The organism is Pedobacter suwonensis (genome assembly GCF_900111825.1).
GTDB classification, from domain to species: domain Bacteria; phylum Bacteroidota; class Bacteroidia; order Sphingobacteriales; family Sphingobacteriaceae; genus Pedobacter; species Pedobacter suwonensis.
The window spans coordinates 403,699-458,141 of the sequence record NZ_FOJM01000002.1; the positions used below are offsets into that span (position 1 = coordinate 403,699).

42 protein-coding genes, 1 tRNA gene and 2 pseudogenes are annotated in these 54,443 nt (G+C 41.8%); 25 read left to right on the top strand and 20 right to left on the bottom strand.

What is annotated here, in order from left to right; genetic code table 11:
• Nucleotides 1-191 precede the first annotated feature (191 nt).
• The 4 genes from BM107_RS04200 (at nucleotide 192) to BM107_RS04215 (ending at nucleotide 6,010) form a co-directional block, all read left to right on the top strand.
• A complete protein-coding gene (locus BM107_RS04200) occupies nucleotides 192-596 on the top strand; it encodes a hypothetical protein (RefSeq protein WP_090980597.1) in 405 nt (134 codons plus the stop codon).
• 543 nt (nucleotides 597-1,139) lie between these two features.
• Complete coding sequence (locus BM107_RS04205; protein ID WP_090980599.1) at nucleotides 1,140-2,192, top strand: IS110 family transposase; 1,053 nt, start codon at nucleotides 1,140-1,142, stop codon at nucleotides 2,190-2,192.
• 384 nt (nucleotides 2,193-2,576) lie between these two features.
• On the top strand, nucleotides 2,577-4,580 hold the full coding sequence (locus BM107_RS04210; protein ID WP_090980602.1) for a PAS domain-containing sensor histidine kinase: 2,004 nt from the start codon (nucleotides 2,577-2,579) through the stop codon (nucleotides 4,578-4,580).
• Nucleotides 4,581-4,933: 353 nt separating this feature from the next.
• Complete coding sequence (locus BM107_RS04215) at nucleotides 4,934-6,010, top strand: TlpA disulfide reductase family protein (RefSeq protein ID WP_159435192.1); 1,077 nt, start codon at nucleotides 4,934-4,936, stop codon at nucleotides 6,008-6,010.
• A gap of 90 nt (nucleotides 6,011-6,100) precedes the next feature.
• Here BM107_RS04215 and BM107_RS04220 read toward each other — a convergent pair whose 3' ends face one another.
• Nucleotides 6,101-7,099 (bottom strand): NADP-dependent oxidoreductase, encoded by a 999-nt coding sequence (locus tag BM107_RS04220; RefSeq protein WP_090980723.1) that lies wholly within the window; start codon nucleotides 7,097-7,099, stop codon nucleotides 6,101-6,103.
• Nucleotides 7,100-7,275: 176 nt separating this feature from the next.
• Between BM107_RS04220 and BM107_RS04225 the strand changes: the two genes are divergently transcribed.
• Both BM107_RS04225 and BM107_RS04230 read left to right on the top strand, forming a co-directional pair.
• Nucleotides 7,276-7,632 (top strand): winged helix-turn-helix transcriptional regulator, encoded by a 357-nt coding sequence (locus BM107_RS04225; RefSeq protein ID WP_208864329.1) that lies wholly within the window; start codon nucleotides 7,276-7,278, stop codon nucleotides 7,630-7,632.
• Nucleotides 7,633-7,874: 242 nt separating this feature from the next.
• Nucleotides 7,875-8,429: a hypothetical protein gene (locus BM107_RS04230; protein WP_139222272.1), complete on the top strand. Its 555-nt coding sequence runs from the start codon at nucleotides 7,875-7,877 to the stop codon at nucleotides 8,427-8,429.
• 739 nt (nucleotides 8,430-9,168) lie between these two features.
• Here BM107_RS04230 and BM107_RS04240 read toward each other — a convergent pair.
• Nucleotides 9,169-10,326: a hypothetical protein gene (locus BM107_RS04240; protein WP_090980612.1), complete on the bottom strand. Its 1,158-nt coding sequence runs from the start codon at nucleotides 10,324-10,326 to the stop codon at nucleotides 9,169-9,171.
• Between the two features lie 596 nt (nucleotides 10,327-10,922).
• Nucleotides 10,923-12,782: a hypothetical protein gene (locus BM107_RS04245; protein ID WP_090980615.1), complete on the bottom strand. Its 1,860-nt coding sequence runs from the start codon at nucleotides 12,780-12,782 to the stop codon at nucleotides 10,923-10,925.
• 503 nt (nucleotides 12,783-13,285) lie between these two features.
• Here BM107_RS04245 and BM107_RS04255 point away from each other — a divergent pair.
• Together BM107_RS04255 and BM107_RS04260 are read left to right on the top strand one after the other, a co-directional pair.
• On the top strand, nucleotides 13,286-13,531 hold the full coding sequence (locus tag BM107_RS04255; RefSeq protein ID WP_090980618.1) for a hypothetical protein: 246 nt from the start codon (nucleotides 13,286-13,288) through the stop codon (nucleotides 13,529-13,531).
• 7 nt (nucleotides 13,532-13,538) lie between these two features.
• Complete coding sequence (locus BM107_RS04260) at nucleotides 13,539-14,357, top strand: SOS response-associated peptidase (RefSeq protein ID WP_090980620.1); 819 nt, start codon at nucleotides 13,539-13,541, stop codon at nucleotides 14,355-14,357.
• A 338-nt stretch (nucleotides 14,358-14,695) separates the two neighbouring features.
• Here the strand turns inward: BM107_RS04260 and BM107_RS04265 are convergent, their stop codons facing one another.
• The 5 genes and pseudogenes from BM107_RS04265 to BM107_RS04285 all read right to left on the bottom strand — a co-directional run.
• Nucleotides 14,696-15,430 carry a hypothetical protein gene (locus BM107_RS04265; protein ID WP_159435193.1) on the bottom strand — a complete coding sequence of 245 codons (735 nt, stop codon included), beginning with the start codon at nucleotides 15,428-15,430 and terminating at the stop codon, nucleotides 14,696-14,698.
• Between the two features lie 35 nt (nucleotides 15,431-15,465).
• Complete coding sequence (locus BM107_RS04270; RefSeq protein WP_090980624.1) at nucleotides 15,466-16,152, bottom strand: 4Fe-4S dicluster domain-containing protein; 687 nt, start codon at nucleotides 16,150-16,152, stop codon at nucleotides 15,466-15,468.
• Between the two features lie 3 nt (nucleotides 16,153-16,155).
• Entirely contained in the window at nucleotides 16,156-16,683 is a 528-nt protein-coding gene (locus tag BM107_RS04275; protein ID WP_090980626.1) for a hypothetical protein, read from the bottom strand.
• A gap of 100 nt (nucleotides 16,684-16,783) precedes the next feature.
• Nucleotides 16,784-17,062, bottom strand: coding sequence for a JAB domain-containing protein (locus BM107_RS25310; RefSeq protein ID WP_090980628.1), 279 nt, complete (start codon nucleotides 17,060-17,062; stop codon nucleotides 16,784-16,786).
• 26 nt (nucleotides 17,063-17,088) lie between these two features.
• A pseudogene (locus tag BM107_RS04285) lies at nucleotides 17,089-17,226 on the bottom strand (JAB domain-containing protein); the annotation flags it as partial.
• A 491-nt stretch (nucleotides 17,227-17,717) separates the two neighbouring features.
• Between BM107_RS04285 and BM107_RS04295 the strand changes: the two are divergent.
• The 3 genes from BM107_RS04295 to BM107_RS04305 are packed head-to-tail and all read left to right on the top strand — an operon-like array spanning nucleotide 17,718 to nucleotide 23,220.
• A complete protein-coding gene (locus BM107_RS04295; protein ID WP_090980633.1) occupies nucleotides 17,718-18,455 on the top strand; it encodes an ImuA family protein in 738 nt (245 codons plus the stop codon).
• A gap of 5 nt (nucleotides 18,456-18,460) precedes the next feature.
• Nucleotides 18,461-19,969 carry a Y-family DNA polymerase gene (locus tag BM107_RS04300; protein ID WP_090980635.1) on the top strand — a complete coding sequence of 503 codons (1,509 nt, stop codon included), beginning with the start codon at nucleotides 18,461-18,463 and terminating at the stop codon, nucleotides 19,967-19,969.
• A gap of 11 nt (nucleotides 19,970-19,980) precedes the next feature.
• Nucleotides 19,981-23,220: an error-prone DNA polymerase gene (locus BM107_RS04305; protein WP_090980727.1), complete on the top strand. Its 3,240-nt coding sequence runs from the start codon at nucleotides 19,981-19,983 to the stop codon at nucleotides 23,218-23,220.
• Between the two features lies 1 nt (nucleotide 23,221).
• On the opposite strand, the gene BM107_RS04310 is transcribed toward BM107_RS04305, so the two are convergent.
• The 3 genes from BM107_RS04310 to BM107_RS04320 are packed head-to-tail and all read right to left on the bottom strand — an operon-like array spanning nucleotide 23,222 to nucleotide 26,970.
• On the bottom strand, nucleotides 23,222-23,839 hold the full coding sequence (locus tag BM107_RS04310) for a hypothetical protein (RefSeq protein WP_090980637.1): 618 nt from the start codon (nucleotides 23,837-23,839) through the stop codon (nucleotides 23,222-23,224).
• A gap of 52 nt (nucleotides 23,840-23,891) precedes the next feature.
• Nucleotides 23,892-26,774 (bottom strand): DNA ligase D, encoded by a 2,883-nt coding sequence (ligD, locus tag BM107_RS04315; protein WP_090980639.1) that lies wholly within the window; start codon nucleotides 26,772-26,774, stop codon nucleotides 23,892-23,894.
• 37 nt (nucleotides 26,775-26,811) lie between these two features.
• Complete coding sequence (locus BM107_RS04320) at nucleotides 26,812-26,970, bottom strand: DUF3606 domain-containing protein (protein WP_159435194.1); 159 nt, start codon at nucleotides 26,968-26,970, stop codon at nucleotides 26,812-26,814.
• A 391-nt stretch (nucleotides 26,971-27,361) separates the two neighbouring features.
• On the opposite strand from BM107_RS04320, the gene BM107_RS04325 reads away from it, so the two are divergent.
• Together BM107_RS04325 and BM107_RS04330 are read left to right on the top strand one after the other, a co-directional pair.
• The gene (locus BM107_RS04325; protein ID WP_090980643.1) at nucleotides 27,362-27,901 is read left to right on the top strand and encodes a GNAT family N-acetyltransferase; all 540 of its coding nucleotides are present in this window, start codon (nucleotides 27,362-27,364) and stop codon (nucleotides 27,899-27,901) included.
• 275 nt (nucleotides 27,902-28,176) lie between these two features.
• The gene (locus tag BM107_RS04330; RefSeq protein WP_090980645.1) at nucleotides 28,177-29,211 is read left to right on the top strand and encodes a PDDEXK nuclease domain-containing protein; all 1,035 of its coding nucleotides are present in this window, start codon (nucleotides 28,177-28,179) and stop codon (nucleotides 29,209-29,211) included.
• 141 nt (nucleotides 29,212-29,352) lie between these two features.
• Here the strand turns inward: BM107_RS04330 and BM107_RS04335 are convergent, their stop codons facing one another.
• A complete protein-coding gene (locus tag BM107_RS04335) occupies nucleotides 29,353-30,315 on the bottom strand; it encodes a helix-turn-helix transcriptional regulator (RefSeq protein ID WP_090980647.1) in 963 nt (320 codons plus the stop codon).
• A gap of 78 nt (nucleotides 30,316-30,393) precedes the next feature.
• Here BM107_RS04335 and BM107_RS04340 point away from each other — a divergent pair, with 78 nt between their 5' ends.
• Both BM107_RS04340 and BM107_RS04345 read left to right on the top strand, forming a co-directional pair.
• Nucleotides 30,394-31,569, top strand: coding sequence for an FAD-dependent monooxygenase (locus BM107_RS04340; RefSeq protein ID WP_090980650.1), 1,176 nt, complete (start codon nucleotides 30,394-30,396; stop codon nucleotides 31,567-31,569).
• On the top strand, nucleotides 31,569-31,979 hold the full coding sequence (locus tag BM107_RS04345; protein ID WP_090980652.1) for a hypothetical protein: 411 nt from the start codon (nucleotides 31,569-31,571) through the stop codon (nucleotides 31,977-31,979). Before BM107_RS04340 ends, BM107_RS04345 begins: the two co-directional genes overlap by 1 nt.
• A gap of 260 nt (nucleotides 31,980-32,239) precedes the next feature.
• Here the strand turns inward: BM107_RS04345 and BM107_RS04350 are convergent, their stop codons facing one another.
• The gene (locus BM107_RS04350) at nucleotides 32,240-32,509 is read right to left on the bottom strand and encodes a helix-turn-helix domain-containing protein (RefSeq protein WP_090980654.1); all 270 of its coding nucleotides are present in this window, start codon (nucleotides 32,507-32,509) and stop codon (nucleotides 32,240-32,242) included.
• A gap of 876 nt (nucleotides 32,510-33,385) precedes the next feature.
• Here BM107_RS04350 and BM107_RS04355 point away from each other — a divergent pair.
• Nucleotides 33,386-35,374 carry a PAS domain-containing sensor histidine kinase gene (locus BM107_RS04355; protein ID WP_159435195.1) on the top strand — a complete coding sequence of 663 codons (1,989 nt, stop codon included), beginning with the start codon at nucleotides 33,386-33,388 and terminating at the stop codon, nucleotides 35,372-35,374.
• A 25-nt stretch (nucleotides 35,375-35,399) separates the two neighbouring features.
• Here BM107_RS04355 and BM107_RS04360 read toward each other — a convergent pair whose 3' ends face one another.
• Nucleotides 35,400-35,669, bottom strand: coding sequence for a hypothetical protein (locus tag BM107_RS04360; protein ID WP_090980729.1), 270 nt, complete (start codon nucleotides 35,667-35,669; stop codon nucleotides 35,400-35,402).
• Nucleotides 35,670-35,817: 148 nt separating this feature from the next.
• On the opposite strand from BM107_RS04360, the gene BM107_RS04365 reads away from it, so the two are divergent.
• Nucleotides 35,818-36,273 (top strand): DUF1810 domain-containing protein, encoded by a 456-nt coding sequence (locus tag BM107_RS04365; RefSeq protein WP_090980658.1) that lies wholly within the window; start codon nucleotides 35,818-35,820, stop codon nucleotides 36,271-36,273.
• A gap of 760 nt (nucleotides 36,274-37,033) precedes the next feature.
• On the opposite strand, the gene BM107_RS04370 is transcribed toward BM107_RS04365, so the two are convergent.
• A complete protein-coding gene (locus tag BM107_RS04370; RefSeq protein WP_090980660.1) occupies nucleotides 37,034-38,335 on the bottom strand; it encodes an amidohydrolase family protein in 1,302 nt (433 codons plus the stop codon).
• A 513-nt stretch (nucleotides 38,336-38,848) separates the two neighbouring features.
• Between BM107_RS04370 and BM107_RS04375 the strand changes: the two genes are divergently transcribed.
• From BM107_RS04375 to BM107_RS04385, 3 genes are all read left to right on the top strand, one after another.
• Nucleotides 38,849-39,574 carry a LytR/AlgR family response regulator transcription factor gene (locus BM107_RS04375; protein WP_159435196.1) on the top strand — a complete coding sequence of 242 codons (726 nt, stop codon included), beginning with the start codon at nucleotides 38,849-38,851 and terminating at the stop codon, nucleotides 39,572-39,574.
• A gap of 469 nt (nucleotides 39,575-40,043) precedes the next feature.
• Nucleotides 40,044-40,595, top strand: a complete 552-nt coding sequence (locus BM107_RS04380; RefSeq protein WP_090980664.1) for a hypothetical protein — start codon at nucleotides 40,044-40,046, stop codon at nucleotides 40,593-40,595.
• 44 nt (nucleotides 40,596-40,639) lie between these two features.
• Nucleotides 40,640-41,674: a leucine-rich repeat domain-containing protein gene (locus BM107_RS04385; RefSeq protein ID WP_090980666.1), complete on the top strand. Its 1,035-nt coding sequence runs from the start codon at nucleotides 40,640-40,642 to the stop codon at nucleotides 41,672-41,674.
• A gap of 344 nt (nucleotides 41,675-42,018) precedes the next feature.
• Here BM107_RS04385 and BM107_RS04390 read toward each other — a convergent pair whose 3' ends face one another.
• Nucleotides 42,019-43,284 (bottom strand): site-specific integrase, encoded by a 1,266-nt coding sequence (locus BM107_RS04390; RefSeq protein WP_090980668.1) that lies wholly within the window; start codon nucleotides 43,282-43,284, stop codon nucleotides 42,019-42,021.
• A gap of 235 nt (nucleotides 43,285-43,519) precedes the next feature.
• A tRNA-Ile gene (locus BM107_RS04395) sits at nucleotides 43,520-43,593 on the bottom strand.
• Nucleotides 43,594-43,819: 226 nt separating this feature from the next.
• On the opposite strand from BM107_RS04395, the gene BM107_RS04400 reads away from it, so the two are divergent.
• Nucleotides 43,820-45,913: an HRDC domain-containing protein gene (locus tag BM107_RS04400; protein ID WP_090980670.1), complete on the top strand. Its 2,094-nt coding sequence runs from the start codon at nucleotides 43,820-43,822 to the stop codon at nucleotides 45,911-45,913.
• Nucleotides 45,914-45,989: 76 nt separating this feature from the next.
• A complete protein-coding gene (locus BM107_RS04405; RefSeq protein ID WP_090980672.1) occupies nucleotides 45,990-47,258 on the top strand; it encodes an Hsp70 family protein in 1,269 nt (422 codons plus the stop codon).
• A gap of 496 nt (nucleotides 47,259-47,754) precedes the next feature.
• Here BM107_RS04405 and BM107_RS04410 read toward each other — a convergent pair whose 3' ends face one another.
• The 3 genes from BM107_RS04410 to BM107_RS04420 form a co-directional block, all read right to left on the bottom strand.
• Nucleotides 47,755-48,537 carry a helix-turn-helix domain-containing protein gene (locus BM107_RS04410; protein WP_090980674.1) on the bottom strand — a complete coding sequence of 261 codons (783 nt, stop codon included), beginning with the start codon at nucleotides 48,535-48,537 and terminating at the stop codon, nucleotides 47,755-47,757.
• Nucleotides 48,538-48,799: 262 nt separating this feature from the next.
• The gene (locus BM107_RS04415; protein WP_090980678.1) at nucleotides 48,800-49,021 is read right to left on the bottom strand and encodes a S1 domain-containing protein; all 222 of its coding nucleotides are present in this window, start codon (nucleotides 49,019-49,021) and stop codon (nucleotides 48,800-48,802) included.
• A complete protein-coding gene (locus BM107_RS04420; protein ID WP_090980680.1) occupies nucleotides 49,005-49,190 on the bottom strand; it encodes a cold-shock protein in 186 nt (61 codons plus the stop codon). Before BM107_RS04420 ends, BM107_RS04415 begins: the two co-directional genes overlap by 17 nt.
• Nucleotides 49,191-49,971: 781 nt before the next feature.
• Between BM107_RS04420 and BM107_RS04425 the strand changes: the two genes are divergently transcribed.
• The 3 genes and pseudogenes from BM107_RS04425 to BM107_RS04435 all read left to right on the top strand — a co-directional run bounded on the left by BM107_RS04425 (nucleotide 49,972) and on the right by BM107_RS04435 (nucleotide 53,894).
• On the top strand, nucleotides 49,972-52,680 hold the full coding sequence (locus tag BM107_RS04425; RefSeq protein WP_090980682.1) for a PQQ-dependent sugar dehydrogenase: 2,709 nt from the start codon (nucleotides 49,972-49,974) through the stop codon (nucleotides 52,678-52,680).
• A gap of 256 nt (nucleotides 52,681-52,936) precedes the next feature.
• Complete coding sequence (locus BM107_RS04430) at nucleotides 52,937-53,572, top strand: HAD family hydrolase (protein WP_090980684.1); 636 nt, start codon at nucleotides 52,937-52,939, stop codon at nucleotides 53,570-53,572.
• 6 nt (nucleotides 53,573-53,578) lie between these two features.
• Nucleotides 53,579-53,894, top strand: a pseudogene (locus BM107_RS04435) (Mpo1-like protein).
• The last annotated feature ends 549 nt before the right edge of the window (nucleotides 53,895-54,443 follow it).

Sequence of the window (54,443 nt, forward strand, 5' to 3'; positions counted from 1 at the left end):
CCGGCCCTTTAGGGGACAGCCAACAACTACCCACCCCTCTTCTTAACACCAACCAAATAACACCCAAATCTTACTGCCACAAACCAAGAATCGTCTAGCTAATTGCCAGGTCAGAATGTGCGATATCCTGCAAAAACAAAAACAGATTGTTTTTACCTCAGGGGTTTATTAAATTTAAAAAACAAACCTCCATGAACCAGGACCCAATCGTTTTATACATCGATGCCAACAACAATCACCGCTTTCTAAGCTACACACAAGATCCTGATAAGATTTGCAAAAACATCAAGCACTTTGGAGCAGAATATGTCCATGACATAGGAATACGAAAATCTATATACACCGATGATTTAGTAAGTATAAACATCGTTGGAAAATATATCTGCATTTTACATACGAATACAGCATTCCAAAGGATGCTGCTCTTTGATTCTATGGCTATTTCTGATGTGGATGTAGTGGAGAATTTTTTAACCAAACTATACAACAGCACCTTATCTGATGATTTCTTATCCAAACTTGAATATCTGAAGTCCCGTTGTTCCCGGTCTTTTTATCCCGTTTGGTTAAGCTGTGATATCCCTTCCCCTGAATAAAACTTCCTATCCATTTCGTATATCCCCCTTGACGCTTTTACCTGTGGACCTCCAAAAAACCCGGCCCTGGAAGAACTGCACAAACAAAAAATAAACACATACCCTGCTAAGCCACCACTCCAGCAAATCCCAGTCCACCACCTTATCCACCCAGAATCATCCTACAGCCCAGACCGCCCCCTATCAGCATACAATACCAGGCTCCCCGGTGCTCCATGGCCTGAACCGGTGATATTTAAAAAAACTAAATTGATTAAATCGTCTTGATGACTAAATTTGTTTAAAACCTACGGGAAAAATCCTATATGAATAAACCGGATTTGAGATAATGTCCCATCAAAATTTAATTGAATGATCATCATTATCGGGAGAAGACTTAAATGTTAACCAAGGAAAGACCAAAGCGTGAGCATAAGGCCCGGTAAGTTAATGCTCAGCACCAATTAAAAAAACGGTCAGGTGAGTCAGAGCTGTCGCCAAAGGTAAGACCTATTTTGTAGAAAAACGCCTGGCCGTACAGGATGGGAAATAAAACCCTCACCTATGGATGCATTAAATAAGACAAAAAGGTATGTCTATTTCATCGGGATCGACATATCAAAAGAAACCCTTGATATCGCCGTCATGGTTCAGGGATCTGTTTTGGTCCACAATAACATCCCCAATGAACCAAAAGCGATCAAAGAACATATGCTACACCTGAAAGCTTCATTGAAGTTTACCACCAGAAATACCGTTGTCGGAATGGAAAACACAGGAATTTATGGCAACCACGTGATCAACAAACTGAAGACACTTAAAATCGATACTGTCGTTGACCCGCCTCTTCGCATTAAAAATTCTTCGGGTTTAATCAGGGCCAAAACCGATAAAAAAGATGCTGAAAGAATCGCCCTCTACCTCTATAAATCGAGGGATATATTAAGATTAAGAATACCAAGGCGGCCAATCATCGAACAGCTGGCCGGTCTATCCGCTTTGAGAAAGCGGTTACAATCCCTTCATATCGCTATGCGGGTCCCCTTAAAAGAGCACACAGGCTTTGTAAAGAAAGGCCTGATTGAACAGAACAACAGACTTTGCTCCAGGAGTTTCGATGCGCTTAGACTGGATATAAAGGATGTTGAAGATTCAATCGAGGCAACATGGAAAGCGGATGAAGAAACAAACCGCCTGATGACCCTGATGCAGTCGGTGCCCTGTGTGGGGCCCGTTGTTGCATTGGAAATCCTCATCTGCACCAACGAATTCAAAAACATAAGAACCATCAGACAGTTCGCGTCCTACGCAGGAATAGCGCCCTTCCCTTATAAATCAGGAACCACCATCCGCAAGAAAACCCGGGTATCAAAGATTGCCAATAAAAAAATGAAAGCCCTGCTACATAATTCTGCCGTTCTGGCCAAAAAGTTTATCCCGGATATTAAAGCATACTATCACCGTAAAACGGATATAGAGGGAAAACATAAGATGTCAGTACTCAATGCAATCCGATTGAAAATTGCTGCAAGGGTATACTCCTGTATAAAAAACAACAGATTATACGAAAAAATACATGAATACAAACCTGCCAAGAATCTTGCCCCGCCAATTTAACCAGTCAAGATCAATCAAACCGGTTTGAGCATGATCCACGAACGGGCTGGATACCCGACTTCGTCCGTGGATAAAGCGACCCTATCTTACCGAACGCATGACAAGATAAAAACTCGTTCAAATTGACCTGGCCAAAGCCTCCATCCAAACGCGGTTTAGTTACAGAACAAAAGAACAAAGAGGGGGCGAAACTTTCCATACTTAACCGGACAAACCAAAGCTTGTGCCCATCTTTACAGTAAACAAATTTTGCCGGCCTCATTAAAAATGTGCAATTTAATCTGCCATTACGATCAAAGGAACACCGGTTTCGGCAACTGACTTTTAATTAGTTAAATAGCTAAACAAAATGCAAGCTGTCAATGTTAATCAACAAAGCCCAAAATGAACGACCAGAGACGTTATTCGACTAAAAAAAAACACCAGGCGCAGCTGCTGGAACAGCGCTTTCTGGCATTGGCGCTTGCAACATCCGATGTTGTTTATTCGCTAAGCCCGGACTGGGAAATTATGTATGAGCTGGATGGCCGGGGTTTTTTGAAAAATTCAGACAGGCCCATTACCGGATGGAAAGTGATTAATGTTTTTCCCGGGGACATGGAAATTGTGAATGATGCGATTGCCGCTTCCATCCGGGATAAAAAAACATTTGCGCTTGAGCACCGTGTGAACCGCGCAGACGGCACTACAGGCTGGACCTTTTCAAGAGCAATTCCGCTGATTGATGCCCATGGAGAAATTACCGAGTGGATAGGAACAGCGAGTGATATCACCTCAAGGAAAGAAGCGGAAATTGCACTTCAGGAGTCAGAAGCAAAAGCCCTTGAACAGAAACGGATTTACGAAACCATAACTTCGGGAACGCCGGATCTCATGTACGTGTTTGACCTGAACTATAACTTTATTTATGCGAATGAAGCGCTGCTGGAGATGTGGGGAAAAACTGCACAGGATGCAATCGGAAAGGGATTACTTGAAAACGGCTATGAACATTGGCATGCCGAGATGCACTGGCGGGAAATTGATACCGTGGTGGCTACCGGACAGCCCATTAGGGGCGAAGTTACCTTTCCGCACGCCACTCTGGGGAAAAGATATTATGATTACATTTTTACACCTGTATTTGGCCCGGATGGCCGGGTAGAAGCGGTTGCAGGCACCACCCGCGACGTAACTGAGATCAGGCAGACGGTTACCCTTTTGCAGGAAACCAGCGAAAAATTAAAAGCCACCAACGAAGCGCTTGCAGCAGCTAATGAAAGGCTGCTATTGGCAAATGAAAAGCTCTTAGCGGTAAATGAAGAGTTGTCGGCTGCCAAAAATCGTATAATAGATACCGAGAAAGCGATGCTGCAGGCGATAGATGCAGCCAATTTGGGTACATGGTCCGTAGAAGTCGGGACCACAGATATTATTGCCGATTCAAGGGCAAAAGCTTTGTTTGGTTTTCTGCCCGGAGAAGCGTCAACTTTGCCGCAGCTTTTAGCCTGCATTCCTGAAGACTACAGGCCTAATGTAAGTCAACAAATCAGGTTAGCGATACGTGATGGAAATACCCTTGACATAACCTATCCTGCAAGTGGCTTTCGTGATAAGACTTTGCGCTGGCTTAGGGCAATTGGCGATTTTGACCGCAAGAGGGCACCCGGAGCAAAGCAGTTCATGACCGGGATACTGATGGATGTAACGGAACAGAAAAATGATGAATTCCGTAAAAACGATTTCATCGCAATGGTGAGCCATGAACTTAAAACCCCGCTCACTTCCATGAAAGCATTCGTTCAGCTTGCACAGAGCAGGCTCACCGGCGGAAGGGATGTAACTGCGGCGCTTGCCATTGAGAAAGCAGTGCACCAAGTTGTCAAGATGTCAAACATGATCAACGGGTTCCTGAACCTGTCAAGACTTGAATCAGGTAAGATACAGCTCAATATCGAACCATTCAATCTTGCGAAACTGATTGAAAATGTCGAGAAAGACACCCGGGCGACTATTGTTAGCCATACACTGCTATTTGCCCCTGTGGAGCAAGCCGTTATCCATGCAGACGAAGACAAAATAAACCATGTTATCCATAACCTTATCAGCAATGCGGTTAAGTATTCCCCACAAGGCAGCTCAATTATGGTAGCCTGCAGCAAAGACGAAACGGAAGTGTGTATCAGCGTGAGCGATAGCGGCATTGGAATTGATCAGCATGAATTGCTAAAAGTTTTTGAGCGGTATTACCGGGTTGAAGGTAGTAAACTGGCAACCGTTTCGGGTTTTGGAATAGGTCTTTACATCTGCAAAGAAATCATCAGCCGCCATGGTGGCCGCATCTGGGCAGAAAGCGAACCCGGTAAAGGTTCGAAATTTAGCTTTGCCATACCTATGTCATCAACTTAACACATTTTGCAGCTTTGATTCATCGGAACCTGATAGCCAGACGGTATCGAAGTGACCATATTTTGATATGCTCCAGATCAATAGCTCCATAAAGTAGCATATACCCCGTAAGATTGATTGCCTATTCCATAAGGCGGACGCATAGTAAAGGTCTTATCGCCGTAGCAGTTTAAACCTATCCCTCCCCCCACCGTTCAGGTTTTAAGGATTTCCAGTCTAGAGCCCTTTAAAATAATTCTGCATCAGTTTCCGCAGCCAGCAGGTTGGGCCGTAGAAAATTGTTAGCTTTAAACAACCGGCATTGGCGCTGCACTTAAAAATATATGAGAATATCTTTTTTGATAACGTTTATCATGCTTATCGCTGAAATCAGCCATGCACAATATAGCTACACTCTTCATGTCAGAAGCCGGAAACTGGAGGGAAAAAAAATCAAATTGTACCTATTGGATAATAAAGCACAACAAGCATGGAAAATAGATTCCTCAACTATTGAAAACGGAATGGCCAGGTTTAAAGGAACCATGTCACAGCCCGTCCACTTCGCAGAGCTGGGCTTTAAGATCCAGGGAAAGTCCGCTTCAATTAAGTTTCCCCTGGATTCCGGAGAACATTACCTCCGCTTAGAGACCGGTACAGGCTTAAACGGGCAACCAGGCATTTCCGGACTGGAAACGAACAGTATGAGGATATGGAGACAAGCAGACCAGCTATGGCATTCTTTATACGATAAATATCCATTAACCTCCAATGGCAGGGCCATACCCAAAGCGATTTTCCTCGGGGACTTAAAAAATCAGCTCCAACTGGTGAGCAACCACCCAAAAGACTATTTCAGCGTACTGCATTTGTATCAGACCAGTGCGAGGGAAGTTTCACTACACCATGCCACTTCAGTACTGGAGGCCTGGGCAAAGCTTGACACCGGTCTTTCGGGATCGCCGCTGGGGCTTTCCGTCTATGAACGCCAAAAAAAATATATCAGGGGTTACCTCGACGCGCAGGTCGGCAAAAAGATCACTGACTTCACCGTCAGCGATATTGACGGCAATACATTTGACACCCGCTCCTTACGGGGGCAAAATTACCTGATCGTTTTGTCCGCAACCTGGTGCCTTCCGTGTCAAAAGCAGCTGCCCCGTTTAAAGGCTCTATACGATAAATATAAGACATCCGGATTAAAGGTAGTATACCTCAATAATGACGATAACATAGCGAACTGGAAAGCGCATGTCAATAAAAACGGACTGACCTGGATCAACGTATCAGAGCGGGTGAAATTCCAGGAAAGCAGGATTCCCAGGTCATTAGGTATTTATGCGGTACCCACCTGTATCTTAGTCAATGCGGAGGGTAAGATAACCTACAATTCAGACCAGGGGGACACGGGCTTAGATAAACTAGATGCGGCGATCAAGAAAACGATTTAAGCCCGGAATTACGTACCAGGTAATTACCGGGCCTCTTAAAAATAGGAAAGCCCTTAATTTTATACTCAGGTCAACGATGAAAATTGATTGTCAGCCGACAGTTAAAACAATTTTCCCCTGTATATGGCCTAAAGCTGCCCGTTCATGAGATTGACGGGCTTCGGAGAGCGGAAATATGCTGTCAATCACTACACGGATGACCCCCTGATCAAGTAAAGGTGCCAGTTCTGCAAGCTGTTTGCCATTCGAACGTACTTGAGTTGCAGAAACGTTGACGCCCAATTTTTCAGCTTCATCCTGACCGGAGAATCCCAAAGGGAAAATCGGAAACAATGCACCGCCGGGTTTCAGGGTTTTTAAAAATCGTCCTGTTTTGCTTCCGCCTACAGCGTCTATAACCAGATCAATATCTTTTACAGTCTCTTCAGCATTATTTTTAGTATAGTCAATAAATTCATCGGCACCTAGTTTTCTCAGCAAATCTTCCTGTCTACCGGACGCAACGGCAATTACTTTCGCCCCCTTCCATTTCGCAAGCTGTACAGCAAAATGACCGACTCCACCAGCTGCTCCGTTGATGAGTACCGTTTTGCCGGCAAGAGGGACTGGCATGTGCTGATTTGGTTGAAGGGGATTCTGCTCATCATGACCGACTTCGATCATAAACTGCCATGCGGTAAGAAGTGACATGGGGGCACCGGCTGCATGAATGTGATCAATTCCGGCCGGTTTCAACGCAAGATCCGAAACGGGAACATTTACATACTCTGCATAGGCCTGACTCGGCCCATAACTCGGAAACCGCACCATTGAATACACCTCATCACCAACCGAAAATTCATCCACATCATCGGCAACTGAAACAATAACACCGGAAATATCGGTACCCAAAATGATTGGAAAAGGCACCTTTGGCTGCCATTCGGGAGGTAACATTTTGTATCCGTCACGCAGATACCAGTCTGGTGGATTAAGACCTATTGCAGATACCTTTACCCTTACCTCTCCTTTGTTTAAAACAGGCACCGGAGCATCCTCATAGAGGAGGACTTCAGGACCTCCGAATTCATGTTGACGTACAGCTTTCATTATATGACTTTTATTAAAAGTATCCATGTTATGATCTATTTGTTTCATTCTTATTTCTTTATCTGTCGGTACAAAGTTAATTTAACGGTATCTTTGGAACAAGTATGTACTTTTTAGTATCCTATGAACTTAAAAGTATGTATTGCTGAAAATCAGATAATTAAATTTAGTAAAACATGAAAAGTAATTTAACTGATTCCGGGATGGTACAACAATGTGGCGTTGACTATGCATTCAAACGGATTGGAGGAAAATATAAAGGAAGGATATTATGGCACCTTTATTCAAAAAAAGTATTGCGCTATGGTGAGTTGAGGAGAATTTTGCCTGATATCACTACTAAAATGTTAACCCAGACGCTACGGGAGCTGGAGGATGATAAACTGGTTACCCGCAAAGTATATCATGAGGTCCCTCCAAAGGTGGAATATGCTGTAAGTGAAACCGGAATGGAGTTGATCCCCTTTATCAAGCATCTACACGTCTGGGGAAACAAACAGCTGGAAAAAGAGGGTTTTCCGTGCGAAAGCTGAATCGCCAAAACCATCATTTACACTGATGCCAGCGAGAAACTTTGTCTCCCAATTCCTATCAAGGTTAATGAGCCTGTGGAATTTACGCCATCATTTAGTAATGGCGTACATACAAAATTACAGGCCCAGTATACATTGAGATTGAGCCTAAGGCATGAATTGGAATAAAATTTGCCGGTTATGGGAAGCCGGCTTTAAAGTAGCCATGTTATAAAAATTACGGAATCCTGATAAACTCCAATATGATGTGGAAGACAAGTGTTTACGGTATCGTTTTAACTGTAGGAATTATTCTCATAAGCTGCAACCCGAGGAAAGATCCGGTCAATAAAAATAGTTTTGGGTCGCTAACGGCCGTGGATACAAAAACGCTGGTGAGCATGATTAGCAGATTGAACCAGGCATTGGCTGTAAAAGATTATTCAGCGGATAAAGGAATCGCCGTACTTAAGCCGTTGACCTCAACATATAAAGTCTGTATCCCCGGCTTCACAAAGATGGTTCCATACGATGAAAGTTACTTATATATCTATTGCATATATGATACAAAAGAAACACCTCCCCGTGTATTATCTTTTAGGTTCCAGCTTCCAAGGTCATTGGCGCAGAAGATCACCATGAGCGACATTAGGAAACCATTTCAAAAATGGGAAAAGGAAAACACATTTAAGAATCCAGATCATACGATAACAGATAACTACAAAATCAATGAGGGAAATACCACTATCGCGATATCCCAGCATGTGCTTCCTAATCAGACCGATGGTATGATCACCGAGGTGACATTGTACCGCTAATATAACAAGGGTCTGCAGCATCTTTATTGATAAACTGAAGTGTGAACTGTCTGATTTTTATTATTGCATTTATTATAGGAGCTGGGTACTATATCTGCCCGTTAGTACCATGAATGGCCGCTTATCGTGAATCTGATTAACACCACTTTGTCTTATTCAACCCAGTTTGAGAAATTAACCAGTCAATTAAATTCCATCATTAACATGTTTAAGCAATTATTGGCCGTAGTGAAACGAGAATTAAGCACCCAAAACAAATACAATAACCTAAAAGCTCCTTCTCACCTAGCTAATCAAAACGCGTTCAGGGTGCCGCTATTCCCAAATTTGTCCCTCGAAAAAGGCTATCCGCATAATAACAGCCAAAAGTTAATACTTGATGTTTGAGCAGAAAAATCACTCTAAGCAGTGGAATATTTTAGCAAAAATAAGATAACGTATGGTGTGACCATCAAGCCGATGATGCAATCAATAGACTTGCATCACCTTTCACCCCTTGAACGGATATTAAGTCTATGCCTATCGTGATTTGCTTTTTATCTGTTACTGCTTTTATTGTATTCATGCAACAAATTTTGCTGACGTTTAGTGTTCTAAAAATACATTTTTAACATCCAATTCTCAGACATGATAATTGACACCATGCGCGCCTACCTTAATGTCTCAAGGACGGCACATTAATAGATTAAAGTTAGCATCATAACAAATGCTTAAGATTTTTACCCATCGCTTGAATAAGCTATTGCTTTCTCATTTTAGAGGAATTTAGAAAACTTTCACCGAAGCTGTACTGGTGTATGACAAATGGTGAGTATGCCAGATGAATGTTTCCTAGGTTAATAGTTTTTACCCCCAAATGGATTTGCTTTTCGATCGTGTTCTTTTCCAGGTACTTTAATTTAATATACTGGTCCACAGTCAATGTGCCTTTAATCGCAACCTGAACCGGTACGTGAGGTAATATGGTAAGCGGTGAATTATCCTTATTCTTTAGAAAAACCGTATCACTAATGCTTGGATCAATGCTGTCATTTTCATCAACAATGTTCCAATAGAGGTAAAAATTACTAGAATCGCCGCTCAAAATGTAATTTTCATTATAGCCATTTTCTATGACCATTTTCGTCTCGATATTATAGCTGAACAGATCTTTTCGTTTCAGTTCTAAACGGAGAACCTTATTATCGCTGTTTAAGAAGTAAACTTTGTTTTCGATTTCGTTAGAACCTAGGACTCCTTTAAGAAGAAAAAAAATAACCAAAGGTATGGCGATATTTAAAAATGCCCCGAGTGTATGAACACTTCCGCTGATTAAGTTACGTTTGTGCGCAATAGACAGCGCGCCAAATGGAGAAATAAATAAACCAAAAATATACACAAAGCTTACCAGGATTAAAAGCCCTGCAATTACTTCCTGCACTTCCGGCCCAAGACCCAGTAGGTGCATAAAAGAAACCAATATCGAAGTTAAGATAATCAGGAAGCTGAGAAAGCAAAACGTCCAGGAAGCGAGCAAAAAATTATATCTCGAGACGATCACCCGGTTCTTTTTGGCGGCAAATATGAAGGCAGAAATTTCAAGCGTGAAGATAATAGCTAGCAATGTCCTGGAATTGTCCTTTATACTGTTATTTTCAAATAGATTATCAATGAACAGATTGTAAGAGTTTTTCAAAAAATCAGTGCTCAACATGAAGTCAGCTTTATTAACACTCACACCGACAACATAAAAAAATAAAAATGAAAAGACCAGTAGGGTATATTTTTTGATTTCCGTGAATCCATTGGTATCCCTGAAGAGTAAGAAATAAATTCCAACATCGCCTTTCCAAAACAAGCGAAAGGCTTTAAGTTGAAATTTTATGGAATCTAAAATTCCTGAGAAAAAACTGTCCATGGGAATTCGGCGTTTGAGCGTTACGTATGTTGATATTAGTACTAAAATAAGAAATATTTTATGTAATACACATCTGTCAATCTTGTCTACAAGTTACTTATTCCTGCTTTATCCTAAAGGTCCGCAGTCAATACGCCCAGCCCATTAACGCTCTCTACCGGTAACAATTTGATAATGTCCACTTACATACCTTTCATTTGTTTTCAAGCACCTGTTTCATCCACCACACTCTCATTGTTTTGCTAATATTTCTAATCAAGCGTAACAACGGTTGTTTTACGGCACCATCACTTTCACTAATATCATCAAATACTTTAGTTCCGTTCAGTCTTCAGTCTTTTGGTGGTACGATAAAAATCTAAGTAATGACCATCCCGAGCTGAGGTATGGTTTGTTTTCCTCATGCTCCATCCCACGAATGCTTAACAGGGTTTCCAGCATCGTTCTTATTTCATCATCCCTTTTTAAATCTGCTTCATTTTTTTCAAAAGTAAGAAGTATAGATCAATTCCACGGGACCTTATTCTAGCCATGACAGGCAGAAATTTAACGTGCTGAGATGCGCGTTCTTCAGTCAAAGAAAAAATAAATAAGTGCTATTCATTTTTTGTACGGTTGAACAAGGTGAAAAAAGGTATATCAACCAGGACAGACACATTAAACCGGCTTACACTTCGGTTTGTTTCTGTTATCGTTGCTGCACCCGTTTCATACTTTATCGTTCTTAAATTTGGTATATAGTTCCAGTGTATCCCCGCCGTTACAGGAATTTTTGGCACATTATAAAACAGCCCGACACCTGGTGTAAAAAAGTATTCGAGCTTAAAATCAGTGTATGAAGTTGTATCATTGTTGAGGCGCTGGTTAACGACCGATCCGAGATCAATGAGACTGACGAAAGCCGTTAACCTTCCCGACGCGAAAGTAGACGATATTCCTATTGGAGCTGTTAAGCCGATGTTTGCTTTTGATTGATTTACAAAAGAGCCATAGGCCTTCTCCGTACCTCCCGTAAGACCAACATAACCATTAACCGAAAGATTAAAAGTACTTTGCCGTTTAATTGACGAACTACCTATCGGAAGTGCATAGGCGTTCATTAAAGCCTCCATATCGGCAGCGCTTTTGACGTCGGCCAATTGGGCGATAAAAGTCAGATGTTTGTTATAGACTTCGTTAACTCGTGTGTACTTGCCAAATTCTATTAGCATGCTGGCAATGGCGCGCTGATAATCCCTTTGCATTACCGGCTCTGCCAGATCAATGTATCTCGAGAGTATGGTTATTGCTTCCTCCGGGATGACGATACCTAGTTCTTTAATTGAATTTATCTCACCATTGAACTCAATGATTACTTCCTCGATTACCTTCATATAACCAATTGCATCCTGCACTGATGCTATCTCCGCTTTCTTATTTTTAACGTAGTCTGCAGCCTGGTTTAGCTTATCTGAGACCACTATTAGTTTGTACATTTTTTCGGAAAGCACTTTTGTATCGTCGATGTAAACACCTCCTTCCATTAGGTAGGGGCGTATGAATGGAATCGTTTTCAACTGCTCAAACAATAATCCATAAAAAAATATGGATTGCGCAGATTTATTCCTTTCCTCCAGAACAGGTGGCAGCTCATCTGAACTGACCCAGATATTCGGGGAATTTTTTGTTGCAATAAGTGCCTGCGATACAAGATCCAGTAGCGAGAAGATATTCTTTACCTTTCCGCCATCGCGATATTTCACTGCCGCAAGGGCAGTTATGATCTTTTCGGTGTTGTTCCCTTTTTTGGTGTTTTTGTAAATACCGTGTGCTGCCAAGATCAGGTCTTTATAGTCCGGCTTGTCGGCCAGTTTAGGAAGAATTGCATCCAAGTTCAGAACCAGGTTATCTGGTAGTTGGTTCAGATCGTACTGGGCTACCTGTTTCAGGTAAACCAAATCAGCAGAATAATAACTGTGTTTCGTATATAGCTCCTCTATCAGTGCGTATGTTTTTGGAAAAACGCCTCTCGTAAGCTTTGTCTCCTCCGTATTTTTAACTATCGCCTTAAATATGTAATCAATTGACGCGGACAATACTTCCTCTTTGAACCTGCCAGCCATGAAGTTGGCCGTTCCGTTGATTAGGGCAGCCTGGAGACTAAGTGACCCTGCACTCGTTTTTTCAACCGGTGTGATCTTGAAATCATCTGTGAGGGATCCATTGTTTGCATGTCTAACACTAGGTACAAAGTCTTTTAGAAATGGATTGCTCACGATATTAGACCGGTTCAGTCCGTATTTTTTGACGACTTCGAAAAAATAGTCATTTTGAGGAGCGCCGGTGCCGGTATTAGAAAACGAGGCATCAAGAAGCTTTAAAGCATCAAGATAAACATTGGGATTTTTTGACTGCTGGGCAACGGCGCTACACCCAATAAATACCATAAAAACGAGAGAGACGGTAATTGTTTTCATGAGACTGGTTTATAGATAATTACCTCCACAAGATATATTCTTAATTGATATTTTACAAGAGCCAGATGAAATTTTTCTTCTCGATTTCTGTCACGATATAACGATCAGCTTTATCCTCATGAAGATCAGGCTCATTGGGCCATCGCCCGCAACGATCTGTTGTCCTACCATTTATTCAGATAGCTTGTTTACAGATCCCTTGAAGAATAGATAAAACACTTACAAACATCTGAAATAAAAAGGCCAATGATTTGTTTTGGCCTTTTTTTGCCAGCGCTTGAGCGAGGTACAGCAACATCATTTGTGGAACAAAAATACCGCGAAAGATGCGCCCCTTTAGCGTCACGGCAAATGCTCGCGGTATCATTTCGCCGGTTTAGTCGACTAATTTTTTAATGCTATCAATTTAAAATCTGAAGCAAGGGAATAGGATAAGGATAACCTTTGGAAAAAGCCTGATCCCGAGAGATAAAATTTCAGAATCAATTCATTAACTTTAGATAATGAGAGCTGTCGAAAAGCCTTTCAAGCTGGAAGTTGGCGGGAAAACATTGCGCATCGCTGAGTATGAACTGGAAGGGAAAAGGGTTTTCCATGTGAATTTCGGACCTGGAGGAAGCCCCTTGGTGATTGCCATTGCGATAGGGTCAAACAATAAAAGATTTTGGACATCTATTCCTGAGGGCAGACAGAAAGAGGCAACTGATATTGGAAGATTAATTGCGGAATACATCCGCGCTAAAAAATAGTAAGCTTATGTGTTATTACAACGGACAGAAAGTAACAAGGGCCGAGTTTATCCAGTTGAAACAGCTGGAAAAAGCGGTAAAGAACTATGATTTTTTGGATGTAGACGTACATAACGGGTTCAACTACCCTCCCTGCGCTATTGCCATAGCTACAGATGATAAGCGTGACTTTGAACTTGTACAGGCCCAGTGGGGCTATGTGCCCGGCAAAATGAGTACAGATGAAGCAATTGCTTTTCGAAGAAAGCTAACGACTTTGAATTTCAAGGCTGAGAATCTGTGGGTGAGCGAGAGCGGTAAGCGTTCCATGTGGAAGGATGCTGCCAGAACGCGCAGGTGCCTTGTTTTATCTACCGGTATTATCGAATCCAGGCATGTGCCTAAAATTGGCAAGAAGGGTCAGGAGTTAAAAGAAACCATCAAATACCCTTACCAGGTTACGCTAAAAGACCATGAGTATTTCTGGCTTCCGGGAATATATAGCGACTGGGTGAATACCGACACAGGTGAGGTTACCAAAACCTTTGCCATTGGCATTACGAAGGCAAACGAGCTGATGAAGCAGGTACATAATTCCAAACTGCGAATGCCATGCATACTGACCGACCAGCTCGCATGGGAGTGGCTAATGGGCGATCTCAGCGATGACCGGATTACCGAGATCGCGATGACTCAGATACCATCAGGTCTTCTGGAAAGGTGTACTATTGGGTCAGAGTACCGTCTGGAGGGGGTTATCAATAAAAAAGACTACCCTGAGCTGCCAGAAATCAAACAGGAATTTTTAGATCAGGAGGTGCTGGAGTTTGACCACTGGAGAAATTAGCGTTTCTTTTTTGACTTAGTTCAGTAGAAGACAACCAGACGTCAGTTTTAGCATAATATGCACAGGATATAGAAATACGAACATCTATATACACCGATGATGTAGTAAGTATAAACATCGTTGCGGAAGAAAAAAACGTGCATCCAAGAGTATTGCAAAAAATGTATCGGTATTCATCTATTTTAACAACGATGAATGACCAGAGTAATTTCTCCCATGAAAAAGCAGACGAGGCACTGGATGCGGTGCTTTGTTTCTAAAACAGATAGCCCCGCAATTAATCCGGGGCTATCTTCGGGGTTGCGGTTCCCTCTTAACATTTTTGTTAGCTGGTATTTCTAATGATTTTGTGATTTTACCTTCTCAACCATTTTTAGGACACTTTTTGGCAATTCTAAATGATGCACTGAAATTTCAATATAAATCTGTCTTCTAGGGGCTATAACTTGCCCAAGAGCATCTTTTTTATCATTGAACATCATTACGGCCTTTATAGCTGTTTTGCCGGTTACCTCTTCTAATTTAGGCGCTATGGAATAGATATTTTCGTTAGGGGTGTTTTTTAAATAGATATATGTTGAGTCACAATAGCTATCGTCGAGCTTTCGTTTTGGGACATACCGGATAATCTCAACATTGTCCGCCTCTACTTGTTCAATAGATATTTTAACGAAATTATTGCCATGGAACATTGCTTCACGGTTTCCAATATAATTACCTAACAGCTTTGAGTCTTGGTCTTTCTGCATTTGTTCGATATTACCCAATTGGAAATAATAGGCATTCTTATCGCCCATCTTTTGTATAAAGTATGAATAGTTAGTGACACTATCGGTTATTTCGACTTCGGTTACTGTTTCTTTTTCAGTGTTCTTTGTATTCGGTTTACCCATGTAGATGGGAACTTGATAAATCATAAAGTTCTTCACTTTAAAGATGTTCAACTGCGTATCATTCTTTGTAACCGTTCTGTCAGGCGATAACATTTCAATATGCGTCTTATATCTCACAGCGTTCACTATCTGGCTATCTACAGGCTTATCTAAAGTTACGGGCTTAATTATTGTTGTCATCAGAATTAGTAACAGTTTCATTAAATAGGTATATATTATTGTCCGATAAATGGCGCATCAACATGCCATACTTGCTTTGATTGAACACTGAATGATGATGGAAACGGAAAACCATTACATATCAGGTGAACGGTAAATGTCGTTTGAAGTGTTATGCCACTGTAATAAATGCCTAGGGTTGCAGGAGATGCATCAACAACACCTGTCATTTCGTACCCTGTATAATTTCCAGTCCACGTAATGTGATCATGCTTGATTTCTTCCCAATGCCATTCACGTTGTCCTGACGGCATTAAAACACGTTTTTGCGTGCCTATTTCGTATGAAGTCCAACGCCAGAGGCCATATATTTGTTTAAAGAAGATCCAACTATAGTTCCTAACCCTTTGATTTGCACTTCCTGATGATTCGCTGATACCGACTGTTGTCGCATCACTTGAAACATCAGCAAAAAAATCATTTAACGCATCTTCTTTGCATTGTTGATCGCCCTCACAAATTATTGCTTCAACCGGACATACTTCTGCACAACTTCCATCAAGCGTACACCTATTGGGATAAAACAGAAGTGTCTCATCATATAGCAGGGCATCATTAGGGCATTCTGGGACACACAACCCGCATTGAATGCAGGCATCCCCTTCAAATGTTATTTTTCCAGGATTCAACCCTGTACCTTCGAAAACTTTTGTACTGCCGCTATCAAATATTTTTGTAACCATTGTCTATGAGATCATTAATTTATTGAAATTTTTAATTGATTGTTTGGGAAATTTGGAAATCAGATCATCTTGGTGAAGAAGCTTCGATTTCAACGCAGGTGCAATCTGACCGTTAATCATTGGTAATTTAATGACGGCATCTTTACCAATATAGTCTTTAACTTCCAAACTTTCTTCAGCAAATGTAACAAGGCCTCTCATTGATGCTTTTCCCTTCCTATCCAAACGGGTATACACTGCATCAATGTTTTTTATTTTTTCAGCACGCCTGTTCTTCAATTTTACTGATTTTACTAGAGTGCATGAGATTACTGAATCACAGTTGAATTTCGCTTTTAGCTTATCATCAGATACGGAAATTATATCCCTCACTATTAAGTAATTAAATCCCTCTTGTAGTTTTTGACCTGTTTCTGGATTGGCAAATTCTTTTTCGTTTGTATCTTTCTTACATGCGTTGAGAACAGTGCCACCCAACATCAAACCAAGTGATGCCATGATGGATGTTCTGATAAATTCGTTTCTCTTCATAAATTCTTTTATAGTTTTTTGGCAAAATTAACAATTTAAAGAGATGTCTAATTTCAAATGCTAACCTGAAATCAGTCTCTTACATGAAAAGTCCTTCTGCTTATATATATCGGGCTGAATCCTCCATAGAAAGGTGTCTCTGACTACTTAAATAATATTTAAAACGGGTTTTGTAATTCAAACCCGTATGGTTCGGGCAATTGCGTTTGAGATAAACAAAATCGTCAGTAAATGAATAATACCCTTCATTGGCAACAATCAAATGATCAAACATAGAAATTTCCAGCATTTCGCAAGCATTGATCAGGCGGTCTGTCATTACCCTGTCGGTATTACTTGGCTGCAGGCTTCCCGATGGATGATTATGGGCTAAAACAATGGCCGAAGCATTTGGTTACCAAAATATCAGTTAAAAAATAAGGCCGTTGTCAAAAATGATAACGGCCTTATTTCTATAAACGGCATCACGCCATGTTCAGCAAAGGAATAATACTTATAAAGGGCAACGATCAAATGGTCGAGAATTTCGATGCCCAGGATTTTTCCCCCCTCCTGATTTTTTTTTGGTTAGCATTCCGCCTTGGTAAATTCTGGATTTGCCCTGAAACGTTTCTGGAGTTACATGCCTTAATATCATAACGATCAATAAAACATGATAAAAAATTTAAACTCAAGGCATATGAAAACTGTATTCCCTCCTTACTAGCATTGACATTCTCAACATCAGCAGTATCATTAAAATTGCAACAACGTAAAAAGATAACATAGAAACTGACCATCGTTTGGCGAAACTGACCGGTATTAGTTACCCAGATAAAAAATGTTGTACATTATATTCATCTGACGGTAACCAGAACGAGCAAGATGTAGTCTCAAACTGTATTTCCCGACCACTCTCTTAACCACTTTCCGATGTTAGTTCTCCACCAAAAACACAATCTTTTCCACATTATGTAATTTACTAACAATTTTAGCTTTATGTTTGTTGTTAAATTTTAATATACTAAAAATAATAGTATAAAAATTTATTGACCATGGATGCTAAAAGAGAGTTGTTTCAAAAATTGCAACAGGATATCCTGTTGTGGCAGGGCTTTAAGCCCCTGGCCGCTGGCAAGGCTGAACGTATCGGTCTTGGAGAGATAGAAGATTCTTTTCCCGGCAGCGTATTTCCCAAGAAAGCGATCCATGAATTCATTACCGTACAGCCGGAGCAGTCAGCGGCAAGCGACGGTTTTATTGCCGGGCTTCTTGCCGTGCTGATGGAAAATGGTGCCGCCTGCGTGTGGGCCAGTACGTCTCGCCGGTTGTTTCCAGCTTCACTCAGCCTTTTCAACGTAGCGCCCGAGCGCATCATTTTTATGGATGTAAAAACAGAGAAGGATGTCTTATGGATCACGGAAGAAGCATTAAAATGTGAAGGGCTTGCCGCAGTAGTGGCTGAGGTCAGCAACCTGAGCCTTATCGAATCACGCAGGTTGCAGCTAGCGGTAGAATCCAGTGGCGTCACCGGTTTTATCCTTCGGAAAGACGGAAACAAAACAGCGAGCACAGTCGCTACCGCAAGGTGGAGGATCAGTCCCCTGCCATCCCATACCGAAGAGGGAATGCCCGGCCTTGGCTTTCCCCGCTGGCAGGTAGAACTGCTAAAAGTCCGCAACGGCAAGCCAGGAAGTTTTATACTGGAGTGGGCGGGCGAAAAATTCAAAGAAGTCAAAAAAGCCAAAACACCAAACATTTGGTCTGAAGCGGAGGGCAGACAGATTGGATAGATACCATGCAAAGGCGTTTTGTTTCCATATGGTTCCGACAGCTCCTGGCTGACTGGCAGCTTATCCGCAGGCCCGAACTAAAGGACGTGCCCTTTGTTTTCGCAGCACCAGATCATGGTCGCATGATCATCACCGCCGTTAGCCCCATAGCCAGCAGTTTTGGAGTAGAAACAGGCATGCGTGCGGCCGATGCCAAAGCCATTTGCCCCGGGCTGGAAGTACTGGATGATAAACCGGGGCGACCTAAAAACCTGCTCAAAGGACTTGGGGAATGGTGCGTGCGCTACTCCCCGGTAGTAGCCATAGATGAATTCGGGATGGACGGACTTATGCTCGATGTTTCCGGATGCACTCATCTGTGGGGTGGAGAACGTGGCTATCTGAAAGAAATTGTTTCCAGGCTGAAAAGCAAAGGCTATACCGTGCGCCTCGCCATTGCAGATACCCCCGGCTCCGCATGGGCGGTCTCCCATTACGGCAGGGTTACACCGCTTATCCCGACCGGCGGGCAGGTCGATGCCCTGCTGGACCTGGTTCCCGATGCCCTGCGATTGAGGGAACCCGTGCTGGGAAAATTGCGCAAACTGGGTTTTTACCAGATCAAAAGTTTTATCGGCATGCCAAGGTCGGTACTGCGCAGAAGGTTCGGTGAGGATTTTCTGCTCCGCCTGGCGCAGGCCATAGGCACAGAAAACGAAGTGCTCGTTCCCCTTCAGGTGCCTGTGGCCTTCAGTGAAAGACTGGCCTGCCTTGAACCCATCAAAACCCGGAATGGAATAGAAACCGCCATCCATAAACTGCTGGAAAACCTGTGCAACAGATTGCAGGCTGAAGGAAAAGGCTTGCGTACAGGTGTACTTACCTGCTACCGGATCGATGGAAAAGTGGTTAAGGTAAATATCGGCACAAGCGGGGCTACGCATCACATCAGCCATTTGTTCAAGCTTTTTCAACTGAAAATCGACCAGATTAGACCGGCGCTTGGCATAGAGCTCTTTGTTTTGGATGCTCCCAAGGTGGATGAGGTAGCAGTGCCACAGGAAGAAATGTGGACTTCAACCCCCGGACTTGATGATAAAAGCGTGATCCGTCTTTTGGACCGGGTAGCTGGAAAAGTAGGTTTTCAGGTGATCCACCGCTACCTGCCGGCAACCCGATACTGGCCGGAGAGATCGGTGCAAAGGACCGTTTCAGTCACCGAAAAAGCAGTTACCACCTGGCGCGTCACTCAGCCCAGGCCTACCGAGCTGCTCAAAACACCTGTACCCATTGAGGTAATGGCGATCATCCCCGATCACCCCCCAAAGTTTTTCATCTACAAAGGAATGCGGCACACAGTGACTAAAGCAGACGGACCTGAGCGCATCGAACGCGAATGGTGGCTGGACCAGGGCGAGCACCGGGATTATTACCAGGTGGAGGACGAGCAGGGCGGCCGATACTGGCTTTTCCGTTCAGGGCACTACGGCGGGGAACAAAAGTACAAATGGTTTATACATGGTTTTTTTGCATAGCGAAGATGGATATGGGATACAGCGAATTACAGGTTACATCAAATTTCAGTTTTCTGCGTGGCGCCTCGCATGCCCACGAACTGGTAGAACAGGCCGAGATTTTCGGCTATAAGAAAATAGCCATTACCGACAGAAACACACTGGCCGGGATCGTACGGGCACATGCCGCATGCAGGGAGAAAAACGTGAAGCTGATTCCGGCCTGCAGGCTGGATCTATTGGACGGACCAAGCTTACTGGCCTATCCTACCGATAAGGAAGCCTATGGCAGGTTATCGGCGCTGCTCACCCTGGGCAATATGCGTGCAGAAAAAGGATCCTGCCATATCTCCCGCGCCGATGTATACGACCATGGCAAAGGCATGATCTTTACAGTAGTGATGCCCGGCGAGCTCAACCGCAGGTTTGAATACGAACCAGGGTTTGTCACGGCACTGGCAGAATACCGAGAAGCCCTGGGCGGCCAATTGTATCTTGCCGCTACAAGGTCGTACATGGGAAATGATGATAAATTGATTTTCCGCACCTCGCAGCTTTCCAGGACTTATGGGATCCCCGTGGTGGCAACGGGCGATATCCATTACCACACCCCTTCGCGGAGGGAACTGCAGGATGTACTGACCTGCGTTCGGGAGAAATGCACCATCCAGGAAGCCGGATTCCGCCTGCACCAGAATGCAGAGCGCTATATGAAAGAGGTGGCGGAGATGGAGCGTTTGTTCAGGAAATATCCCAGTGCCATTGAAAATACGATGGTGATCGCCGAGTCCTGCAATTTTTCACTGGATGAGCTCAGATATGTTTACCCGGAGGAAATCAATAAAAGCGGCCGCTCACCGCTGGAAGAACTGGAATACCTTACCTGGAAAGGCGCACATGAATTTTACGGTGAAACCATCCCCGATAAAGTGGTTAAGATGATCAACCATGAAATGGAATTTGTGAAGCAGATGGACTATGCCAACTATTTTCTTTTTGTGGAAGATATCGTAAGTGAGGCAAGATCACGCGGAATCCTTTGCCAGGGCCGGGGTTCGGCAGCCAATTCGGCAATCTGTTTTGTCCTGGGGATCACATCGGTAAATCCGATGAAGTTTGACCTGCTTTTCGAGCGTTTTATTTCGCCGGCCAGAAACGAGCCACCTGATATTGATGTGGATTTTGAACATGAGCGAAGGGAAGAAATCATTCAGTACATCTACGACAAATACGGGCGTGACCGGGCCGCAATCGTAGCTACGGTTACCCAGCAACACCAAAAGGGCGCCATACGTGATGTAGGCAAGGCCATGGGACTTTCCGTAGACACTATTAACCGGCTGTCCGGTTCCATATGGGAGTTTACGGATGAATGGTTCGAGGGAAAGCGGCTTACAGAGCAAGGCCTGAATCCAAATGACCCGCTCCTTAAAAAAACACTCGAGCTCACTTCCCAGATGATGGGCTTTCCGCGGCAGTTGGGCCAGCATACCGGGGGATTTGTAGTGACACAGGGGAAGCTTACCGACCTATGCCCTATCCTGAATGCCCGAATGGAGGACCGCACCAATATCGAATGGAATAAAGATGATATTGACGCGCTCGGTTTTTTAAAGGTAGATGTGCTGGCGCTCGGTATGCTTACCTGCATCAGAAAAGCTTTTGACCTCTGTCGTGATCATTACGGCGTACAATATACACTGGCCAACATCCCACAGGATGACCCGGAGGTTTATGACATGATCTGCCTGGCCGATACCCTGGGCGTCTTCCAGATCGAGAGCAGGGCGCAGATGTCCATGCTGCCCCGACTAAAGCCCAGGGAGTTTTACGATCTGGTGATCGAGGTAGCTATTGTAAGGCCCGGGCCCATACAGGGAGATATGGTCCATCCTTATTTACGCAGAAGAAATGGCGAAGAGCCCATAGTCTATCCTTCGCCCGAACTTGAAGAAATCTTGGGACGTACGCTTGGCGTACCGCTTTTTCAGGAACAGGCGATGAAGATAGCAATCGTTGCGGCAGGCTTTACTCCGGCCGAGGCAGATGGACTGCGCAGAAGTATGGCAACATTCAAGTTCAAGGGCCTGGTCAACCAGTATGAGCAAAAACTCATTGATGGTATGATCGCCAGAGGTTATAGCCTGGAATTTGCCAAGCGGATATTCAGGCAGCTGGAGGGATTTGGCAGCTATGGCTTTCCGGAATCCCATGCGGCAAGTTTTGCGCTTTTGGTCTATGTATCGTGTTGGCTGAAGCATTATTATCCGGATGCTTTTGCTGCAGCACTGCTCAACAGTATGCCGATGGGATTTTACCAGCCGGCGCAGATCGTTATCGATGCGCAGAAACACGCGGTTGAAGTACGCGAAGTGGATGTTAACCATTCGCTCTGGGACAACAGGCTCGAAGAAAAATCAGGGAGATACTTTGCGCTGCGTCTGGGATTCCGGCAGATCAGCGGAATAAGGACCGATGAAATGGAGATTTTGATTAAGGGAAGAGCCGGTGGATATACCCGTATTACCGAACTCCGAGATGCGGGCGTATCGATAGCGGCGCTCGAAAGACTGGCCGATGCAGATGCGTTCAGGTCAATGGGAATGGACCGCCGCAAGGCACTTTGGGAAGTTTCCGCGCTACAGGATATGCCAGTGGAACTCTTTAAGGGACAGGCATCTGAAAGTGTACTGGAAACACAGGTGGAGCTACCGCTTATGGGAAAGGGCGAACATGTGGTGCAGGATTATGCAACAGTTGGTTTATCGCTGAAAGCTCATCCGGTAAGCTTTGTCCGTCCGCAGCTGGACATGCTGAACATCCGGACATGCCACCACATCAACCATGATTCAACCGATGGGCAATTAGTCAAAGTAGCCGGATTGGTACTCGTGCGCCAGCGTCCGGGAACTGCGGGCGGGGTTTGTTTTATTACCATTGAAGATGAAACAGGGTATTCCAATCTTGTGGTTTTTGAAAAGCTGTTTGAAACCTACAGGAAGGAAATACTGCACGCCAGGCTGCTGATGGTAGAAGGCCGTCTGCAGCGCGAGGGACAGGTGGTGCATGTAATTGTGAGCAAGTGTTTTGATTTTACCAAGATGCTGGGCAAACTGGTGCAACGCGAAGTCGATGACCTGCCCGTGTTGACACTTGCGCGGGGTGATGAAAAGACCGCGCCCTATCCTTCTCAGAATAAAGCGAGCCAGGTACGGGAGAATGCCAATGAAAAAACCAAAACTGCTTTCCATGGCGGGAGGAACTTCAAATAGCTCAGTTTATGCCAACAATAACAAAGTAAGGGTCGTTTTCTTTTTTAACCATCAGATCAAGATGTTCTTCAAAGGTGACCAGGTTTAATATCTCGTCTTTTAAAAAAGTGGTGAATATTTCCATATCAGTATCCGTCTTGAGGTTGACTTCCAGCGTTTCGCTGGTTTTCCAAACGGTGGATAGTATCTCCGGGTAAGTGCCCATGAGCAAACTGGGAAAACCTTTTCTTGAAAAGGCCTCCGATAAATGAATGGCAATCTCCCGCATGTAAGGCTCAAGTTCCTGGTCTCCCGTCTGCCACTGCATGCCTTTTTGTTCATCCTGCCACATGGTTCCCGCATATTTGCCGTCCAGTTGCACACTGTAGCAATCGCCTGCCTGTTCTACTATCGCGGAAATGCTACCTACATCGGCAGCCATCTCGAATACATATCTTTCCATGTTTAAATCTTTTATCCCGGGTTGCTGTGGTTTACCTGCCGGGCCTTGAGCATCATTGCGTTTGCGAAAATAAAAGAACGCGGCCAGCGCAAATCCTGCAAGGGTACCAAGAACCAAAGCTTTGGTACCAGTCTCCATCTGTTTCTCTGTTAAAGCTCCCATCAGTTTTTTCTTCATTAACATTGTTTAGGGAAATTAAGTTTTAACTATCGGGCATGGCGGACATGGATCAGCTAAAAAGGTGTTGTGCAGTCGAGAGCACCTCTGCCATGTCTATCCCTTTGCCCAGTACACCAGAAAAGAGATCGCCGGTTTCACTTAGCCTATCAACCGCATTGAAGATGGTAAAATCCCTCATTTTGAGCCCCGGCTTTACCTCATCCCATAATAGCGGCATAGATACCGTAGCGCCGGGCTTTGGACGCAGGGAATAAACTCCGGCTATTGTTGCGCCGGGTCTGTTCTGCAGAAAATCAAGGTACATTTTCCCTCCACGCCTGGATATGGTGGGTTCAAGTGTGGTGAATTTCGGCAGTTCCCGGTTGACCTGACGGACGATCAGATTGGCAAAGAGCTGCGATTGTTCATAGGTATACTTTGCGCCTAAGGGGATGTAGATATGGATGCCCGTGGAACCCGATGTCTTTGGAAAGCTGGGAACGCCCATGCTGTCCAAAATGGATCTTGTTACCTGTGCGGCTTGGATGACCTGCTCAAAAGTATTCTTATCCGGATCAAGGTCGATCACGCAATAGTCCGGGTAATCCGGCGAAGAGGCGCGGCTGAACCAGGGGTTCATTTCAATACAGCCAAGACTTGCCATCCATAAAAGAGTAGCCCTGTCTTTGCCCAAAAGATAGCTTTTTTCTTCACCCTTTTCATTGGTATGGGGCATGGTCCGCGCCCATGAGGGTGCGGTTTCCTTCACATTTTTCTGATAGAAGCTTGCTGAATGTATACCTCCCGGAAAACGGTTCAGTGACATGGGCCTATCCAGAAGGTAAGGCAGCATGAGCGGGGCAACCTGGTCATAATAGTTGAACATATCCCGCTTTGATACCTGCTCCTCCGGCCAGTAAAGCTTGGAGAGATGAGTAAACTTAAGGGGATGTCCGTCCACTATCTTATCCTGAGTGTCTGAACTTCCGGTAAGCAGCAGCCCTTTATCCTTTAACTTTTTTCCTTTTCGGTTCCGTGTCGATCCAGCAGACGGTTTATGGGGCTGTTCTGCAAGCTGGTGTTGCAGTGATACCTCCTGTGTAATGGATGCGGTATCTTTTTCATATTCAAAGACCACTTCATTCGGACTTTTGTCCTCTCGGAGTCCTTTAAACGAAGCCTGGCGCAGTTTCCCATCCGAGGTAAGTTCCGCAAATTCTATTTCGCATACCAGATCCGGCTTTAGCCAGGTCGGCTTTGCGCCCATACGCCGGGGCCTGAACTGCGAGGGCTCATCTACATCGGGCTCTGTTTCAAACGGACATATTGTGGTAGTGAGATTCTCAAATACCGCCATCAGTTCCTTTTGAGATTGCTGGTTGAAGCCAGTGCCGACTTTCCCGATATAATGGAGGTTGCCCTTAGGGCCGTAAACACCAAGGGTCAGTGCACTAAAATATTTTTCGGTTCCTTCGTTTCGGGTATAACCGCCAATCACTACTTCCTGTCTGCGTTTGGCCTTTATTTTCAGCCATTCCCTTGAACGGCTATCGGAGGAATAAAAGCTGTCGGCACGCTTGGCAATAATCCCTTCGAGTTTCATTTTTTTTGCAGCCTCAAAAAAATCCAGGCCACTGGTGTGATAGGCCTTGCTGACCCTGATTTCCGGATGTTCCCTGGGCATAACCGCCTCGAGAATTTTCCTTCTATCGTTCAGCGTTATCGATAACAGGGAATACCCTTTAAACCAGAGGATATCGAAAACATAGTAGATCAGTTCAGCACGCTGGGTATTCTTCCAGTTCTGCAGGGCACCAAAATCTGCGCTGCCGTCCTCTTTCAGGGCAACAATCTCGCCGTCAAAAACGGCGTCCAACTTTAAGGCTTCGAGAGCTGCCGTGATGGTGGTGAACTGACCAAATTCCAGGTTGTTACGGGAAAAAAGCTTGGCACCGGATTTTTCAACATAAGCAATAGCGCGGTAACCGTCCCATTTGACCTCATATAACCAGCCGGGCTGATCGAAGGGCTCATCCACCAGCGTTGCCTTCATGGGTTTAATGCCGATGGGCATTTCGGTTTCATCGGCCTGCTTCAACAGGTTTTGGATTTCCCTGGTCAATACTGGGATTTTTTTACCCCCAATCCTTTTTGAACGGGAGGTTTTATTTCGTGCCGGCTTCTCCGAAAGCTCAATCCAAACGGGGGCATGATCACTTGAACCTTTCCATCCCCTCACCGCTTTGTCCACCTTGGCGTCAGTAAGTTTTTCCGCCAGATCTGCGGTCAATAAAAAGTGGTCAAGGCGAAGCCCTGCATCACGGTCATAGGCTTTTCTGAGGTAATCCCAAAAAGTATAAATGCGTTTTCCAGGATAGAGCATACGGATCGCATCCGTCCAGCCCTGGTCGACCAGCATAGCAAAATCATCTCTGATTTCCTTTTGGAAAAGGGCATTCTCCCTGTATTTTTCGGGCTTATAAGTATCAAGTTCCGTTGGCATCACGTTATAGTCCCCAGCCAGAATGACAGGAAGTCCGGTAGCAAGCAAAGCTTTTGCATGTTCCTGAAGCCGTGAAAACCATCGCTTTTTATATTCGAATTTTGGGCCCGGATAGGGGTTGCCGTTAGGAAGATAGATGCATCCGATGACTACACCGGAGGTAAAAGCTTCCAGGTAACGGCTATGGGTAAATTCATCGTCACCGCCCGGAAGATCCCTTCGCAGTTCCTTGATTTCGTTTTTTGACAGTATCGCTACTCCATTCCAGCTTTTTTCTCCCCGCCATACCGCATGGTATCCGGCCTGGTTAATCTTGGACACCGGAAAATTTTTATCCTCACATTTGAGTTCCTGTAGGCAAACCACATCCGGTGCCGCCTCTTTTAACCATCTCAGAAGGTTCTCTAGTCGGCCATTTATGCCATTGATGTTGTAAGATGCGATTTTCATCGAAGCTAAAAAAAAAGCCCCTATGGGGCTTAGAAGATTATTTCACCTTTTTTTCAATTGCTTTTCGCTGATTACCGGCGCTTTCCTTGGCATCTTTTATTTTACCAGGTTTTACATCCAGTTTATTTGCTTCGTATTTAATCTCGTGGTCCTGGTTAGAAACCGAGTTGCGCTCCACTTTTGTTCCTCTTGCCATAATCATCATTTTTTTTAGTTTAGCTATATAACATTATTTTTCGTGGATTGGTTTTGCATTTGGGATTACACCTGTTACATTACATACCATTAGGCAACAGCTCCATTGCCCCGCCTGTTTGAAAGATAATTGGTAAATGCTGTAAATTGCTTTACTGGATACGCATAATTATATTAATGTAAAAACACAAAACCTGTCAACAGGTTTAAAGACAAAACCAATTATTAAACCGATCGATGACCATACAACTGGAAGGAACCTTATTCCCCGACATCAAAATAAGGCGATTCTCTCCCATTGATTAACATTTTCAAAACTTATCCAAAGAGTAAACATCAAATAAAAATATGCACGTTCATCCCCATTTTGTTTTGCTATTTTAGCCGCGCCCATGATAAAACCTTTGCACTACGAAACAGAACATCTGCTGATACATCCCTTCAGACCTGAAGAACTGGAAAAATTTGAAAAGCTGGCCATTGATATCTTTGAAATCTTGTCTGATGAACAAACTTTAACATACATTCCACAGAAACGGCTACACAACCTTCAGGAAGCGGAACTTTTCCTGCAGACCATGGTCATGAACTACCATGCAGGATTAAATTTCCTTCACTTTATCAGCGATAAAAATCAAGATAAAGTCATTGGTCTGATCGACCTGATATCACCAAAAGTTGCCCGGCAACACTACCGCATTGACATTTATCCTTTTTTTATTGAATTTTATCTGGGGGCATCAGCAACAGGCTGTTACATCATGACCGAAATACTGCCACCGGTAATTGACAATTTGCTTTCGCAGGGCATCACCAGCATTGGCGCCGTAGTCAATAGGTCCAATACTGCCGCCAGAAAAGTACTGGAGAAAGCTCAATTCTCTTACAAAGCACCATTTGATGTGCTTCAGGACTTGTATGAAATTGCTTAACGCAAATCACAAACAATAACAAAAGGCAACTCATCATCATTTCTCTGATCCATGAACGATTCGCATTGGGTAACAAAAAAAATCAAGAGCTTTAATTTTTCTAACTATTCATAGAAAATTGATATTTGAACATTTAGAATTACCGCTAAAAAGCGATGTGTATCTGAAACACATCAGCATGATCTTCAGAGATTGTTTTATATTTGCCTTGAATAGGGTAAGTTTCTTAACCGTAAACCGCCTGGCGCTTTTCTGCTCACCTCAAGATATGAAATATGAAAGATCTTTTTTTAGATGATTATAAGAGCTGGTTTATTGAAATAAAGACCAAGCTGAAATCTACACAGCAGAGGACTGTTGTCGCCATAAATTCAGCATTGATTGACCTATATTGGGACCTGGGCAAAATGATCACGGAAAAACAGGCCCAGGCTCAATGGGGAGACAACATCCTGCAAAGCCTAAGTAATGATTTAAAAAATGAATTTCCCGAATCTACCGGCTATTCAGTAAGGAACCTTAGATATATCAAACAATTTTACCAGTTTTATAATGCAAATCGGCAACAGGTTGTTGCAGATTTAAGGACACAGCTTGGCCTTATCCCATGGGGACATAACATACTTATTATCAGTAAATCAAAAGACTTAAATGAAGCAGAATTTTACGTAAGGGAATCGATAAAGAATGGTTGGAGCCGGGATACCCTGGCCATTCAGATCAAAAGCAATTTACATGGCCGCAGCGGAAAATCCGTAAATAATTTTAAGCACACCCTGCCAGAGATGTACTCGGAACTTGCTGAACAGACTTTGAAAGACCCTTACGTTTTTGACTTTGTAGCCCTCACAAGTGAAGCAAAGGAACGCGATATTGAAAAGCAACTGGTTACACACATTACCAAATTCCTTCTTGAACTTGGAAAAGGCTTCGCGTTCGTAGGCCAGCAATACCATCTCGAGATCGCCGAGGAAGATTATTACCTGGACCTGCTGTTTTATAACATACCATTGAAATGTTATGTAATAGTCGAACTGAAGAACACCAAATTTGCCCCTGAATATGCCGGAAAGCTAAATTTCTATCTTTCTGCGGCAGATGACCTTTTAAAAGGAGAAAACGATAAGCCCACAATCGGAATACTTTTATGCCGCGACAAAAATAACATCGGTGTCGAGTACGCCCTTCGCGATATCAATAAGCCGATTGGTGTTAGTGAGTTCCAGTTTACCGAAATATTGCCTGAGGAAATAAAAAGCAACTTACCAACTATTGAAGAAATTGAAAACGAGCTCAAAAACCTTGAATAGCATGATCAGCCAATGTAAGAACCCCATGAAAAAGTGATTTCCCCTATTATGGAAGAAAAATATAGCTAATATGTCCGGTCATTTTGTCTTTTAACTGATTTTTTAAAGTGCAATACGGAAATATTGTAATCTTAAGCCTTCTTAAAGGGCTATATTTTTCCACTTCTTAGGTTTCATTCCAAAATGTTGTTCAAACAACCTTCCGAAGTAACTCAAATTCGTAAATCCTAACTGATATCCCGTTTCGGAAACGGAAAGATGTTGCTCCCGCATCAGTCTGGCAGCCTCCCTCATTCTTAGAAACTGACTGTACTCGTAAAGCCCCTTCCCAAAAACCTGAGTAAAAAGTTTTCTGAGTTTGAGCATATTCATACCGCTGATTCCAATAAGTTCGTCCGGTGTTAAAGGCTTTTCCAGCGCAGTTGAAATAGCATCCCTTACCCGGTATACTGCCGCAATCTCATCCCCGCGGAGGCTCTGGTGTTCAATACCCTGTCGCTTTGAAAGGTTTTTAAAAAGCAGATACAATAACTCCAATCCCTTCAATTTGTAATAGGTTTCGGAAAGTACACCTGATGCCGGTGTTTCTGCAATCTTATTAACAAGATCAGCCATCTCCTGCGACATGAATTCCTCAACCAACAAGGTTATTTCATCGTTGAAAAGGTAGTTAAATTTCAGCTGATCTTTGCCGATAAAATTTTTGAGGAAATTCAGTTCAATCAGTATCGTGACCTGGGTGATCTTAGATCCTTTGGGAAATATGACTTCACTTGTTAGGTGAAGCGGTGTTATGCGCACGTGAGGTAGCGTTTGGGGCCATCTATGTACATCGCTTTCCCGGTAATCCTGTAAATGAGTATTGAAAATATTTTGGAAGGAAAAAAGCAGACCTCTTTTAATAGCATCAATAGGTTTCCTCATATATTTAACTGTATTCTCGGCAGTAACAGACCTGATCATCAATAACATTTCCGGCAACATGTCAATGATATGAATTTCATTAAGGCTTAAAAAATCTAGCGAATCGCTAAAATCAGATGCCGGGATTCCCAATTTTTCTGCCAGACCAAGCATCTGTTCCAAACTATCATTAACCTTCATTTTGTGGACTATTTTTAGTTCAAAAAGGACTATTTTATCCTTAAATGTAATATTAATTTTGTAATAAGCATTTAAAAAATGAAAAAGACAATATTAATATCAGGGGGCGGAATTGCAGGATTAACGGCCGCAAAATTTTTATCAGAACAAGGGCATGAGGTGACAGTGATTGATAGAGCGTCATCCTTTACCAAAGCAGGCTTTTTAATTTCCCTGAAAAGCTTCGGGGTACAGATCATGGAGGAAATCGGCTTATTGCAGGAACTGCAGGCAGCCTCTTCTCCATCCGAATTTGTAAGCTTCGTAGAAAAAGACGGGCAGGTTATTCAACACCTGAGCTATGAAAAGATAAACGAAAATATTGAACGTTCAGTGCTGATCTCCCGGGGCGGACTGCATAACGTTTTATATGAACATTTAAAAAATCGCCTAAATATACTTTTTAGCACAACCATTTCCGGAATTACCTCTGTAGGTGAGAAAACCGAGGTAACATTCTCCAATGGAGAACGTATGGAAACTGATCTTATCATAATCTCTGAAGGTCTGCGTTCTCCTACACGCGAAAAATACTTTACAGGTTCACAAATGGAAGATTTCAATACATTGTACATGGGCGGAAGACTGAAGACAGAACATTCCGAGCAAGTTGGCGCTTTTAAAATCTATATCGATGTGAATAAGATGCTTTCTATCTATCCCATTTCGAACGATGAAATCGCTATCCAATGCTACATCCGCGATACCGGTGACCTAGCAACGATAAAGCAAAGATCAGCAAAACAGCTACAGAACTCTTTTAGTGATTATAGCGCGGAGGTAAAGGATTTGCTTAGGCGTTTTGCTGAAGAAGGTCTAATGTTCGTCGATAAAATGGGAATGGTAAATGCATCTACACTCGTTAACGGAAATATGGTTTTGCTGGGTGATGCTGGATATTGCCCAACTGCTCTTTCTGGAATGGGAGCTTCGCTTTCAATATATGGCGCAAAAGCATTATCGCATTTCATCAGCAAAAGTCCAGATGATCTGAAATCTGCCTCCGGTAATTACAATACATTGATGCAACCTATTATCCATAAATTCCAGTCCAATGCCAGAAATAATGCCTCTTCTTTTATCCCTGCTGATGTACAAAAGCTGGATCAGTTTGTAAAATTTTTCGGGGCAGCGTCTGATGATGACCTTAAAAAAATTATGACAGATCCAATTGTGCTTACTGAAGACCAATTGAACTTTAAAGCCAATAAATAATGAACTTCAGAAAAATACTATCCGTCATTATCGGATTTGGAACCATTGGTCTTTTAAGTTCTGCACTAGCTAAACTACAGGGTTATTTGTTTCCTACGTCTTTGCAATTGTTTAAACAGGCTACCTTCACCGCGGATGATATGCTTCAGTTTACCATCAAATTGGCTAGTGTTTATATCAGCTGTATCGCAGGAGGTATCGTCACAGCATTGTGTGGCGGTGAATACAGACAACAGCGTATTGTAGCTGTCAGTATAATCCTAATCATTATATGGCTATGGATCAGCACTATTCATCCGTTCTGGTTCTGGGCATTATTGCTCATCGGAATTCTCCCTTTTGTTCTGATTGGAGTTAAGATAAAAAAGCTAATTGCCTCTAAAATCAAGAATCCTGGTCATCGGAGTTAAGTGCTATTCTGCGCTTACGAGTGATAATCTCCTAAGTTGGACTAATGGCAAACTCCTCCAAACTGAAATTATTCCGGTTGGACCGATTGGATCTTCCCGCCCTTTTATCTTTAAAAAGATGTTTCCAACAGTGGCAGAATTATCTTTTTTACTTTACACTTTTTCGAAATTCTAAAGCATAATAAATAGAAGAAAGAAGACAGGCAACTAGTTAAGAAGGAAAGCTTAGACCACCAACTGTACAGCAATCTTTGTCTCCTTTACAGCTTTTTTTTGGCATGGGTAATAACATTAATCAAATCACGGTGACTTAAAGTTAAGAGAGATACTGGTTCTGCATTCAAAATTTCAGCGATTTGAAATAAACGGCCAACGGTTAACTCACTATAGCCGAGCTCAATTTTGCTATATGCATTTTGCGTTATTTTAAGTTTATCCGCCAGATAGTGTTGCGTGTAGCCTCTGTATTCCCTAACTCTTCTAATATTCACGGCAACATTTGTTGCTCTCAGGGACAATAGATTTTTCATAAAAAAGGATTAGCATCTGAATGCATTTTAAATACGGGATATGCATTCCGATAATTTCTCTAGCTTAAATTATAAAATATTAGGACGCCGGAACGAGATCAAAGATCATATAAATTAACAGAATAATAAAATAGATGTTTGGATATACTAATTCAGATTTTAAACAGCATCATTTTCTAGGTTGCTTAACGAAAGGAATCGTTAATCAACGGAGACTGGGCAAAGAGTACTGAAGATAACTTGCAATTTCCGCGTTGACTTTGTCCTGGAACAATTTTGGTTGATATAGTTGAGAATACAGCATGCATTAAACCGAGAGATTATATCTCCTTAAATCTGATTAGAGCTATAGGCGATAAACTGAATTTCCAGACTTTCAATCAGGATATTCCGACCATAAGTAATAGGAACGGGCCCCTCAAGAGGTTTTGACCTTTTATGGAACAGCCATAAGAAGCAATAACAGACTAACGTGTAGACAAAAAATTTAAAATCTTTTGTATTTCATATCCGAATTGCTACCTTCGTCTTCGAGAGCGTTAATTTAGATAACGGGGAACTGGGCATCGTCCGTTCCCCGTTTTTTATGGCATGAACAACAGCTTCGGGTAAACTATTCTGAGCTTACCTTTAATTAATTATTCCCGGTACCGGGAATCCTGATTATTCCTTATGTAAGCCGTAACAGACATTACCGATGCACCTGGCTAAGAAGTTCCCATGATTAATTACATTTTCGAAGAATAGATTGAAAATAATGGATGTTGGCTATCCTTAATACCCTGCATTCTGAAGGAAGACTGGTGTCCTATCCATAAATTAAAACCTAGACGGTATTATAATATTTATGTCGGGTTAATTGTATATTTGATGTCTATGGATATGCGTGACTTTTCTGCTCCCAGAATGTTTGACACGGCACAAATCAACGATGCCCTGATATGTTCCCCTGCACCTACTGCAATTTATGCCGGTAAGAATATGATCATTCAGTTTGCTAACAAAGGAATGCTGGAATTATGGGGAAAAGATGCTTCCGTAATTGGAAAACCGCTCATGGAGGCCATTCCGGAACTTGAAGGACAGCCATTTCTATCCTTGCTCCAACAGGTTTGGGACACTGGAAAAAGTTACTCGGTGACCGATGCGCCAGCCAGCTTGATAAAAAACGGCATTCAGGTAACCGACTATTTCGATTACGAATACAGAGCGTTGCTGGATACATCCGGACGAACCTGGTGCATTTTAAATACCGCCCTCGAGGTTACTGCAAGGCGGGATTTCTTGATCAGGATACAGCAAAAGGAAGAGAAAGAGCAGGCACTTAATGAAGAGATGGCCGCAACACTGGAAGAACTGACCTCTACCAATGACGAGCTGAACCACTCGGTAAAGCTTTTGGCAGAAAGCCGTGAACATATTCGTATGATCATTGAACAGGCACCGGTTGGCATTGCCATGCTCCAGGGACCTGATCACATTATAGAGATTGCGAACCCTGCTATCCTCAAAATCTGGGGCCGCAGGGAAACCGAGGTGATCGGCATTCCACATACACAAGCGCGCCCTGAACTTAAAGGCCAGCCGGTGAACGATTGGCTGGAGCAGGTGTTTATTACAGGTGAGCCTAAAATCAACAATGAGTTTCCGGTAAAACTATTCGACAACGGTGGACTTCGTGAAGCTGTCGTTAATTCAATTTACCAACCAATACGTTCAACAACCGGTGAGGTTACGGGCGTGTTAGTGATTCTTGATGATATTACATCCGAGGTTATTGAAAGAAAGAAAAATGAAAAAGATCAGCATATGCTGGCCCTTGCCATCGATGCCGGAGAACTCGCTACATTTTACTATGAACCGGCATCCAATTTATTTTCAGGTAATGCATTGTTAAAGTCCTGGTTTGGTTTATCGGCCGATGAACTAATCGAGTTACCCCTTGCACTCAACGCGATTGTTCCCGAGGACCGCGAACGGGTCCAGCGTGAAATAGCAAACGTCCTCAACCAAGAATCAAATGGTCATTATGCTATTGAGTATAGTATCAAAGGCAATTTGAATGAAAGCCCGAGATTACTCCAGGCCATGGGAAAAGTGTTGTATGATTTAAATGGAAAACCGCAAAGCCTGAACGGGACCCTAAGGGATATTACCCGGCAGAAAAAGGAGGAGCAACGGAAAGACGATTTTATGAGCATGGTAAGTCACGAACTAAAGACGCCGATCACTTCGCTTCAGGCATATCTTCAATTGATGCAGCGAATGGCGATCATAAAAAAAGATATTTCCCAGCAAAATATGCTTGACAAATCAGTCAAGCAGCTGCAGACCATGAATGCCATGATCAATGGATTTCTGAATGTTTCCAGATTGGATTCAGGCAGGATGCATATAGAAAGAACAGAATTTGATCTGATCGCGCTGATCAAAGAGGTTGAAGACGAAACGGTCTCCACAATCCATACCCATCAACTGTCATTTGCACCGGTCCCAAATATGCGCATATCTGCCGATCGTGAAAAGATCTCACAGGTGCTTCATAACTTAATTGGCAACGCGGTTAAATATTCGCGGATGGGTGGTTCCATTCATATAGCATGTTACGAACTTGAAAACCACGGCACAAGGATTACCGTTTCAGATCAAGGAATCGGCATTGAGCAGGAAGACCAGGATAGAATATTTGAACGGTACTATCGTGTGAAGCATCCGGCCAGCGGCTCAATTGCAGGGTTCGGTATAGGTCTTTACCTCTGCAAGGAGATCATTACACTGCATGGAGGGGAAATATCCGTTGTGAGTGCACCTGACCAGGGCACGACCTTCGCAATAGAACTGCCTGGCAAACTCACCAGGGAATAGCCAGATACCCAGTTCGGAAATAATCTCAAATATCTTCGTTTAAATCTTTGCTGACCTCATGCGGGTGATGGGCCTCGATCTCATCAGCCAGTAAATGCAGTAATTTTTCAGAAAGTCTGGCCGGATTTTGGCAGAGGTGCAGAAAGTGGTACGGATCAGGCTGGAAGCTTGCGACCAATTTACCTTGTTGAAATACTTTTATCTTACAGCTTTCTCCATTCTGGTGCAGGTATTCGCCCACTTCAAAATGGTGAATTTCTTTACCCAAATTTATACTGATCTGATAGTTTTCCATATTTCCATAGTTTTTATCGTATGCATTAAACAATAACAAAGCAATTTGGTTTTCAGGCCACTGCTGTGTTGATGCATCGATGTTTTTAAACGGTTTCCAAACTATATGCGTCCATCGAAGGTTAAATTAACACCCAGCTACAATTGTTATGGAATATCCGATCAACAACGAACAAGATTCCGAATTGGAAAAATTTACTATTGCGCAGGAGCGGGATTATGCAACAGCGCTAAATGAAATCAAAAGCGGCAGAAAACAATCGCACTGGATGTGGTACATCTTTCCACAGATCCAGGGGCTCGGATTTTCCAGTACCGCAAAATATTATGCTATACGTGATCTGCAACAGGCTGCTGACTACTTAGCTCATCCGGTTCTTGGGCCAAGGTTAACAGCGATTTCGAAAAAATTATTGACCCACACCGAGCTTAGTGCAAAGGAGATTTTTGGAAGTCCTGATGATTTGAAACTACGCTCGTGCATGAGTCTGTTCGCTTTCATCAAAAATGCACCTCCTGTGTTTCAGCAGGTATTAGATCAATTTTTCGAAGGCGAAAGTGATTCAAAAACACAACAAATTCTTAATCTAAAGGCTTTTGATTGACAATTGCTGGAACGAATTGAATAAGGTCTGGCAACTTCGATATTTACACCCTTTTATCAATACACCGCAAACAGGTCGCGCGTTCTTCAGCCTGTCTGCTGCATATCGTAAAATCACTCTAAATGCGGTTTAGGCGGGAATGAGAAATCGCAAGAGTATTCAAGCGGTTCGAAATCGGCCATTTGCCTGGGGAAGTGCTTGAATTTTCTTGCACCTTATTTATTGAAAAAGATGTTTCCAATGAAGGCAGGAATTATCTTTTTCTTTTTAGATTTTCCATTTATCCCTTTACCTATTCCAAGAGAAATCCTTTTCATAAAGGTTTATAATATTAATATTGCAAGGCAATAAAGGATAGAATTTTCGGACAAGGCGTGAATTATTGAACAGTAAAATAATATCGCTGTGGCATCTGTTCATATACCGGCCGGAAAATACAGTTTATCCTGTCGGATGTTTTAATGATTGGCACATCCATCCTAATGAATAAAAGAAAGGGCTTAGGTCCCCCCATTTTAGTTTGACCTTGGCTTGCATTCCGCGAATCTCCACGCAGTATGCATATAAAGTAAAAGGCCTCGTTACCGGCGGCTTAGATAAAGGACAAATGAAGTCTGGTGCCGACCCGATGTGTACGATTTGACTCTCCTGCAAAACCCGCTGCAGCCCGCTCAGATATAAGATAAATCTTCAATTTCGCGATGCTGCTTTTGTTAGCGTTGGCTAAGAGCGAAGCCATATGAAGAGCATAATAATTGGTTTACTTCTGTTGGAATTCTATCAAGCCATTTTTCATTACCATTTTGACCTCAAAAAGAGACTTTTTAAAATCTTTTTGCATGTTGCCCTTGAAAATTGCAATATCGGCTTTGGCACGCTCTTTAAGCACACCGATTTGATCTGGCATTCCGAGTGCAATTGAAGCATTGTATGTGGCTGTTCTCAATGCGTCGGACGCAGATAAACCTGCGTCAAAGTAACCTGAAATGGTATGTTTGGCCATCTCGCCTCTTGGCATATTTATGTTGATATACGCGTCTGAACCCGCCACGATCATTACGCCCGCATTATGGGCTGCTTTTAGTCTATCTTGAAGCGGCTTAAAGTTCTTTCGGATTTGCTGCTCATCATAGGGCATTTTCTGTGTTTTCAGATAGGTGATCTGAAGATCTGGTGAGCCGTCTGTAGCAACAAGATATATTTTTCTTTTCGCCATTGTCTCAAGGGTAGACTTAGTAAAACCATACCCGTGTTCCAATCCATCAACGCCCGCCTCAATAGCTGCATGAACCGCCCAGTCGCGGTCACAGTGCGCCGTAACCTTCACCCTTTCACTATGGGCTGCCTTCACTATCGCCTTAATCTCTTCCAATGTTAATACTAAACGATTTCCTATGGCGGTTATCTTAATTACATCAACACCTCGGGCAATGTGTTCTTTTACTGCTTTCGTAGCCTCATCCGCACCACTAACCATAGAATATTCTTTAGCTGAATACTTTTCAAACTCTTTAATTGGCACACCATAAATCTGCCCGTCCATCGCACTGATTATCGGCCCGGACACCAACATTCTGGGACCTGAAAAATCACCTCTTTCGATCGCATTTTTAAGCTCAATATCCAGGTACTGTTCAGAATTACCCAAATCACGGATACATGTAAACCCCGCATTAAGATAACTCTTTGCGAAACCAACGGCCCTCAAAACCCTGGTTTCAGGAGAATTTAGAATACCATCATTAGCCAGGTTATCATTCGGTCCCTGCTGAAAAGCAATATGCGAGTGCGCGTCAATCAGGCCAGGTGTAACTGTATCTTCGCTATAATCTAAAATAATTGTACCACTCGGAACATCAATTCTGTCCCCTACTTTGACAATGCTATTTCCTCTGATTAGTAATTGTTTGTTTTTGTAGAATTCATTTTTCTCCGAATCGTACATCTGACCGGCCTTGATCAAAAAATACTTTTCGTTTTGTTGAGCGAAACTTGTTGCGGAATAGGATAATAATGTAAAACCAAACGGTATAAAAAGTCGGATAATTAATTTGCTGACCATCAGATTTTTTAGGTTTATAAATTATCTATTAATAATAACTGTTTTTTTCTTCGTCGCAAACTATTTCCTTAAAAAATTTATAATAGGGATTTTTCGGGGCAACGACTGTTGGCCTTATTAGACGTTAAGCGTCCGTTCCCAATAATCTATAGATGTATCGATTTAAAACGGTGAGATTTAATTGAAAAGTGTCCTAAACATTTACTTTAAGGTTTGACATCCAGTTACTGGGGGTTTAAAGAAGGAGGGAAATTTCCTCCTTCTTCCAATACTTAGGCTTCCGACAGCTTGGTAAAATGAGAAAAGTTGAAATGACGAGTTGATAAATTCATTATTTCGCTATCAAATTCAAAAATTATTGGCCCCTTCACAAAATTTTTATGCAGATGTAAATTTATTTATACCAACGACCAGTACCGTTATGCGAATGACTTTTAAAACAGCAATAAGTTGCTGATTAAAAATACAATTATTAAATTAGCGTATATTTTGCTGAGACTATTTATTATGGAAATGAAATGCATAATTATAGATGACGAAAACCACACACTTACTCAAATAGCGGAACTGATATCTTTAACACCGGGAATAAGTCACGAGAAGAGTTTCGATAATGCCATTGATGCATTAACCTATTTACATGTCCTGAAACATGTTGACATTGTTTTCCTTGATATTGAGATGCCCCAGATCCACGGTATCGAAGCCGCCAGATTACTACGGCCCTATTGTGATTTTTTAGTCCTGATCACCGCACATACCGACTATGGCGTACAAAGCTTCGAGATCGGTGCGGACGGTTACCTGCTTAAACCCGTAAGCGAAGTGAAATTCATCCGTCAGATACAGCGCCTTCTGCAAGGAGGATCAGGGAAACCAGTCAGTAGAAATCCCGACGGCTTCTTATTGGTGAAGGGTGGCTCAAAGCACAAATATTTGAGTATACCGCTGGACCAGGTACTTTACATCAAATCGCTATCCAACTACATTCAGATTTTTTTAACATATGGGCAGCACATCAGCTATCACACCCTAAAGCATGTAGAGGAGTCCCTCAGAGACCGTACCGAATTTTTAAGAATAAACAGGTCAGAAATAATATCCTTTAACTATGTTAAACAGGTGGATGGTTACCAGATCGTGCTCCGCAACGAAAAAAAATTTATAGTCAGCAGAAGTTACAAGAATCAATTTGATTATTTTCTGCGCAACCGGCTACCTGGGCCAGGTGTACGATAGATGCTGAAGTTTTGGAGTGTATGAATGACCAAAAAATGATTTTGATATTGTTTAAGCTAAAATACTAATCCTCTGAATAATTTAAAATTTGGGCCGGGACTATACTCCGGCCCTTTCACTCCTGCCCCTTGCGGTTAGGGCTTAATGGGGTGATCAATGCGATCAATATTCTGATTTCTATGCATCAAAAATACTTCTGTATAGGTGTGACCAAATACCTATTTGTTTTTCTGATAGTTCGTATCTTTTCGGAAAACAGGTTAATGCCGGCTAGAGCTGACTAACCGGAAATGGTCAATCCATTATTGACGCTAATAGGAGACAAGATATAAAAAATACTTCATTATAATCTCACTAAAATTCGGCTGTACAACCGCTCATCCAATATGATATAGCGCCTGAATAGTGTATCACCACAATCAAAGCAGCGGATAATTAGTATATTAGCGGTTTGAAACTGTCTGCTCTCATGAGATCTAATATCCTGTACTCTTTCAGGGCACTTGCGTTGCTACTGACTATTTTTTCTCTACTGCTTATTCACTCCTGCAAAAAGGAGACGGAAATATTACCTCCAGGCGAATCTCCAATAACGCCCCCTGCTATTCAGGGATTGGCTAAACTTTTTACGGACAGTATCTTCGGGCTGAGCAATTTCTCGGTCACCTTCCTTGGCAAAATACTTGAACAGGGGTCGTCAGCTGTTACCGAGTCGGGTATGGTAGTCGATACGGTCCCTGGAGCAACTACCGTTAAAAATCTCAATAAGTTTAAGGCCACGCCTGATGCTTCTGGACAGATGAAGGTAATTGTGACCTACGTGCCGGAAGGAACCACTTATTATATGCGTACTTATGCGATAAACAGTGCCGGAACAGCCTATGGCAACGAAGTCGTTTTCCGTTCTCCTGATGGAAAAAGTACCCTGGAAACTTTCGAAATAAAAACACAGGAGCAACTTATAGCACTTGGCGCAAAACATTATACCAGCTTGCAGTCGCTGCGCATTGGTGTACGGTGAATGACTTGAGCCCGTTAAAGGACCTGACCTTTGTCACGGGCGGCATGGAAATCAGTGGCACTACCCTTTTAAAGGACCTTACCGGCCTTGAACACCTGGAAATGGTCGGTACATATTTTCCAAACAGTCTACGTCTGGAAGGCAACCGTGCATTGCGCTCACTTAAAGGATTGAACAAACTTAAAACCGTACGCGGCTATTTCTATATTCTGGGAAATCCGTTGATCACAGATCTAAAAGGCTTAGATAACTACACCATGACAAGTTTAGGTGAGTTCAGGGTTGAAAGGTGCTCTGGTTTACGGAGTCTAGACGGTATTGAAAGTATGCTGTATTGCTATGATGGTCTCGCCATTATGAACAATCCTATACTCAACGACATAAAAGCGCTTCGGAACCTAAAAGGTACAACACAGATACTTATCGGTGCCAACAATATGCTGACGAATTTAGATGGATTGGAAGGGCTTACACAAGTCGGAATTGGGGAACTGGAATATGCTAGTATCACGCTACAGGGGAATCCATTGCTGACTAATATTGAAGGACTTGCTAATATAAAGAAATGCGGCAATTTAAACATTGATGGGAATGCTTCGCTGAAAAGCTTAAGGGGCTTGAATGGACTTGTGGATCTGAATTATGTAACGATCGTAAACAACGGCTCCCTCACAGATTTCAAAGGACTGAGTGGCCTTAAAACGGTCAGAAATAATTTAAAAATCTGGGAAAACCATCAACTGGTTAATATGGATGGCCTTCAACAACTTGAGAAAGTAGGTAGGCTGGATATAGTGCTTAATAAAGGAATAAAAGACCTCAGTGGACTAGATGGTTTAAAGTCCGTGAACGGACCAAATGGCTATGCCATAACCATTTCGCACAACGAAAGCCTATTATCCTTGCACGGACTGGAGCAGCTCAGCTCTTCGACCGAAGGCATACAGATTATGTACAATAAAAACCTTGCGGATTTCTGTCCGTTGAAATTGTTGATGAGCGGTTATAAAAGTTACTTTTCGGCATTGGATAATAAAATCAAAATGGATCCGCAGATCCTGCAGAGCAGCTGTAAATAAATATTCACCATTATACACAAAAGCAACATTATTAATGCTTCTAGGGCTGTCATATGAACCGATTGATATCCGGAATATCTACTATGTTATTGGATTCACGGAAGCTATCTGCTCCACCAAAGGATGTGTACTAATAAATGATCTCCAAATCCGCCGCTAAGCGTAATTTCATCGACTGATCAGAAGATTTCATCTGAACTGTCTTTCCACAAGTTTTACAAGAAGAAAGGCATTTCTGGCTGTTCATTTGCTTCTGATAACGTATGATATAAAACGGTTCCATTTGAAGTGCAATTTAGATAAGACAAAGGCAAGGTTCCGCAGCATACAGGAACAATACTTATTTAGTTTAACAAATCAAGCATATCTGCCTGCATCCGATCTATTAATCCCCAATCATCTCCAATATAAATATCGGTTACAGTTCTGGTCTTTTGGTTTAATGCTTCGGCAACATCATCTGTACTATAACCGCATTTCCGTCTGATCCACGTTCCAACTGTATGTCGGAAATCATAGAAATCAATCTCTGAAACATCCGTCTTTTCACTTAAAACCTTCAAACCTTCATTAATAGCTGAGTTAAGTCCTTGTGTACTCGAATATCTTAGTTGGAGATTACCTGCATACTTTCTAAGTAAGGGCCTGGCTTCATCGACTATTTTCACGCTAAAAAATGCTTTATCCAACCGCTTATTTCTTGTCTTGGCCCTATTGTAATTAATACGATCCTCATTACCTGTCATCACCGGAAGTTCATATAAATCAGCCGCATTCATTCCAAGTAGATACAAAGACAGCATACCAAGATCCCGGGCTAATTCTGCCCTTGAACCTTCAGGCAGTTCACAGTTTTTTAATTTTAATATTTCCTCAACTGACCGATCACGATGAGCAGTTAAAGGTGCTGTTCCCACTTTATATTTTTTGAATGGATAATGTGCTATTTTGATGATTCCAAGATCCTCATCATTAAATTCATTTCGAGCCTCATTAAATAATAACCTTAAATCTCGCATATGATTGTGCAAACCAGCTTCTCTAACGCCTTTCTGCACATAGGTCCGAGAAAGGCCGCTATGATTTTTTCTGGTTATTTCACGCGGATTGGAAAGGTATAATTCATATCTTTTTAAAAAGTTATAGTTAATCTCAGTAATTGGAAGGTAGTCGCTTTTGAAATAGTCGACCAAGCTATTATAAACAGTTGTTAATGTTTTTGCGCTACTAACCTTATTGACCTTCTTCTTGGAATCTATAAAATTCTTACAGAAACCAAGGAAATCTATCACTTCAATAGATATCCCATCTCTCAATTCAGCCAATTTATCACGAACTTCAAAAGCACTTAATCTTTTAATATATGACTCATTACTACTTATCCAGTCGCGATATCTTTTCAAATCTGGCGCGACTCTGTCTAAAATAAAATTGTCCTTAATAACAAGCGTTTCGCTTTCTTTACTTTTCCTCCCTAGCTGTTTCATAATGACAAAATGATTGGTGTCGATATAGGCTGGCTTCTTATTGTGCCAAACTCTAATTTTAACATTCCACGTCCTGTCGGACTTCTGATCTTTTTTAATGATGGTAGCTGAAACTGTCGTCATACAATTTGATTTAATGTTTTTAGCTCTGAAATTTTTCCTAAGTTTTTCCTAAGTTTTGAGTGAAATTGACACACTTTCCTAAGCTTTTCCTAAGTTTTTTGTACTAATTTAAACATTAATTTTTGTTAAAGCTAACACCAATAATTAGAGCAACTTTAATGTATAATGGCTGCAAACGACCTTCAAGAGCACAAAAAAGCCCTTCAGAATATACTGAAGGGCGATTTTTTGTCAGTGGGCCCACCTGGGCTCGAACCAGGGACCAAAAGATTATGAGTCTTCTACTCTAACCAGCTGAGCTATAGGCCCGGAAAAAAGGCATTCCTTTTTTGCGAGTGCAATGTTACAAATTTGTATTGAAATTAGGAAAATGTTTTCGGCATTTTTTCACAAAAAGAATGAATATAAACTCATTTTCAACCGCTTAATTTTAATTTTCATTTTAGCATGCCTCGCCACTACTTAAAAAATGTGGATAAAACGCCCGTTCACCTACCCGTAAATCCATTTCGAATAGGTTAATTTTGTAGTTGATATGAACACGCCCGACCAGGACAACCAACTTCTTTTAGACTTTTTAGCCTCCACCAATCAGCCTGTTTTTTTAACCGGTAAAGCCGGAACAGGTAAAACTACCCTCCTGCGCAAAATCAGGGATACCACCAAAAAGAATTTCGCCATTGTTGCGCCCACCGCAGTTGCGGCCATAAATGCTGGTGGTGTTACGCTACACTCCTTTTTTCAGATTCCTTTCGGGCCATTGGTTCCGGTTGTTGATGAACATGCAGAAACCAATTTTAAGTATTCAGATGAGAAAACAAGACTCTTACGTTGCCTTGATTTATTGATTATTGATGAAATCAGTATGGTCAGGGTAGATCTGATTGATTTTATCGACCGCACTTTAAAGCGTGTTAAAGGTTCAAACCGTCCCTTCGGTGGCGTGCAGGTATTAATGATCGGTGATCTTTACCAGCTCTCCCCTATCTTTCATGATGCCTGGCACATCCTGGGCAGTTATTATTCCAGTCCTTATTTTTTTGACAGCCTCATTTTCAGGTCTACGCCGATGCTGACGTTTACCTTAGATAAGGTTTACCGCCAGTCAGACCCTGTATTTCTTGACATTTTGAATGGCATGCGTGAAAATAGCCTTAATGCAGAACTCCTGGCCAAACTGAATGAAAGTTACGATCCATCTTTGGATCAGGAATGGAAAGATGATTACATCACCCTTACCACGCACAACCAGTTGGTTAACGAAATTAACGAAGGCTGTCTGGAAAAATTACCAGGAGAAATTTTCGAATTCAATGCAGAAGTCAGTGGTGAATTTCCTAAAGACGCTTATCCCACCGATGAAAAACTTCAGTTAAAACTGGGTGCGCAGGTCATCTTCATTAAAAATGATTCTTCAGGTAAAAAGCAATTCTACAATGGAAAAGCGGCTAAAATTACTGCAATCAGTCAGGATGCGATAAAAGTAACTTTCACCAACGGTGGCAGAGAAATTGAAGTGGAGAAAGAAATCTGGCAGAATGTTAAATACAGTCTGAGCAATGAAGAAAATAAAATTGATGAAACCAGTACTGGATCCTTCTCTCAATATCCATTTAAGCTAGCCTGGGCCATTACCGTGCACAAAAGCCAGGGTTTAACTTTTGATCAGGCGATAGTAGATGTAAGCACTGCATTTACCCACGGACAGGCCTACGTGGCGCTGAGCCGTTGCAGAAGTTTGGAAGGGCTCATTTTAAAATCGCCTGTGGTTGCCGAAAATATCATTACCGATGCTAAAGTAATCAGTTTTACAAAAGCCGCCCATCAGAATAAACCTACACCACAATTGTTAGCCCGTTATACTCAGCAATATAGCTGGGGATTGATCCACGAACTACTGGATTTCTCGCTGGTTGCCAAAGACTGGGAAAAACTGGGGCGCTCCAAGCTGATCGACAGAGATGAGCAAAATGCGTTTTTAGCTATTTACGAACATGGAAATCAGATCTTTCAGAACGAGATTTTTAAAGTAGCCAAAAATTTTATTGCAAAGGAATTTTCGAAAATCAATACCGATAACAACACGGCAGATGAAAGGGCTTTTATGGATCGCTTGCAAAAAGCGTCAGATTATTTTGTTCCAAAACTGGAACAGCTCATTACTTTAACTTCCAAAATTGTGGCCATCAACTTTTATAACGACACACATTCTGATAAACTACTTACCATATTAAACGATTGCAAAGACAGGCTCCAGATCAAATTGGCTCTGTTTAAAATTTCCTGGAATTCATTTTCCATTAGAGACTATATCAATACTTTACACGCCGCTGGAAATAAACAAGCAGAGAAAAAACCGGTTAAATCGAACATTAAACCAAAAGAAATTTCAAATCCTCAGGTTTATAAAAACCTCGTCGAATGGCGTAGCAAAATTGCACAGCAACGCGGCACGCAGGATTATGCTGTACTTTCTGATTTAGCATTACTTTCTATTGCCGAAAAAATGCCAAGAACAACCGATCAGCTGGCAGCACTGAAAAGCGTAGGTATTGGTAATGCAAAAGAACTCGGCCAACAGATTACCCGCATCATTAATGCACATTTGGGTACCAGCGAGTTATTTTAAAAAAATTTACTTCTTAACACTTTTTTTAATACTTTCGCAACCCCATTTAGTCCCGCCAACCCCAGCATAGCAAGCCATGAGTAATTTTCTATACGGAATCGATTTTGGAACAACCAATTCGGCACTTTCCATTTACGATGAAGAAAAGAAAGAAATTGTAGATACCATTTCTATTCCATCCTTAATTTATTTTACAGAAGTAAAAAGTCTTATTGATGGCGAAAGTCATATCGTTGGCGACAAAGCAATAGATGCTTATTTAAGCGATGGCATGAAAGGCCGTTTTATAAAATCCATTAAACAGATTCTTTCCAGAACCACTTTTACCGAAACCCGTATCCATAATAAAAGATATACTGCGTCAGACCTGGTCACTTTAATCCTTAGGGATTTGAAGACAAAGGCCGATCAGATTATTGGCAAAGAATGTAACAAGGCCATCATAGGTCGCCCGGTATTTTTTGATGATGACAATACGATGAAAGATACCCTGGCACAAACCAGGTTAAAAAAAGCCGCAGAAAGTGCCGGCTTTACCGATGTCCGCTTTCAGTTTGAGCCTATCGGGGCTGCTTTTGCCTACGAAAAAACCATTACCAGGAAAGAGCGCGTTCTCGTGGCCGATCTGGGCGGAGGTACAACAGATTTCACTTACCTCATCCTTGATCCCGATAAAGTTGGCAGCAAAGACCGTAAAAACGATATGATCGCCTCTGGTGGGATCTACATTGGGGGCGATAGCCTTGATTCGGCATTTATGTGGGACAGGGGAACACCATATTTTGGTAAAAATACGCTGTATGAAGCTACACCAGGCAAGGTCTTAAATGTGCCCAAATCGCTCTTTGCAAATATCTGCACCTGGGATAAAATGAATTTCTTTAACGGTTTAAAAATTCAGAAAGAAATCGAAGAATATTATTATTACTCCGGAAACGATCCGAAATTCAAAAACCTGATTACCCTGATCGAAAATAACCTGGGTTATTCTTTATTCAGATCGATAGAAAAAACCAAAATCGAACTTTCTGATCAGCCTGATTCTACTTTTGCCTATAGCAATATGGAAGTCGAGATTGATGAAAATATTTCGCTGCAACAGTACAATTCCATTATCGAAAAAGACATTAATAAAATAGATGCCTACCTGGACCGCTTTATGGAAACATATAAAATCAACCCGGCAGGTATTGACTGTTTGTTTTTGACCGGGGGAACCTCGATGGTATCAGCAGTTCAAAATCTATTTAAAACCAAATTTCCACATATTCCGTTAAACTCCGGCGATAATTTTAAAAGTGTAGCCAAAGGCTTGGCTTACAGCGGTTATCTGTTTGAAAATTAACACAGGCCAAAGGCTTTATTAGGGAATTTACAGCAGAGCACAATGAACTATATTGTGGCAGAAAGAACCGTTTTTTTTATAAAGAGCGCAGGGCTAATAAATACACCAGGTTTCTTTCCGTTTGATGTTTTTACGCTTTGCTACATCGTACCCAATTGCTGAAATTTATCGCTGTTCACCATGAAAAGGATCGTTTTTTCAACAAACCCTAGATTGGCCAAATGTATATTTTACCCTTGTAAAACGGCAACATCCCGAATTGTAAATACTAAAATACAAATACGTAATATATTTAGGAATATTTCTTCTTCTTTAAATTAAGATTTTATAATTTAGCAAACATAAATTGGTGCGGCTGATAAAATAGCAACAGTGAGCAAAGCTTTACGCGTTAGGCGAGAAACAATTAATGTGGTGAGGTGTGGAATACCTGTTTTCTAGAAGAGATCAAATCAAATTGATGGACGTTTCTTTGGCAGACGCACCAATTTTTATTTTAACTGATGCTTAGGCGGCTAAATTGAAATACCGACATGCCTTTATGTCGTTTAAAACTGGTATTAAAACTAGTGGTTTGTTCAAAACCCAATATTTCGGCTATTTGATCAATTGTATAATCACTATGAAGCAACAGCACTTCCGCTTCGCGCATAATACGGTCTTTAATCAGCACGGTCAAGCTTTTTCCAAGCACCCGATCTAAAAATTTATTCAATCTGCCCGGACTCATCCCCATACCTTCAGCATAAAACTGAATGGATCTTTCCTGCTTATAAAATTGCTCTAAAATTGCCCGGAACCTTAATACCTGCTGTAAATCATCTAAGGTTAATGCTGCAAGATAGCCATCCAAACCAGCTGTAAAGCCCAAAAACAATGATAAATATTGTGCTATATAAGACATGTCCCTTTTATGATCAATTTCTCTTTTCAACTGATCAAGTAGATTATACGTTTTGCTTGATTTTTGCGGATCAAGATCCCTGAAAGAAAGGTTTAAAAAAAGATTTTTAGCTTGCGGATCCAAGTGCTGCTGTAAAAATTCTGCATATAACAAACTACTAAAACTTAGCCAATAACCCGAACTCATTTCTCCATCGAGCCTAACCAGGCCCTCTTCCGGAATAAAAAAAATCCGGCCATTCAAAAGTGGGTAATCGCCAGAGTTCATACACAGAAAGCCTTTTCCCTGGCATACAATCAACATGCGCATAGGATATATAGCCTGTAATGCACGCTCTCTGCGAAAAAAACCGCTAATTGGCTCTAGCTGAATCATAAAAACTTGAGGATAAACAACAATAAGACCAAATTTATCCGACTTGGTTACAAGTTGTTGAAATATATTATGACCAGGAGGCACTGGTCCGCAGGAGCCAGCGTAATACGGATACTATTATTAAGCCGTCCGGACCCGCAAAATTTTCTACCATACCACTCATCCACCTGTCCTCCTTCCAAATCAAAATAAATCATTTCCTTGTAAGCTGACCGCTATCAGCACTCTTGCTTGTAGATTATATAATATCCGGAACTTATTTCTAGGCAGACAGCACGATTACCTTAGTGGCTTCGATGCCATTTTGCGTAAATTCGATATCAAACTGAACAATGTTACTGGTTTTGATGTGATCAACTACGCCACGGGCAAAAACGTTTAATTCTTTCCCTCCATTTGAAGGTATAATACTGCCCATCCCCTCTTCCGGGTTATAAAACTTTACAGTACCTAATCTCATCGAATTATCAAATCTTTTTAACATTAACTGCGTTTGTACCTTTTTTTCCTTGTACTACCTCAAATTCAACCCGGTCATGCTGGCTTACTTTATCGCTTAAGCCGGTAATATGAACAAAAATTTCTTCTCCGTTTTCTGTTATAATGAAACCAAATCCCTTAGTTTCATTATAAAACTTTACTGTCCCCTGCATTTTATCTGGAATTTACTGCTTAAACATAAAAAAGATCAAAAGGTTTAGCCATTAAATACTTTTTTTTGCCAGTTCAATAAATATGGAGATTATAACAATGATTTAACGCTAAGCCCTTATGATATGCGCAGCAGCCAGGCACGATATGAAAAACTTACCTACATGATGTAGTACCGTATGCGTAGGAAAAAGTTAGATTGAAGTAACCGGTCAGATTGGGCATATTACCGATATCTAGATCCCGATCGCATCTAAGAGATTGTGAGCATTCGACACAGTATGATTTTACAATGCCACATGTAACAACAAGGTGGAATATCAACCAATCAAATCTTATTTCGATACAGAATTTAAGGAGTCAAAAAAGGAAGATTGCGTTCTGCTTTTAAAGAAACAACTAACCCTTTTTTCCGCTAAAAATCACAAAGAAAACACTAAAACCGCCTAACAGGAAAACTACTCCAAGAATAAAATTAATTTTATCGTTCATTCCGTAATTTACAGATTAAAACCACAATGACAATAGACTGACATAAGATAAATGCAAAAAACAACCCTTGGTTGTTGGATTTTCAAGAGCGATTATTACAATTTGCAACCCTTTTGATGCTGATTTTTAATCTACACAACTAATAATGAGATAATTATTAAATTTTAAATTCGATCAGGAAATACGTACTGCCTGGTAAATTATACCGATACCTTTCGCATAAATTTTGATACAATACCCCAGCCTACAAAACTATACCCTATATTTATTGAAAATCATTCAACCAAATAAATGAAAACAGCACTTAGCCTATTTTTATCTGCTCTTGCACTTATCTTTATATCGGCAACAACTTTAAACAAAAAAGTTTTTGAGCACAAAACTTTCAATTTTTTTCCAAAGCAAAAAATAGATACACCAGATCAAGACCGCTTTGTGAAAGTTACCCTGGCGCAGGGAGAATTTACAGAGCCAACTGAGATGGCAGTGCTCCCTAATCTGGACATTTTAGTTGCCCAGCGCAGAGGTGAAGTATTGATCTATAAGAACCAAACCAAAAAAATAAAAGAAGCGGGCAAGCTTGATGTCTATTTCAAAACCAATACCCCGAATGTAAATGCTGAAGAAGGTTTACTGGGCATGGCCGCAGACCCAAAATTTGCAGTAAATCAATACATTTATCTCTTTTACAGCCCTTTTGACAAATCTGTAAACCGCCTTTCGAGATTTAAACTGGTTAACGATCAGATTGTTAAAGAATCTGAAAAAATTGTGCTCGAATTCTATTCTCAGCGCGAGATATGTTGCCATACCGGCGGCTCAATTGCTTTTGGATCAGATAATTTGCTTTATGTATCAACAGGCGACAACTCTACCCCATTTGATGCGCCAAAACAACAATATGTAAACAAAGGTTATGCTCCCCTTGATAACAGAAAAGGATTTGAGCAATATGACTCCAGAAGATCGGCCGGAAATACCAACGATTTGAGGGGAAAAATACTCAGGATCAAAGTAAATGAAGATGGCACCTATAGCATACCGGATGGCAACCTTTTCCCTAAAGATACCCCAAAAACCAGACCTGAAATTTATGTAATGGGCAATAGAAACCCTTACCGTATTTCAGTTGATCAGAAAACCAACTTTTTGTACTGGGGTGAGGTTGGCCCTGATGCCACCAACGACGATCCACTAAGAGGCCCCAGAGGTTATGATGAGGTGAACCAGGCGCGTAAAGCAGGTAATTTTGGATGGCCCCTGTTTATAGGCAACAACTATCCATATAAGGCTTATGATTATACCAACGGCGCAAACGGAAATGCATTCGATCCCGAATCACCTATAAACAATTCGCCAAACAATACCGGTTTGGAGAAACTTCCACCTGCACAACCAGCCTATATCTGGTATCCTTATGGCGAGTCCAAAGAGTTTCCGCAAGTGGGTGCGGGCGGGCGTACCGCAATGGCGGGTCCCGTATATTATGCCACTGCTAACTCACCTTACCCAGCTTATTACAATGGAAAGCTGATTATTTATGAATGGGTACGGGGCTGGGTTAAGGCAGTAACCATGAATGCGCAGGGCGATTACGTAAGTATGGAGCCATTTATGGCTAACGTTTCTTTAGCTGCGCCTATCGATATGGAATTAGGTCCTGACGGAAAACTATACATCCTTGAGTATGGTAAAGGCTGGTTTAGCAAAAACCCTGATGCCGCAATTACCAGAATTGATTACCTGAAAGGTAACCGTCCGCCGGCTATTGAACGCCTTAATATCGCAAAAACCAGTGGTTTACTGCCTTATAAAATGACGGCAACCGTTACGGCTAAAGACCCTGACGGCGACCCTTTAAAATACATATGGAACTTAGGGAAAGGAATTACCAAAACCACCAGTACCCCAACATTAAATTATACTTTTACTAAAAAAGGCGAATATCCGGTAAGCGTTACGGTGATAGACAACAGCAAAGCTTCTGCAAAAAGCCAGGTAATACCTGTTTATGCAGGTAACGAACACCCAACTGTAACCATTAATTTAAGTGGTAACAAGAGTTTTTATTTCCCGAATAAAGCAATTGATTATAAAGTTTTAGTAAGCGATAAAGGTGCAAAGGTGAATGCCAACCGCATTTACATCTCAAACACCTATACCGAAGGGACTGATTTGGCCGGCGCACAATTAGGCCACCAGCAGGCAGCACAAACGCTAATTGGCAAATCGCTCATGCTGAAATCCGATTGTAGCACCTGCCATAAAGAATCAGCTGTTTCTATTGGCCCTGCTTTCGAAAAAATAGCAACGAAATATAAAAATGATAGTAAAGCCGTTGATTACCTGGCATCAAAAGTAATTGGTGGTAGCCATGGTGTATGGGGAGAAGTACCAATGCCTGCACACCCGGCAATGAAAGAAGCCGAAGTGAAGAAAATTACTGAGTGGATTATGACTTTAGGCAACAAAGAAGCCGTTAAAGCCTCACTACCAACTTCGGGAAAAATCGTTCCTGCAACAGCTGCAGATAAAAAGAAAACGGTATTTACTTTAAAGGCAACCTATACCGATGCAGGTGGTGCAGGTTTAAAACCGTTAACCACAACAAACGTTATCAACCTCAAAAGCAATATCATCGATGCAGATGACATTAAAGATTTTGCAGGTTTTGAACGTAAAGACATTTATGGCGGCGAAAAACTCATTCTCACCAAAGACAATGGTTGGATAGCCATTAAAAATGTCGATTTAACCGGTATTTCAGGTTTTAGCTATTCATTTCTGAACCTCAATCCTGAATCCGACGGAGAAATTGAAATCAGACTAGATGATAGTAAAGGCATGTTGATTGGTAAGTCTACCTTTAGAAAAAGTGTGCCGGTACAAATGATTTCGGACGGGAAGTTACACGATATTTATTTTGTGTTCAAAACCCTAAAAACGGGTGATAAGAAGAAACAGACCATAATCCAATCGATTACAGTAGCGCCTAAATAATAATTTTTTAACATTGGATTTCCGCCTACGCGGGAATTCAATGTTAATCAATATAAACTGACAGGCTTTTTGCCAAATGGCGGGCTTCAACAGCTCATCAAAGCATCTTGCTGGCTGTTTGGATTACCTGTCCCGAGCCTCGGGAGGCTCAACATGAACATCGAAAGCAGATATCAGCTTGATATCCTCATTTTATAAAAAAATGGTGTTTTAATATCCATCATTAATATCTTTGCAGTAAATCAGGATGAATCTCATGCAAAATATTAAAAACATAATTTTCGATTACGGAAACGTAATATTTGATATCGATTTCAAAGTTGCCCAGGCTTCTTTTCAAAAGTTAGGCGTTAATGATATCGAGAATTTCTTTGCGCATAAAGCACACAACCAATTATTTGATGATTTTGAAACCGGTGCCATTTCTCCTTCCGAATTTAGAGCAGGAATTAGAAATGCCGCAGGCAATTCCGAATTAACCGATCAGCAGATTGACGAAGCATGGAACAGCCTGTTAATCGGAACCATACAGGAGAACCATAATTTATTACTTGAAGTAAAAGAAAAGTACCGTACGTTCTTGTTGAGCAATAACAATGAAATCCACTATGATTGGATTATCAATTACCTGAAAACCACTTTCGAAATTAATAATTATGATGCTTATTTTGAGAAAGCTTATTTCTCTCAGCACATGAAGCTCCGTAAACCCAATACCAATATTTTCGAACAGGTTTTAAAAGAAAATAACCTTGATCCGGCCGAGACGCTGTTTATCGACGATAGTCCACAGCATATAGAAGGCGCCAAAAAAGTGGGCTTAAATACCTTATTAATGACCGAAAAACCGTCACAATTGGGCGCATTTTTAAAAGCGAACGGAATTTTATAAATTAATATGTCAGAAAAAAAGTTTAAGTCGTTAAAAGAGTTCTACCCATTTTATTTATCAGAACATCGCAATAGCACATCTCGTGTGCTGCATTTTATCGGTACCGGATTAGTTTGCCTGGCTTTTTTTACCGGATTTCTTTTTCATAACTGGCATTTCTTTTTGGCCAGTATTGGGTTATGGCTTTGCATGGGTTGGACATTTCTTTTTTGAAAAAAATAAACCCGCTACCTTTCAATACCCGCTTTATAGTTTAGCCAGCGATTTTATGCTGTTTTATGATTTGTTAACGGGCAAACAATCTTTTATAGTGAAAACTTAATTTTGCGATATTCAGCGCACTATCCTTTTTGGCTGTCACCCTGACCGTAGTCGAAGGGCAGCCAAAAGGATATAGCAAAAGCGAGGCTGCACCTACCAAAGGACTATTGCATGCTCGTTTCCAAAAAGCAACTGATCTTTTATAAGAGATAATTGTTTTGGTGACTAAAAAAAAAATCCCCATCCCGAATGAAGTGTAGCAGAGATCCCTTCGACTACGCTACCATTGACGTTATTTTGTAATTACCCGTTAATGAGCAGAATGCGGCATCATGCATTTCCGTATAGCTAGGCCATAGCACCGTATCACCGTTCTACTTAAAACCGGCCTAATAAATTTTTCGGACTGCACTGTTCTAACCATAACACTGGCTTTAAAAGAAAAATTTTCAGCCGGCATTTTTTGTTACTTTTTGATGCCAAAAAGTAAGAGCCCTTCGGCGGCGGTGAGCCGAGGCAAGAATTGTGCGAAGGAAAAAGCGTCAATCATATTGATTTTTATATCATAAATTATCCCTCAGGATGACAATCACACTTATTTAGAAATGAC

Excerpts from the sequence above, each read along its gene's own strand:
- BM107_RS04200 (WP_090980597.1), top strand. The coding sequence starts at position 192 with ATGAACCAGGACCCAATCGTTTTATACATCGATGCCAACAACAATCAC.
- BM107_RS04205 (WP_090980599.1), top strand. The coding sequence starts at position 1,140 with ATGGATGCATTAAATAAGACAAAAAGGTATGTCTATTTCATCGGGATC.
- BM107_RS04210 (WP_090980602.1), top strand. The coding sequence starts at position 2,577 with ATGAACGACCAGAGACGTTATTCGACTAAAAAAAAACACCAGGCGCAG.
- BM107_RS04215 (WP_159435192.1), top strand. The coding sequence starts at position 4,934 with ATGCTTATCGCTGAAATCAGCCATGCACAATATAGCTACACTCTTCAT.
- BM107_RS04220 (WP_090980723.1), bottom strand. The coding sequence starts at position 7,099 with ATGAAAGCTGTACGTCAACATGAATTCGGAGGTCCTGAAGTCCTCCTC.
- BM107_RS04225 (WP_208864329.1), top strand. The coding sequence starts at position 7,276 with ATGAAAAGTAATTTAACTGATTCCGGGATGGTACAACAATGTGGCGTT.
- BM107_RS04230 (WP_139222272.1), top strand. The coding sequence starts at position 7,875 with ATGATGTGGAAGACAAGTGTTTACGGTATCGTTTTAACTGTAGGAATT.
- BM107_RS04240 (WP_090980612.1), bottom strand. The coding sequence starts at position 10,326 with ATGGACAGTTTTTTCTCAGGAATTTTAGATTCCATAAAATTTCAACTT.
- BM107_RS04245 (WP_090980615.1), bottom strand. The coding sequence starts at position 12,782 with ATGAAAACAATTACCGTCTCTCTCGTTTTTATGGTATTTATTGGGTGT.
- BM107_RS04255 (WP_090980618.1), top strand. The coding sequence starts at position 13,286 with ATGAGAGCTGTCGAAAAGCCTTTCAAGCTGGAAGTTGGCGGGAAAACA.
- BM107_RS04260 (WP_090980620.1), top strand. The coding sequence starts at position 13,539 with ATGTGTTATTACAACGGACAGAAAGTAACAAGGGCCGAGTTTATCCAG.
- BM107_RS04265 (WP_159435193.1), bottom strand. The coding sequence starts at position 15,430 with ATGACAACAATAATTAAGCCCGTAACTTTAGATAAGCCTGTAGATAGC.
- BM107_RS04270 (WP_090980624.1), bottom strand. The coding sequence starts at position 16,152 with ATGGTTACAAAAATATTTGATAGCGGCAGTACAAAAGTTTTCGAAGGT.
- BM107_RS04275 (WP_090980626.1), bottom strand. The coding sequence starts at position 16,683 with ATGAAGAGAAACGAATTTATCAGAACATCCATCATGGCATCACTTGGT.
- BM107_RS04295 (WP_090980633.1), top strand. The coding sequence starts at position 17,718 with ATGGATGCTAAAAGAGAGTTGTTTCAAAAATTGCAACAGGATATCCTG.
- BM107_RS04300 (WP_090980635.1), top strand. The coding sequence starts at position 18,461 with ATGCAAAGGCGTTTTGTTTCCATATGGTTCCGACAGCTCCTGGCTGAC.
- BM107_RS04305 (WP_090980727.1), top strand. The coding sequence starts at position 19,981 with ATGGGATACAGCGAATTACAGGTTACATCAAATTTCAGTTTTCTGCGT.
- BM107_RS04310 (WP_090980637.1), bottom strand. The coding sequence starts at position 23,839 with ATGAAGAAAAAACTGATGGGAGCTTTAACAGAGAAACAGATGGAGACT.
- ligD (WP_090980639.1), bottom strand. The coding sequence starts at position 26,774 with ATGAAAATCGCATCTTACAACATCAATGGCATAAATGGCCGACTAGAG.
- BM107_RS04320 (WP_159435194.1), bottom strand. The coding sequence starts at position 26,970 with ATGGCAAGAGGAACAAAAGTGGAGCGCAACTCGGTTTCTAACCAGGAC.
- BM107_RS04325 (WP_090980643.1), top strand. The coding sequence starts at position 27,362 with ATGATAAAACCTTTGCACTACGAAACAGAACATCTGCTGATACATCCC.
- BM107_RS04330 (WP_090980645.1), top strand. The coding sequence starts at position 28,177 with ATGAAAGATCTTTTTTTAGATGATTATAAGAGCTGGTTTATTGAAATA.
- BM107_RS04335 (WP_090980647.1), bottom strand. The coding sequence starts at position 30,315 with ATGAAGGTTAATGATAGTTTGGAACAGATGCTTGGTCTGGCAGAAAAA.
- BM107_RS04340 (WP_090980650.1), top strand. The coding sequence starts at position 30,394 with ATGAAAAAGACAATATTAATATCAGGGGGCGGAATTGCAGGATTAACG.
- BM107_RS04345 (WP_090980652.1), top strand. The coding sequence starts at position 31,569 with ATGAACTTCAGAAAAATACTATCCGTCATTATCGGATTTGGAACCATT.
- BM107_RS04350 (WP_090980654.1), bottom strand. The coding sequence starts at position 32,509 with ATGAAAAATCTATTGTCCCTGAGAGCAACAAATGTTGCCGTGAATATT.
- BM107_RS04355 (WP_159435195.1), top strand. The coding sequence starts at position 33,386 with ATGGATATGCGTGACTTTTCTGCTCCCAGAATGTTTGACACGGCACAA.
- BM107_RS04360 (WP_090980729.1), bottom strand. The coding sequence starts at position 35,669 with ATGGAAAACTATCAGATCAGTATAAATTTGGGTAAAGAAATTCACCAT.
- BM107_RS04365 (WP_090980658.1), top strand. The coding sequence starts at position 35,818 with ATGGAATATCCGATCAACAACGAACAAGATTCCGAATTGGAAAAATTT.
- BM107_RS04370 (WP_090980660.1), bottom strand. The coding sequence starts at position 38,335 with ATGGTCAGCAAATTAATTATCCGACTTTTTATACCGTTTGGTTTTACA.
- BM107_RS04375 (WP_159435196.1), top strand. The coding sequence starts at position 38,849 with ATGAAATGCATAATTATAGATGACGAAAACCACACACTTACTCAAATA.
- BM107_RS04380 (WP_090980664.1), top strand. The coding sequence starts at position 40,044 with ATGAGATCTAATATCCTGTACTCTTTCAGGGCACTTGCGTTGCTACTG.
- BM107_RS04385 (WP_090980666.1), top strand. The coding sequence starts at position 40,640 with ATGGAAATCAGTGGCACTACCCTTTTAAAGGACCTTACCGGCCTTGAA.
- BM107_RS04390 (WP_090980668.1), bottom strand. The coding sequence starts at position 43,284 with ATGACGACAGTTTCAGCTACCATCATTAAAAAAGATCAGAAGTCCGAC.
- BM107_RS04400 (WP_090980670.1), top strand. The coding sequence starts at position 43,820 with ATGAACACGCCCGACCAGGACAACCAACTTCTTTTAGACTTTTTAGCC.
- BM107_RS04405 (WP_090980672.1), top strand. The coding sequence starts at position 45,990 with ATGAGTAATTTTCTATACGGAATCGATTTTGGAACAACCAATTCGGCA.
- BM107_RS04410 (WP_090980674.1), bottom strand. The coding sequence starts at position 48,537 with ATGATTCAGCTAGAGCCAATTAGCGGTTTTTTTCGCAGAGAGCGTGCA.
- BM107_RS04415 (WP_090980678.1), bottom strand. The coding sequence starts at position 49,021 with ATGTTAAAAAGATTTGATAATTCGATGAGATTAGGTACTGTAAAGTTT.
- BM107_RS04420 (WP_090980680.1), bottom strand. The coding sequence starts at position 49,190 with ATGCAGGGGACAGTAAAGTTTTATAATGAAACTAAGGGATTTGGTTTC.
- BM107_RS04425 (WP_090980682.1), top strand. The coding sequence starts at position 49,972 with ATGAAAACAGCACTTAGCCTATTTTTATCTGCTCTTGCACTTATCTTT.
- BM107_RS04430 (WP_090980684.1), top strand. The coding sequence starts at position 52,937 with ATGCAAAATATTAAAAACATAATTTTCGATTACGGAAACGTAATATTT.